The sequence below is a fragment of the Peptostreptococcus anaerobius 653-L genome, assembly GCF_000178095.1.
Lineage (GTDB): Bacteria > Bacillota > Clostridia > Peptostreptococcales > Peptostreptococcaceae > Peptostreptococcus > Peptostreptococcus anaerobius.
Map to the genome: position 1 here is coordinate 1 of NZ_ADJN01000038.1, position 50,529 is coordinate 50,529.

Sequence of the window (50,529 nt, forward strand, 5' to 3'; positions counted from 1 at the left end):
TACCATTGTCCCATTTGTAGATAACTTCCCTAAAGACACAATCCTATATCAAAAGATGACTACAAAACCTGAAGAAGTGAGGTAGCGTCTTATGAGTAAAAAAAGAAAGCGAGATTTGAATGAAAAGTTAAGGGCAAGAGAAGAAAAAATAATCACAAAGGCTGAAACAGATGATGTTTTGGATTACAAAAGAAAAACTAGAGATGATTATAGAGACAAGGTTGTTAAAGAAGAAAATAGGTTTCAAGATAAGATTCACGAGAAGATAAGTAAAAGGGCTGATATTACTAGTGAAATAAAAACAAGTAACAAGAGCAAAAATGCTATAAAAAGAAATCTTCAAAGTAACAGTTTTGAAACTGATAGTGGAATGAAGCCTATTGTAGAGTCTCCAGAGAAAAACCAAAGTATAGAAGTTAATTCAGATGCTTATAGAGTTTTTGAAAATACTGCTTCTAAAGAAACTCATAGGAATATAGAAGTAGGTAATACTAATAATGGTTTGAATATTCAGAGCGTAAATGTTAATAAGCGAAAACATTCTAAAAAACTTGTGAGTGATTTTGCTGAAACGGAAGTAGCTAAGTCAGATTATCAAACAGAGGTTAAAGAAAATCGTATCTATGATCCTTTGGCAAAAGACCAAGATGGTGATGTTGTCATTGATAGATACGATAATGATTTTAGAGATAGCGATGTATCCTATGAGCCTTTAGGTAATAAAAAATCCAAACTTTATGAAAAGCAGAAAAGGTCACTTAAAAGAAAGAACTATTCTGATAAGCTCTTTACAAGAAAAGGGACAGATAAGAAAAAGGAAGATAATACTAAAGCTTCTAAAACTGGTAAAGAAGCCATCAAAGATAGGGAAAAGAAAAATCAGCTTTATAAAAGGTATAACAAAGAAACCATAGTCGGTGGAAGTGTGATTGGAGCCGCAAAACTTGGTGAAGTTACAGGTACTTATCTATCATCTGGTAGTGATGAAAATGCATCGGTTGAAGCTGCCGAAAAAGGTTTAGGAAGTTCATCTAAACTTATTCATTGCGTAAAGAATTATTCGGACAAGAGAAAAAGTAAGAAGCTATATGATTTAGAAAAGAGCGATAGGAAAATTCAAAGTAGAAAGTCCAAGCTTGAGTTTAGAAAAAGCATGGACGAGGTTAAGAAGACTGACCAATATAAAAAAGCAAATGCTTATAAGAAGTTTCAAAAGAAGAAACAGATGAAGTCAGCTATCTATAAGCAAAATAAGACAAGAATTAGAGATAGAGTTAAAAAGACACTGATGGATACATTCAAGGTATCTAAAGACTTTATCATAAGAAAAACGAAAGTAGCAGCAATAGTAGTAGCTGCCATAATTATTTTTGGAACTTTTGTATTTAACTTTGCAAGCATGACAATGGGTGGATTTGCTAATTCTACAAGTAGCATTTTAACAACATCGTATTTATCAAGACCAAATGTTTTAACTGAGATTAACCAAAGTTTTTCAAACAAGGAGAATGACTTATATAGCGAGCTTGAAAATATAGAAAAGAATAATCCCGGATATGATGAGTACATCATAAATAAAAATGGAGATATTGGTCATAATGTTCATGAGCTTTTATCCTATATCACCTCAAGATGTGGTGAAGTAAAGAGTTTGTCTGAAGTTAGTAATATCCTAGATGACTTGTTTAAGACTATGTACCATGTCGATTATAAAGAGGAAATAGAGATAAGATATAAGACTGTAACTGAAACTTACACCGATGAAGAAGGGAATGAACATACCGAGAGCCACGAAGAACCTTATGAATATAGAAAGCTCATTGTTACCCTAAATAAAAGGGAAATGGATAGTGTCATTAGAGAAGTCTTTAGAGATTATCCAGATAATTTAAAACACTATGAAGCACTATTCCTTGCACAGGGAAATATGGGTGAAATGTTTGGAAACACCAATCTCATTACTGAAAATGGTGGCATTGGTGGAGGAAAAGAATATGAAGCATCGTCTGATGTTCAAAAGAAAATTGTAAATGCAGCATATATTACTCCATCACCTGGAGCAGGTTGGTGTGCAATGTGGGTTTCACAAGTTTATCAAAATGCAGGTCTTGGATATATCGGAGGAAATGCTAATGATATGTATCGAAATCATACATTTACTTCTGATAGATCAAAGTTAAAAGTAGGAATGCTTGTAGCTGTTGAAAGTAGTAGCAGTGGTGGTCAATCCGGACTTACTTATGGTCATGTTGGCATTTATATTGGTGATGGTAAGGTAATGGATAACATCGGTGTTGTTAGAGTTACAACTTTGGATGATTGGATAGCAACATTTTGTAAACATCATCCAGTAGGCTTTGGCTTTCCACCAAATGTAAACAGATAAGGAGGGCAGAATGTGAGAAAAGAATTAAAACTAACGAAAAATAAAATAAAGAAACTTCTTGATAAAAAGGCTCTGATTGATAAAGAATTAGAGCCTTTATTTATTCGAGAAGAAGAACTTGAAAACGAAGAAATCATCGTGATTTGTAGAGAAAACAACATCACGCTTGAGGATTTAATGAGAAAAGTAAAAGAAGAGAAAAAACAAAAACAAGAAAAGGAGTTTAATGATGAAAAAATTGTTGAGTAACAAAAAGATTTTAGCAAGTATACTTGCTTTACTGGTGTTAGTAGGCTTTGTGGCAACAGTGTACCTAAACAAATCAAATATTGTATATGCTATGGGAGGCGATAATAATCATGGGCAGTATAAAACAAAATTTATTGTGAATATGATTGACAATACAAGCGATCAGAATATAAGTAAGGCATATTATGAGGATAAGCTGAAATTTAAGATAAATATTTTAAAGGAATTTAAACTTGAGGGTAATTTAACATCATTTGATAGATATGATGAAATGTTTACAGAAGCTGATTTTGATACCGAAAGAACGGGACATACAAGATTTACAAGCAAAAAAGAATTTAATTATTATAAAGCTACTGGTGTAAATATTGGCAGCGGCATATTCTTAGATTTTACAGAAAACAATCAAGACTACTATGTTGGTTCTATTGAGGAGCATATTAGAACATATAGCGATAATAAGATTTACCATATCTTAGATACACCTGTATATAAGCTGAATCGAGATATTGTAAAAACTAAGATTGATTATGATGGAGAAATAAAAGAAGAGTCCAAAAAAGAAATTATAAATAAAGTTAAGGAAGCCAATCCTAATATCAACAATCTTAAAGAAATAAAGATTGAGAAGGATAAGCTCATCATTGAAACTTGGAATAGATACCATACAGGTCTTCCATATATAACTTTTAATGTAGATGACTTAATTACAAGAGTGGCAAGTGTTGATACGCAAACTGATAAAACTGAAAAAAAGGATAGTTCAGTACAAACAGATGATAAAAGTAAAAAAGATTCAGCAACACAAACTAAAGCAGAAGTTAAGGTAAAATATTTTTTCGAAGATGGAAAGGTATATAAAGAATTTACTAAAACTTTTGATGTAGGCTATGTTCTTGATGCTTCAGAACTTGATATGTTACCTGATAATATGAAATTTCTTGATGATTTTGCCACATATAAGGTAAAGGGAAAAGATGATGAAATTATAAGAAAGGTATCTTATCTAAAGAAAGATGAAAATACTCAAACCGAGAAAGATATAAAGGATAGTGCTACTCAAACTGAGGAAAAGAAGAAAAAAGATGTTTCTGTACAAACTGTTTTAACAGGAAAAGACATTGAAAAGTTAGAAAAAGACCTAAAAGCCTATGAAAAAGAAATGGATAAACTAAACAAGGAGCTAAAAGATAAAGCAGACATTTCTAATGATAAGAAAGAAGAAATCAATAAGCTTAATGATAAAATTAAATCCTTAGAAGAAAAGCTTGAAAATAGAAAAAATGAAAAGATAAAAGGTATATCAGATAAGGATATTTCAAAGCTTGAAGATAGAATTAAAGGCTTAGAAAGTAAAATTGATACTCTAAAAAATACATCATCAAGCACAGGAAACGCTCCATCAAAGACAGTTACATCTAATTCAATTCCTTTTACAAGCGGAAAAGGAACACAAACAGGTAGCGAAAAACAAATTGCTTCAAATTCTGCGACAAAAAAGGGAAACACTACATCTGAAAACACTGGTAAAAAAGAAGAAAAGCAAGAAATTCGCTATCCGAATAAGCTAACACCTAAACAGCCACAAAACAGTCAAGGAAACAGTGGAACAACTGGAAGTAGCACAGGAACAAGTACAACGACAAATACCAATAAAGGCGTTGCATCAAGTCCCTCTAAGGCAAGGGCATCCGTTACAGAGAATGTAGATAATGCAAACAATAAGTATCCTATTCATCATAATGATGGAGAAGATAATAAGTCTACGGATATGTATTCAGCAGACGCAAGACAGTTTGTAACTTTTACAACTAAAAATGGAAAGACTTTTCATCTAATCATTAACCATGATGAAGATAGCGAGAATGTAATGCTCCTAACAGAAGTTTCGGAAGATGATTTATTAAATATGGTTGAAAAGAAAGAAGCTCCAAAACAGGAAATCACAAAGGAAGAACCACAAAAAGAAGAATCTAAACCTGTGAAAAAAGAAGAAAGCAGTAATACAGGAACCTACTTAATTTTAATTCTTGTAGTTGTAGGAGCATTAGGTGCAGGTTATTACTTTAAGGTTGTTAAAAAGAAAGAGAATGAAGAACTTGAAGCATTAGAAGAAGATGACGATAGTTTCTTTTCAGAAGCCGAGGAAAGTGAAAATGAAGTAGATGAAGTTGAAACAGAAGATAAAGAAGATGATGAGTTAGAGTAAATTTGCACCTAAAACTATACAATTTTGGGTGCAAGATATAGGGCGAGAGAGTAAAATCTTTCGCCCTATTTTTTACAGGGAGGATAAAAATATATGAAACTTGTAATTGCAGAAAAACCAAGTGTTGCCCTATCCATATCAAAAGTAATAGGAGCAACAAATAAAAAAGATGGATACTATGAGGGAAATGGCTATAAGGTAAGTTGGTGCATTGGACACCTAATTCAGATGGCAAATCCCGATAGCTACGATGAAAAGTATGCTAAGTGGAATATGGAAGATTTACCGATTATTCCGAGTGAATATAAGTATGAGGTTTCAAAATCCACTAAGAAACAATTTAGTATCTTGAAGAAACTATTGAATGATAAAGAAGTAGAGAATGTAGTAAATGCTTGTGATGCAGGTCGTGAGGGGGAAAGTATTTTTAGACTTGTTTACAATCAAGCAAATTGTAAAAAGAAGATGGAACGCCTTTGGATTTCATCGATGGAGGATAGTGCCATAAAAGATGGTTTTGATAATCTAAAAGAGGGAAAGTTCTACGATAATCTCTTTGAGTCTGCACAGGCAAGAGCGATTGCAGATTGGCTTGTTGGAATGAATATCAGTAGATTTTATTCGTGCCTATATAAGCAAAATTACAGTGTAGGAAGAGTGCAGACACCTACCCTCTCAATGATTGTAAATAGAGATGAGGAAATAACCAATTTCAAAAAAGAAAAATATTTTACAGTAGAGTTAAGTCTTAATGACTTTACACTTTCAACAGATAGAATTGATGATGAAATAACAGCAGAGCAGCTCTTAAACTTAGTAGGCGATAAGATAGAAATTACCGATGTTATTCAAAAAGAAAAGATAACAAAGCCTGATTTGCCATTTGACCTTACAACGCTCCAAAGAGAGTGCAACAAATATTTTGGATATAGTGCTAAGCAAACACTTGATTATGCACAGAGCCTATATGAAAAGAAGTTTATCACTTATCCAAGAACGGATAGCAGATGCCTGACTGAAGATATGATTACAAGCGTCATTAATAATATCTTAGGCAAGAATGACTTTGATACTGAAAGAATTAAGATAGTGTTTAACTCCAAAAAAGTTACGGATCACCATGCGATTATACCAACAATCAGCTCATTAAAAGAAGATATTTCAACTCTTCCAGCAAGTGAAGCAAAAGTATATAGACTTATAACAAATAAACTTCATGCAAGTGTTGGATACCCATTAGTAGAAAATACTACAAAAATTGTTGCTGAGTTTGATGGATTTGAATTTACAAGTAGTGGCAAAGTGATAATTGATGAGGGATTCACTAAGTATCTAAAAGAATATAAAACGAAGAAAACGGAAGATATACTACTCCAGGATATAAAGGTTGGAGATGTATTTGAAATAAAAAATAAAGAAATAAAAGAGAAATATACAACACCACCTAAACATTTTACGGAAGATACACTTTTAAAGGCTATGGAAGTAGCGGGTAATGACGCCTTAGAAAAAGGCATTGAGGTAGAAAGAAAAGGACTTGGTACACCAGCAACTCGTGCAGGTATTATTGAAAACTTGATTTTCAAAGGTTTTATCGAAAGAGATAAGAAAAATTTAATCGCTACGCATAAAGGAATTAGTCTTGTAACGATTGTAGCTGACACCTTTAAATCAGCTAAAACAACAGCTGATTGGGAAATGCAGCTTTCTGATATTGCAAGTGGTAAAGAAGATAAGGAAAAGTTTTTAAACAGCATTGAAGAAGAAATTAAAAATACGATAAACACACACAAAAAATAGAAATTGAATATAAACCAAAGGGAATGAGAGAAATCTTGTTCCTTTTTTTGTTGGAGGTGGTTGAGATTGAAACGATAAAAATTATAGAACTATTTGGTGGTATCGGAGCAATTAGAAAGGCTTTCATCAGACAAAAGATACCTCACCAAGTAATTGATTATGTAGAGATAGATAAAAACTGTGTTAAAAGCTACAATGCTTTATACAATACTAATTTTAAGCCGAAAAGTATTTTGTATTTTCATCCACCAGATGAAAAAATAGATTTACTAATGCATGGAAGTCCTTGTCAAGATTTTAGTCGAAGTGGCTTAAAGAAAGGTGGCACAAAAGGTAGCGGTACAAGAAGTAGTCTTCTTTTTGAAACTATACGAATTATAGAAGAAATGAAAATACGACCCAAGATAGTGCTTTGGGAAAATGTAAAGGGAGTTCTCGATAAGAATATGAGAGCTTCCTTTTTTCATTACCTAAAAGAAATGGAGAGACTTGGATATGAGAACAAATATGAAATTCTAAATGCTATAGAGTTTGGAATACCACAGAAAAGAGAGCGTATCTTTGTTGTAAGCATCTTGGGGAATAATTCTTTTGATTTTGCCAAGCTCGAAAAAACACAAACAAGGGATATATCTGAATTTCTTGAGAAAGACGCTTCAAATCTTTATGAAGTAAGGCAAGAGTCAATGCTTCGATATATAAGAGGAGAGCCTAAGAATAATAATTTTAGAGGAAGACTTAAAGTGATAGATAAGTTTGCCTACACAATTTCCACCAAGCAAGTGCGTATTCCTAATTCAGGAATTATTGATTTAAGTAATGGCAAATATAGATATTTAACTGAGCGAGAATGCTTTAGACTTATGGGTTTTGATGATGAAGACTTTAATAAACTCAAAGCTATATATCCAGGAAGAAAAGGTAAATTATCGTCAATACTTTATAAACAAGCTGGAAATAGCATTGTCGTAAATGTGTTAGAAGCAATATTAAAAGAAATTTTGAAGAACTAGGAGGTAAAGATGAGAACAAATGATTTTTACAATATTATCGAGCTTGTAAAAAGAGATGTTTTAGATAGTGAAAATGAGTATCTGAAACTCTTAAAAGTCATTGGAAATAACCAAAGATACGACTTTTTAAGTCAACTTAGTATCTATGATAAAAATCCCAATGCAACTGCTTGTGCAAGCTTTGATATGTGGAGGGAAAGATTTAATCGCACCGTTATGCGAGGACAAAAGGGTATTCCAATCCTAAGTGAAACCTATCCATTTCAAAAGGTTGGATATATCTTTGATATTAGTCAGACAGTATCTATGGATAGAGGCGTAAATGAGGTAAAACTATGGGCGTTTGATAGAGAAAAACATGAAGAAGCACTAAAAGATATGCTTACTCTTCGTGGCTTTGAAGCAAGTGATAAGTTATCTGAAAATATCTACTCACTTAGCAGAGTTTATGCAGATGACAGCATCTATGAGCTTTGTAATAACTTGAGAATTTCTGATGAAGATAGAAACTCATTTGTAAACTTTATGAGAAATTCTATTAGCTTTGCAATTTCAAATAGATTTAACCTGGATTATCCTATTCCAATGGATAACTTACAAGAAAATTTTAAGTACTTAGATAGAATTTCTTTAATGAGTGTTGGTAACTGTATTTCCAATGCTTGTAGTAATATTATTGAAGCTACAATGGTAAGAACAAGAAATTTATCTGTCAATCAAGACCTGACAAAGAGTATAGGTGCCGATTATAATAAGATTAACGAAAATAATAATGAATTAGGAGGTATAAAAAATGCTATTCGATCAAATGACCAAAGAGATGATGATACAAGAAACCGAGTTCTTGGAAATGGAAAATACGGACGAGATAATTTCAAAAATCAAGGAGAAGACCTTGAACAATCTGGAAAACGAGAAGAGCTTCATGGAAAAATTTCCAAATCCGACTTACGCAGTGATGAGACTGGACTTTCTTACAGAAACGAGCGAGGAGAAACACTATCAAATGCTAATAGACCTTTACAAAGAGAAGAAATTACTAATGCATCTAATGGAAGTACAGAAAAGAGCAATCCACTTTATGAGAGAGGAAAAACCGAAGATGATGGAAGCTTGGAAGATAACGGACGAGAATCATCCAGAGTACAAGGCGATGATTTCAGCCCTAAAAGAGATGGTGATAAAGGAAATAGTAGAAGCATAGAAAACAGCATAGAAGATATGAATGAGGAAGCAGAAAATGCTTCCTTTTTCTATTCTAAGGAAGATCCATATAATCTAATGACTGATGAAATGCTTGAGCGTGTTCCTGAACTTTATGAACAGGAAAAAATAAACCTTGCCGAAAAAGAAGTTCATGCAGCATATATTATTCCATTTAGAAGTAACTGGACTTGGTATATGACAGAGTATGATAGAGAAAGTGGCGATGCCTTTGGGCTTGTTTTAGGAATAGAGCCTGAATGGGGATATTTTAATATCAATGAGCTTAAAGAGCTAAATGCTCAAAGACTAATTTTAGAGGATTTTCCAAAAACTTTTAGAGAACTTAAATACACAGAACTTAAAAAACAGATGGATGAACAAGAGCTTCAGATGGTTTTTAATGGTGAACTTAGCTTTGAAGATGATGTAATTCATAAAGAAATTAACAACGAAGTTATAGAGGAATTTGAAGAAGAATTAAGCCCTAATTTTGCCGAAGAAGTCGGATCTATAATGGAAGAGTACGAGGTATCAAGAGATATTGCAATCAGTAGACTTACCACAAGCAAATTAGAAGAAGCACTTCAAGGCACAAATATTAAGCTAAGCGATTTTAATTCTGAACAGTTAGAAGAGATTATGAGTGCCATTAAAGAATATGACTTTTATGGAAATGAGATTACAGAAATTGCAGATCCAAAGCTTCCTGTTTGGAAGATGGAACAGTTAAAATGGCTGATTGATGACTGGAACAAAGATACAAACGGTGTTACATCAGAAAAGATAAAGTATCTAAAAGACCTAGATATTAAACTTGCAAAATTCAATGTACTAAAAGGTTATCTAATAAATGACGATGTAAGCATAAGTCAAATTGAAGAATTTAAGGACAATATCGACTTTGTTACGATGAGCGAGTTTGTTGATAGCCTTAAAGAATATTCATATAACAATCAAAATGAAAAAGTGGCAATTAAGGTGGGTAACGAATTTATCCTTGCAAGTAAACAAGATAGCTTAGAGATTAGCCTTGAGGATACTGGAAGAAAAGTAGTAGTTGATGGAGTAGAATATTCACTTAATCGAGGAGTAGATTTTGAAGAAAGCACAAAGGTTGATACTTTGATTGATAGTGGAAAATATGAAGCATATAAGATTGCTGATTATGTTGTGGAAGCTACTCAAGTTGAAGCAAAACAAGAGACACTTTTTGATTACCTTAATCCAGAAGAAGATAAAGAAAAATCATTAGACTTATCTGTTGGGAAAATGGTCTACATGGATCATGAGGCATATAAGATTGATGATGAAGTGAGCTTTAATGAGATTCTAAAAAAGAATGATTTAAGACTTGCTCCTCTAAGAAATGGTAATCATATGATGCCTATAGTAAGTTTTGCAGATGATAAAGAGTTATTAGAAAAGATTAGCTTTGATAGACCTAAGCTACTTGTTGGAGACGAAGTTCACTATAAAGATAAAGACTACACTATAACTCGCTTTGACGAGATGGGTGGTGGTCTTAAGACTGTTACAATAAAAGATAATGTTGAGTATCTTGGAGGAATGATTACGGGTTCAGAAGTTATTCCGTATAGATTAGAAAGTGATTTAGAAAGACTTTTCGGACTTGAGGAAAAGAAACAAGAGAAAGTATCAAACTTTAGAATTAAAGAAGATATTCTCCCTGATAAACTTGCTCCAAGTGAAAGGTTAAATAATAATCTTGAAGCCATTGCAATGCTCAACAGGATAGAAAAAGGTGAAAGGGATTTAGATGTTACAGCACAGGAAACTTTGGCTAAATATGTTGGGTGGGGTGGACTTGCTGATGTCTTTGATGAAAGTAAAGACGGTCAATGGAAAGAAGCAAGAGCTTTCTTAAAAGAAAATTTATCCTCATCAGAATATGAGGCTGCTAAGGAATCTACCTTAACAGCTTTTTATACGCCTAAAATTGTAATTGATGGAGTATATAGTACGCTTTCAGAAATGGGATTTAAGAATGGAAATATTTTAGAACCATCGATGGGCGTAGGTAATTTTATCGGTAATCTTCCAGATGAAATGAGCAAGTCAAAGTTTTATGGAGTTGAGCTTGATTCTGTTAGTGGTAGAATTGCAAAACTTCTTTATCCTGAAAGTGATGTGCAAGTGAAAGGCTTTGAAGAGACAAGTTTTTCAAATAACTTCTTTGATGTGGCAATTGGTAATGTTCCGTTTGGCGAATTTAAGGTTAATGATAGGGAATACAATCGTAATAACTTTCTAATTCATGACTATTTCTTTGCTAAATCTATTGATAAGGTGAGAAATGGTGGTGTTATAGCCTTCATCACATCATCTGGAACAATGGACAAGAAAGACGAAAGTATCCGTAAATATATAAATGCAAGAGCAGAGTTTTTAGGTGCAATAAGACTTCCTAACGATACCTTTAAGGGTGTTGCCGGAGCTGAGGTGACAAGCGATATTATTTTCCTGAAGAAAAGAGATAGTGTACTTGAGCGTGACGATGACTGGGTTCATTTAGCAGAAGATGAAAATGGCTTAACTTACAATAAATACTTTGTAGACCATCCTGAACAAGTATTAGGTTCTATGCGTGAAGTTAGTGGTAGATTTGGAAAGACTTTAACTTGTGAGCCGATAGCCTTTTTAGGACAAGAGAATAATATGGAGTCTCTTAAAGACCGTATTGAAATAGCAGGTGAAAGAATGTCAAAAGATGCGAAGTATGAAGAGATAGAGCTACTAGATGATGAAGTAACCTCAATACCCGCAACTGATGATGTAAAAAACTTCTCTTATACCTTGATTGATGATGAGGTATATTACAGAGAAAATTCACTTTTCATTAAGAGAGAAGTATCAGACAAAAGCAAGGAAAAGATTAAGGATTATCTCGAATTAAATGAGGCATTAAAGGATGTGATATACAAGCAAAAAGAAGATTTTAGTGAAGCTGAAATCAAAGAATCTCAGGATAAATTAAACGTAGTCTATGATAGTTTTTCTAAGAAGCATGGCTTTGTTAATAATTTAAGTAACACCAGAGCTTTAAGAGAAGATAGTAACTTCCCACTGGTATCTTCTATCGAGATACTTGATGAAGAAGAAAACTTCAAGGAAAAAGGAGATATTTTTTCTAAACGAACTATCACAAAAGCGAAAGTAATCGACCATGTAGATACTTCACTTGAAGCATTGGTACTATCTATTTCACAAAAAGGTTATGTAGATTTTGATTACATGACAAATCTTACGGATAAGGATAGAAACACTCTTATAGAAGAACTTAGAGGAGAAATCTTTCTAAATATTAGGGAAGAGAATGTTGGTTTTAATCAGAAGATTTCTTTTGACTTGGAAGATGGAGATTTGCCATTTGCTTGCAGTGATGAAAGCAATTCTTTCAAGTATGCCTATGTAACAAAAGATGAGTATTTAAGTGGCAACATTAGAGAAAAGATTGAAATTGTAGATAGTTATATCAATAGGTTACTACAAGCAGAACGAATGCTTCCAGAAGAAAGTGAAAATGAAAGAAAAACACTTGTAAACGAACTAAGCAGACTGGAATATCAAAAAGCAGAACTTCAAAGAGTAATGCCAAAAGAACTTGAAGCCAGTGAAATCAATGTAAGGCTTGGTGCAACATGGATTCCACCTAAAGATATTGAAAGATTCATATTTGAAACATTAAAGACTCCAGGATATGCAAGATGGGATATTAAAGTCAAATTTTCACATTTAACCAGTGAATGGAATGTTGAAGGTAAGAGTAAAGACAGGGGAAATGACCTTGCAGAAATGACTTATGGTACAAGTAGAGTAAGTGCCTATAAGCTAATTGAAGATGCCCTAAACCTTAAAGAAACAAAAGTCTTTGACCAATTATTAAATCCAGATGGTTCAAAGACTTCGGTACTAAATAAAAAAGAAACCATGCTTGCAGGACAGAAACAAGAGCTTATCAAGGAAGAGTTTAAGAACTGGATATTTAACGATGTAGATAGAAGAACAAGACTTGTTAAAGCATATAACGAGAGATTTAATTCTATTCGTAATCGTGAATATGACGGTTCTAACTTAAGCTTTGATGGAATGAGTACGGATATTACACTTCGCAATCATCAAAAAAATGCTATTGCAAGAATTTTATATGGTGGCAACAGCTTACTTGCCCATGTAGTAGGAGCCGGCAAAACCTTTGAAATGGTAGCAAGCTCTATGGAAGCAAAAAAACTTGGAATGTGTACTAAGTCCTTATTTGTAGTTCCTAATCACTTAACAGGACAAATTGGTAGAGAGTTTATGCAGCTATATCCGTCAGCAAATATTATGGTTGCTGATAAAAAAGACTTTGAACCGAAAAACAGAAAGAGATTTATTGGAAAGATTGCAACAGGCGAATACGATGCTGTCATTATTGGTCATAGTCAGTTTGAAAAAATTCCAATGTCTAAGGAATATCAACAAAAGCACATTCAAGACCAAATCGATGAGATTATCAATTATTTAGAAGAGTATAAGCATGACAGAAATCAAAACTTTACAGTAAAGGAACTTCAAAAGACGAGAAAAAAATTAGAAGCAAGACTTGAAAAATTAAACGATGATTTTAAGAAAGATGATGTTATTACTTTTGAAGAGCTAGGAGTAGATAAGCTGATTGTTGATGAGGCACATAACTATAAGAATTTATATCTTTATACAAAAATGAGAAATGTTGCAGGTATCGGACAATCTGAAGCTTTTAAGTCCTCAGATATGTTTATGAAATGCCGATATATGGATGAAATGACTGGTGGAAAAGGAATTGTATTTGCGACTGGCACTCCAGTATCCAATTCAATGACAGAGCTTTATACTATGCAAAGATATTTACAGTATGATGCTCTTAAAAAGAATGGCTTAGAGCATTTCGACTCATGGGCTTCAACTTTTGGAGAAACACAATCTGCTTTTGAATTATCTCCAGAGGGAACAGGCTACAGAGTGAAGACCCGTTTCTCTAAGTTTTATAACCTACCTGAGCTTATGAGTATGTTTAAGGAAGTAGCCGATATTCAAACAGCAGATATGCTTAATCTTCCTGTTCCAAAAGCTCATTTTGAGGTTATAAAGACTGAGCCATCTGATGAACAAAAAGAAATACTAAAGAGCTTGTCTGAAAGGGCTGATAAGGTGCGTAATAAGTCCGTAGAGCCTGAAGAAGATAATATGCTTAAAATCACTAATGATGGTAAGAAACTTGCCTTAGATCAGCGTTTAATAAATCCGTTACTTCCAGATGATGAAAACTCAAAGGTCAATGTATGCGTAAAAAATGTATTTTCTATTTGGGATAAGACTAAGGAGAATAAATCAACTCAGCTACTGTTTTCTGATATGTCTACACCAAAAGGAGATGGCAGTTTCAATATTTATGATGATATTAGAGATAAGCTTGTAAAACTCGGTATTCCAAAAGAAGAGATTGCCTTTATCCATGAAGCTAATTCTGATAAGCAAAAGGATGAACTATTTGCAAAGGTAAGAAAAGGTGAAGTTCGTATCTTAATGGGTTCAACGCAGAAGATGGGTGCTGGGACAAATGTGCAAAATAAACTAATTGCAATGCATGATTTAGATGTCCCTTGGAGACCTGCTGACCTTGAGCAGAGAAGTGGCAGAATTGTTCGTCAAGGTAATGAAAACAAGGAAGTTAGTATCTATCGTTATGTTACGGAGAATACATTTGATTCGTACCTTTGGCAGACGATAGAGAATAAGCAAAAATTTATTTCACAGATTATGACTTCAAAGACACCTGTTCGTGTGGCAGAAGATGTGGACGAAAATAGTCTGAACTATGCTGAGATTAAGGCACTTGCTACAGGTGATCCAAAGATAAAAGAAAAGATGGATTTGGATAATGAAGTTACGAAGCTTAAAATGCTTGAGGCAAACTACAAGTCCAACCGTTATAGATTAGAGGATAAGGTTGCAAAGACATATCCTGAAGAAATAGCAAGGACTGAAAAGCTAATTGAAGCAGTGAAAAAAGATATTGAAAATGTTGAACCACAGGGAAGTAGTGAAAATAAATTCACTTCTATCTCGATTAATGGCGAGATAATTCGAGATAAAAAGATCGCTGGAGAAAAGCTCTTAGAAGCGATTAAAGGTGTAAAAATTAATGAAAGTAATGTTATAGGACAGTACCGAAATATGGACTTAGAGGTAAGCTATAACTTCTTCACCAATGAGCATAACTTTAGCTTAAATGGTGCTGCAAAGCATTCAGGAGAGCTTGGAAAAAGTGCGGACGGTAACCTTACAAGACTGGATAACGCTCTTGAGAAAATGCCTGAGAAATTAAACAGGCTTGAAGAAAAACTTATCAGCACAAAGGAACAACTTGAAAATGCCAAAGAAGAACTTAAAAAGCCTTTTGAAAAAGCAGATGAGCTAAAGACAAAAGTATTAAGACTGGCAGAATTAAACAAGCTACTTGATATGGGAGAAGTAGAAGAAAAAGAAAATCTTAATCCATTACTTGAAGATGTAAAGAGGGCTATTGTAGATTTTTGTAAAAGGGAATATGAAGATGATAGTTATACCTATGAAAATTTTAGTAATCTATTTCCTGACCTTGCTCATATTGGAATTGCATATACTACTACACCAGATGAAAAGCATGAAATTCAATATGAAATTAGCTTAGAAGACTTTACAGCTACTCAATATATCAATGGAGAACCAATTACAAAGATTGATTATCTCAAAGACCTTTGAAGTGAAGAAAAGGCATTGGAATTTCTAAAACAAGAAATGGAATATGGAGACTTTGGAGAGTTTGTATCTATTGATGATAATGACCTAAAAAAAGCATTAGGTCTTGAAAGAGATGACGATGGTAATATCTATGATCCGCTTGCAAAAGATTTGGACAATGATGGTGTGCCAGATAGATACGATAATGACTTTAGAGATAGTGACTATTTTGAAACTACTTATGATGTAGAGGATAATCTTAATGCAAGAGCAGAAAGCAAAGAAAAGGTATCTGAAAAACCATCTATTTTAGGGCAAATTAAGTCATATCAGTCACAAGAAAAACAAGCAGAAACACGAGAAAATAAATCAAAAGAACACGATGAACGCTAAGGAGCTTATTACAAGCTCCTTTTCATTTTTAGTAGAAAAATGGAGGTATATTATGAACTACAAAGAAATGAGAAATACACTAGAACAAATGGCAAACGAAAATCACGAAGATTTTGCAAAGGCACTAATTAGTTTTGAAAAAGGAATCAATGATAAAGATGCCTTGGAAAAGTTATACCAAGAGTATATGGATAATGACAGTATGAGTTTACTTAATGATGAGTTTGATTACTTGATTGATGAACTTAGAGAAAATGGACAGATTAAAGACAGTGCAACAATTGAAAAAGAAGACAATGATCTAGTGAATATTGTTGGGAATATCGTAGGTGAGGTCGAAACCATTGAAAGAGAAAATAAAAATGGAGAAGCCTTTAAAGTAGTTAATTTTTCAGTTGTGTCAAAAAATGATGAGGGAAATAAGACTTATACCAATTGTTCAGCTTATGGAGATAAGGGTGATATTCCAAAGGATTTTAAGCAAGGTGACTTTGTAAAACTCTTTGGACAGGTTAGAACTTCTGTTGATGATAATGGTAAGGAACATACTAACGTTAGAATCCTATCATCTAAGCTTTTAAAAGCAAAGGAACAGATGAAGAACAAAGAAGAAAAGAAAGAATCTGTGCTTGGAGCGATTAAGAAATATAAGGCTGAAGAAAAAGCAAAACCAATGGAGAAGAAAGAATCTTCAAAGGAAACTGAGAGATAGAATATGTCGGTGTGGTCTTCGGGCTGCACCGTTTTTTTATTGCAAAATTAGTTCGAGAAAAAAGAAAAAAATACTACTAAAAGTTCTATTATTATGTTATAATAGAACAGATATGATGTTAAGATGGATAAGACTGGAGGATAATCATGTCGAAACTAAGCTATAAAAAATTATTTAAGAAATTAATAGATATAGAAATGAAAAATACTGAGCTTATGGATAAAGCAAAAGTAAGTAAAAGTACATTCTATAAAATAAAAAATGGTGAAAATGTTACTACTGACGTATTGCTAAGGATATGTGATGTATTGGAATGCGATATTTCGGAAATTGTAGAGTGTGTAAGTATTGAAGATGGAGGAAAAACGGGTGTCTAAGTTTACAGTTATAGATTTATTTTCAGGAGCTGGTGGGCTATCCAAAGGATTTTTAGACGCTGGAAATATAAATATATTTAAGAAAATAAATGAATGAGGTATAGAATGGTAGATAAAAAATTAAAGTTTATTGACCTTTTTGCTGGCATAGGTGGATTTAGATTAGGTTTTGAAAATGCAGGATGTAAGTGCGTTTTTAGTTCAGAGATAGATGATCATGCTTGTGAAATGTATGAATTAAATTTCGGGGAAAATCCAAGATGTGATATAACGCAACTTAATCCAAAGGATATTCCTGATTTTGATATTCTTTGTGCAGGTTTTCCATGTCAAGCATTTTCAATTTGTGGAAAGCAAAAAGGATTTTATGATGAAACAAGAGGAACCTTATTTTTTGATATTTGTCGAATTATAGAAGAAAAAAAACCTAAAGCGTTTGTTTTAGAAAATGTGTCAAATCTTGAAAAACATGATTCAGGAAGAACGCTTACCGTTATGTTGTCTGTACTATCGGAGTTAGGTTATACAGTTGTTTACAAAGTACTTAATGCTAGAAATTTTGGGGTTCCTCAAAATAGAGAAAGAATCATTATAGTTGGAAACCTGAATGGTAGAGCTTTTGATTTTACAAAGCTAAAGACGAATACTATTGAAACAATGAAACCATTTTTAGATAAGGTTGCTGACTTTGAAATACTTCCTAAAGAAAGTTATACAATTCTTGATGATTCACAAATAAAAAAACAATCAAAATCAGGGTTAATGTTTTGTGGGTATAGAAATAAAAAAATAAGAACTGTGGGTGTTAGACCAGGTACGGAACACCTATCTAGAGTCCATAAACAGCCTAATAGAATTTATTCATCCTCTGGAATACATCCTACATTAGCATCTCAAGAATCTAGTGGAAGATATTTTATAAAAGATGGAGATGTAGTAAGAAAGTTAACAATGGATGAGTGTTTTAGATTCATGGGATTTCCAGAAAATTATAAAAAAACAGGCAGTACTGCAAATCTGTATGCGCGTATTGGCAATTCAATTTGTGTGAATATGGTAAAAGCAGTAGCAGATGAAATTGTAAAACAATTTTTTGTTGGAGGAGAAATGATGGAAAGAGAAACAAAATTTTTAGAAGAAAAATATAATGAAGCTGAAAAAATAGGTAACTTAGATTCGATTGGTTTAATGGAGAATCAGATTGAAATGGTTAAAATTATAGTTGATAAAGAAGAGACATTTAAAGGTGTATTTACTGTTCTATTAACTAGTTTAGTATATAAAAGCTTACATCCTGAACAGGATGTGAGAAGACATCAAGCAAATATGGAAAATGGATATAGTGGGAGAAGTTTTGATACTAAGTACGTAACTCCATTTATGAAACAAAAAAGATTCCTTGGTGCAATGAAAGAGTCTGGTTGGTTAACTAGAAGTCTTGAACAAAATATCCCGTATGAATTAGATTTTCCAGGGAAAATTCAGAATAAAAATGTAAAGGCGGCATTTTTAAATATTCTTAATGATGTTGAAGTAAATGGAGCAGATCCCGAAAAATATGTGACAGCTATAATGGCGTATAGCATTAAATGCAAAAAAGATAAGACAGTGATTCTTGTTAATCCAATAGAAAAGGAAACCTCACTAACAATTAATGAGATTATGAAATCTTTATATGAGCATTTTTATTTTCAATATAAGAGTCGAGGAGCGTCTATACTTCCTGTCGTTGCATTATATAGTATTTATCAGTGTATTACAGATGAGCTTAAACGTTTTAATGGAAAAACTTTAGATAAGCTAGCATCTCATAATAGTTGTGATAGGAGTAGTGGAGAGACCGGGGATATTGTTGTTCGAAATGACAATGATAATTCTATTTATGAAGTGGTTGAAGTTAAGTTTGAAATACCAGTCAATGCAATTATGATTGAGGATGCTTATAAAAAAATAAGTGAAAAACCTGTACAAAGATACTATTTATTAAGTACGGTTGCACCTAGTGAGGATGACCGAGTGGCAATAGATGAAATGATATGTAAAATCAGAGAAGAACATGGATGTCAAATCATAGTGAATGGTGTGTTTCCTACATTAAAGTATTATTTGAGATTACTTGATAACACAGATATTTTTGTTGAGAAGTATGTAAAGAACTTATCCGAAAACACTGAAATTAATTTTGAACATAAAATCGCATGGAACAAGGTTTGCGAACGCAAATAGACTAAGAAATTATCCTGATATATGAGGTGAATAAATGTGGAAAGATAGTGAAACTGAGCTTGATTTTCTTGATTACGATTACTTAATACAAACGCTTCAAAGTATCATCACAGATGATTCTCTTTTACCAGCGAGTGTTGGAGTATATGGTGACTGGGGGAGTGGGAAGTCAAGCTTGATGTATATGTGCAAAGAGCGTTTGATTAAGGAAGATGAAAGAATTAAATGTTTAGTATTTAATGGTTGGCTATTTGAAAATTATGAAGACGCAAAAACGGCGATATTAGGTACTATTCTTGATGAGATTAGTAAAGAAACACAATTAACTAAAAAGGCACAAGAAATTATTAAAGGGTTATATAAAAGTGTTGATAAATTTAAATTGGTAAAAGGTGCATTGAAATATGGAACTGATTTTTTAGTGACAGGAGGGATTGGTTCTTTGCTTGGCATAACAATGAATCAGGTATTGAAATATGGTCAAGAAAAAATAGAAGTCACTGATTTAGAAAAAATTAAATCTAATATTGAAAGCGAATTAAATAACAAAGAGTTACGTGAGGATATTAGAAAATTTCAAAAAGCATTTGCATCTTTGTTAGAAGAAACAAAAATTAGTCGTTTAGTTGTTTTTATAGATGAATTGGATAGATGTAGACCAGATACTATTTTAGAAACACTTGAAGCAATAAAATTATTTCTCTTTAAGGGAAAAGTTGCTTTCGTTATTGGTGCTGATGAACGTCATATTTCGTATGCAGTTAAAAGTAAATTTAGAGATATAGAAGGCATTCAGATTGATATTGGGAAGGAATATCTTGAGAAATTAATACAATATCCTATTCGCATCCCACAATTAAATGCAGATGAGGTGGAAATTTATATTGCATGTTTACTTTTACAGTCGGAATTATCGGAAGAAAATTTTCAACAGGCTCTATCATGGATAGTTGAGAAGAAAAAAGAGGATTTCGAGAGATTTAAGATCGAATCAATTATAACTTTATTTTCAGATAAAGAAGATAATTATTCAAATATTGTAGAATCACTTTCTATTGCAAATCAGCTGGCATTTGTTTTATCTAATGGATTGCATGGAAACCCTCGTCAGTGTAAACGCTTCTTGAATTCCATGTATATGAGATTGCAAATGGCATCTTATAAGAATAAGAAATTGGATAGAAAAATTCTTGCAAAGATAATGATGTTGGAATATATAAAACCAAGAATTTTCAATAAAATAGCAGAGATGGCAGCGGATAATAGTTTAAGTAAAGAATTAATACTATTCGAGAATGGTACACCAGAGAATAGCGATAAGTTAAAAATTTGGAGAGAAGATAATTGGTTTTTAAATTGGTGTAAAATAGATCCTAAATTATCTGAGGAAAACCTCAATACATATTTTTATTTTACAAGAACCTCATTAGATGAAAAAATTAGTCGTATATCATCTTTTCTTTCGCCAGAAGCCCAAGAAATATTGGAACAACTTCTTTCAAAATCAGACGTTAAAATTCAACAAGCAATTAAATCTGTTGCAAATATATCAGATGCTGATGCAGCTGCAATTCTTGAAGCTATGAATTCTTCCATGATATCTGAAACAACAATAGCCAAAGAATTGATGAAATCATTTCTACTGTTTGCGCAGCAAAGAACTGAGTTAACCAATGATACTCTCAGTTATTTACAATCACTTAGTGGCTCGCAAATTAATCTTGGTTGTATAAGTTATATAGCTGAATATGCAAATAAAATGAATAAGAAAGTAGAAATTTTAGAGATGGCATCTCAATGGGATAAGAACAAACAAGGCTTAAAAATTGGAATAGAAAAACTGTTAGAAAAATAGTATAAGAGGAGGGGCTTATGGGGACATCAAGTATTTTTAATGGTAGGAATGATAGAAATCCCTTGTTACCAGAAGATTATAACCCTAATCAAGATGAAGACACTGATATAACGGAACCAGTCAAATGGAAGACAGTTAAGTCAGATATGTCAAAGTTTGTAAAGAGTGGTGGTACATACAGTTCCGCAAAGCATATAGCAAGACAATATGTTAAAGCAGCTGGGGGAGCTAGAAGTTTGGCTTCACAGTCATACTCTGGAAGAAAAGCTGGAGGAAATCTGGGGAACTTTTTTAATGGCATTGTCACTAATGGCGTGAAGGTAACTTTTAAAAATCTCGGAATTGAATACGAAGGTAAATCTGTAGAGGCGATTTTTTCTAGGTTAGTAGATGTAATTGCACCTAATTCAAGCACTAAAGAAGATATTGTGGCAAAGGAAGCTACACAAGCAGCTCTTTCTAAAGTATTTGATTATGTTGAAAATAATTCGATGGATATAGACTCTCTAAATAATATGTCAATTGAATTAATGCATGAAGCCTTAAAAGAATATGTTGGTGCATATATTTGGATTACAATGATGAAAGACTTAGGTAGTCGTTTAGAAATGTATATAACAAATGCAGATGATTCATATGCTACGGAATGCGAATTTAAAGATATGATTATGGGAATTGTAGATATTGAGTTTAATAAGCAAGGTAATATAATAAATAAAAATATTTCGTCTACGATTAGAGATATGCATGAATGCTGTTTGAAAGTTATGGAGGGAATCTTATGAAAATAGTTTGTCACATAAATAAAACAGATACTTTTGAAGTTGATGAACAAGCAATAAATGTTGATTTTTTCGACTCCAATTCTTTTTCATATACATTTTGGAAGAATAAAAACAAATTACCGTATTGGTACAGTCAAGAAGCGTTAGATTTGCTTTACATTTCTATGGCTGTTTTTGCAGCGGATAGATTATGTTTAAGAAAAGATGCGCATGATGGATGGAGTAGAGAATTTTCTATATACATGCCTATTTTAGAATATGATATGTGGCAAAATGCAAAATCAACGCTTGAGGAAATGTTGAATTTTTTAAGCGGCGATAAATGGACTTTTATTTTTAGAAGAAGAGAGCAATCTGAAGAGGAAAAGATAAACAACAATAAATGGAAAAAATCAAAGCAAAAAATAAAAAGTTATGATCAAATTTGTATGTTTTCAGGCGGAATGGATTCGTTTATTGGTGCAATAGATTTGTTGGAAAGTAATAGTGATAAAACATTATTTGTGAGCCATTATGGTGGCGGGAAAGGAACAAAGGAATTTCAAGATATTCTTAAAGAAAAGTTTATTAATCAGTATTCATTAGAATCAAGAGATTTCCATCAGTATTATGCAAAGATTGTGTCAGGTATTGAAGATACTACAAGAACACGTTCTTTCATGTTTTTCTCTCACGCATTAGCAGTTGCATCATGTTTGAGAAAGCAAGTTCAGTTGGTTATACCAGAAAATGGTTTTATTTCATTAAATATTCCTAGCACATTTTCTCGAATAGGTACAAGTAGCACAAGAACAACACACCCACATTATATGGGCTTGTTTCAAAAGTTGTTAGATTTAATTGAATTAAAAGTAACGTTAGTTAATCCGTATCAATTTAAAACAAAAGGTGAAATGTTGTTGAACTGCAAAAATCAATCTTTTGTTAGAGAAAATTTGGATAATACTATGTCCTGTTCACATCCAGATAATGGTAGAATGCAAAAAGAAAAAGAAGCTAGGCATTGTGGTTACTGTTTACCGTGCGTAATAAGACAAGCAGCAATCATGCGTGCAGGCATTATAGATCAAAGTTCATATAGGGATAATAAATTTAATGGAGGCAAGGTTTCTAGAACTTGTTTAAATTCGTATCGTTTAGGATTAAGAAAATTTAATCCTAAATACGCTTTTATGACAATTCAATCTAGTGGCTCTATAGAGAATAATATTGAAGATTATGCAAATCTGTATATTAGAGGTATGGAGGAATTAAAAACATATTTGGAGGAATTGGATGACTAACTTTTATATGGATATGCATATGCACTTTGACCTATACAAAAATAAATATGAAGTTTTGAAATATATTGAAGATAAGAAGTCTTATACTCTTGCAGTAACCAATCTACCAGATTTGTATAGGAAATACTATGCCGAGAATTGGGATTATAAATATGTAAGATTAGCATTAGGTTTTCATCCAGAGTTGGCCGCAGAATATTATGCTCAAATTAATATTTTTGAAAAATATATGAAAACAACACGTTATATTGGAGAAATTGGGTTAGATTATTCTGCCAAAAATATAGAAAATGTAGATAAGCAAAAAGAAGTATTTAAAAAAATTGTTGATTTATGTAAAGCTGATAACAAAAAGATAATAAGTGTTCATACAAGAAAGGCAGAAAATGACTGTTTGAAAATTCTTGATGGATTTGAGGGAAAAGTAATATTGCATTGGTACACTGGTAATTTAAGTAATTTAAAAATTGCAATATCGAGAGGTTATTTTTTCTCCATAAATCAACAAATGATAAAGAGTAAAAATGGGAGAACTATTATTGATATGATTCCAATAGATAGAATACTCCTTGAAAGCGATGCACCATTTACCGAGGGACTTCATACAACTTATAATATATCTTTTATGAATGATATTATTGAATATTTAAGTGTTAGTAAAAATCTAGAGAAACAGTTTATTTGCATAAAACTAAAAGAAAACTTTAGAACAATTCTATTGTGAGCATATAATAAATTGAATCACCTCTCTATCTCCTTACCCATATATTTCTCATAATTTTTTCTGATCTGATACAGTTCTTTCATATCGGATTTTGCAGAAGAATACTCTTGCATTAGGGTATTCTTTTTTTCATGCAATGAATCAAGTTCTTTTAGAATATCCTTAGAATTAGGGAGCTTTGTGTAGGATTTTTTGAGTTCTGCAAGGGCGTTCTGATACAAGATAATCTGTGATTTATATTCATCATAAAATGCTTTATCAGTCGTATCTTTCTTATAAGCTAGATAAATTTGACGATACTTCGTAACAGTATGAACTTGCTCCATAGTATTTGATAGAGTTGAAATTTTGTTATCAATAACTTTGATTTGATCCTGTAAATCTTGTCTTTTTAATGCACTCTCTTTAATGTATTCATCAAGCTGGGAGATAGACTTAAATCCTTTTTCACGCATCAAAAGAACAGTATTGGCTGCAGTTTTTAAATTATGTTTTGTAGCCCAATACTCGTAGCCTCTGCTTGATTTTATCTTTTCATTATTTGCAATATCTATAATATTTCCGATACGTTTTTTAACAGCATAGGTTCTTTGATTAGCATTATCTAAGATACGCTCTTTTAATCTATCCTCAGTATAATCTTCTCCGATAGTCTTAGCTCTTGTAAATCTTTCTTTGTCCTTGTGCTTAAATGCAATGTGTTTTCCATATTTGATCTCATAATTAAGGGCAGCCATTCTCTTTATAAAATCATCCCAATCTTTGGATTGTTTAATAGCTCTATCTATATCAAATTGAAGCTTACTTTTCCAAGAAGTACCTTTCTTAAATTGGTCATTTTCATACCAAGACTTACCATTAGTCTTGTATTTCTTCCTATAAGTTTCGTAGAACTCATCAATAACAGATAGATTATTTTCTTTGCATAGTTTATCGCTTTGATACCTAATTTGATGATAGTTTCTCTTGTTGGACTGGTAGCATTTGCCTGTAACCATATTTACATTATTGAATATGATGTGATTGTGGATATGCCCTTTATCTATGTGAGTAGATAGTACAAATTCGTATTCGTCCTTTAATATCTTTTTACACAGTTCAAGACCGATTTGATGTGCCATTTCGGGCGTTACTTCACCGGGTAGAAAAGATTGAATAAGGTGTCTTGCAAGTACAGAACCACTCACTTTGTTATCTTCTCTTGTCTTTAAAAAAGATGTATGAGCAGTAGAAGCAAAGCAGTTGTGAGTGCTTACCAAAATCTTTTCATCGGTTTTTTCTTCGTTGGTAATATAATCAATAGCAAGATTAAGTGTAGATTTTATAGGATGTATTTTTGTGATTGCCACTTATATGTCATCTCCTTTGTTTGTAGTTTTATTGAGCAGTAGGGAATGTATTTGCCATATTTCTTTTGATAGATGTTCAATTTGGGACTGCATATCTTTAATGTCATCTCTATAGACAATTCCTGTTGAATTAACTCGTTTAGCAATTTGATTTACGCTACTTGCGTATCGAAAAAGTAGTCCCTGAATTTCTCTAAAGGGCTGTAAATCAACAACATAAATATCTGTTTCAGATACTACTTTTCTTAAAAAATGGTTCATGGTCTTGCACTTTGCCATCTTCATTTTCTTTTCAAAGAGTGCCTTTTCTTTTTCCGTCAAGTTGATTTTAAGTTGTATATTTCTAATTCTATTTGCCATATTTGTTACTTCCTTTCATAAAATCTGGGGTCTTAGGGTACTCCCTAACAAGCTAAAATTGATAAAAAAAGAAGCAACTCCACGAGGGGCTGCTTCATCGATTTTTCGTAAGTGGGTACACACTTACTGTGCTTGCTACAAAAGAATGATTTGTAGCAAGCGTTAAGCAAGTTTAATTTATTTTGTTTTTATGTTTGATACATCTAAATAATCCGGTTCAAAACTGAATGTATAATCAGCTATTTTGCTGGAGTTAAAAGTAGTCATTCCTACTGTTCTTGAAATAGGAATCAATACAGCATCGTCATGTAGTGCAGTTATAATACTATTGTATACTTTTTGTATTTCTTTTTCATCAGTCATTGCGTTTAAACTTCTAATTGCTTCATCTGAATTTTTCATGCTGGTTAATGCTTTTGATGTCATATTATCCATGACAGGATTTTTGGAAAATGCTGCAACCAGTCTGTAAGGATCCATAGGAATATTATATGTTATTCCAATCGCCATTTGATATTTTCCTTCAGAAACATTTTTAAAATGATTCATTGTTTCAGAACTGGAAGTTTTCGTTTCAAATCCTACTTTCTTTAGATCTGTTGCAATGGCTTCAGAAATATCTTTTAGCATAGCTTGTTCACTGGCACAAGAAATATTAACAGAAAGTTTAACACCGTCTTTTTCACGAATGCCATCGCCATCTTGATCTTTCCAACCTGCTTTTTCAAGTAATTCTTTTGCCTTTTGTTCAGAATAAGAGTATGATTCGGTGTCAACATTACAATATGGCAAATTTTTATCTAATATAGAAGTTGCTTCTTTTTCTACATCGCCTAAAATATTTTTTCTTATGGACTCGGTATTTATGGCATGATTTATAGCTTTTCTAACTGAAATATCATTAAATGGAGCGATGTCCGAATTGATTCCAACATATCTGGTCTGTATAACTGTTTCTGATGTTTTTCCTGTAAAATTCTTATCTTTCTGCAAAGTGTTATAAGAATCATAGCTTAGGTTGTTAGTGCCGAGAATCATATCTATTTCATTGTTTCTCAGAGCAAGTAATTTTGCATCGTTATCTGGAATAACTTTGATCTTAAAAGTTTCTACATCAACTTTTTTACGGTCATAATTCGGATTTTTCACAAATGTATAAGTATCATTTTCTTTCTTACCATCATACATATACGGACCGGTTCCCATTGTAGCATTTTTAATTGAGTCGGATAGAGAACCATCTTCATTAAATGCTTTTGGTGACATAATTCCCATTGGCAAAGGAAGTGTAAAATCTGTAAGAGCTCCATAATATGGGTTTGATAACTTTACGGATACAGTATGCTTGTCAATAACAGTAACTTTTTCTATCAGTGTGCTTGTTAAACCAAAGAAACCATTGTATGTTCCTAAATTTTTACCAACATTTTCAAAATTTTTCTTTACCACTTCGGCAGTTAATTCTTCCCCATCAGAGAATTTAATATTCTTTTTTAGGTTGAAAGTATAAGTCATGTTGTCTTTGCTGACTTCCCACTTGTCAGCAAGTCCCGGAGTAATTTTTCCATTTTCATATTTTATAAGCGTTTCATAGAAGTTGGGAATGTAGTATAACAATCCGAAAGTTCCATTTGCCATTAAAGGTTCTTGAAAGACGGAGAAACCTCCATCAAAATTCCAACTTTCACAGAATGTTAACTCTTTTGTTTTTTGTGAGTTTTCATTTCCGTTTTTTGAACTGCAACCCGTTGTAATAGATAGTATCATAACGAATACAAGTAATACTCCTAAAAATTTTTTTGTATTTTTCATAAAAACACATCCTTTCTTTAAACTATATTTTTTTGTTTTTGCCCATCATTAACTTTAAGTAGTTTCGTAAATCATCTGTCATATGGAGATTTAGGAGGTAGGGCATTGATGAGCTCCCTTGAATATTCTCCATGAAATGAATCATACGAAACAGCATTAGGTATTTCTTCCACTATTTTTCCTCCTTTCATAACAAATATGTGATTTGCCATATATAGAGCAACATCAATATCATGAGTAATAAATAAGTAGGTAATATTGTTTTGTATTCTTATATCTATGAGAAGGTCTAAAATTTTCTTGCGTACAGTTGAATCTAATCCACTGACAGACTCATCGAAAATAATATATTTAGGGTTTACACATATTGCCCTTGCTATACAAACTCGACTTTGTTGTCCGCCAGATAACTCATGGGGATATTTAGATAAAACCGTTTCAGGAAGTTCCACTTTTTGTAATGTTGATAAAATCAACGAGTTGATTTCTGCTTTATCTAAGTGGCATAATTTGCTGATAGGTTCATACAGACTTTCGCAAATCTTTTTTCTGGGATTCAAAGCTCCAGAACTGTCTTGCAATACCAGTTGCATATCTTTTCTCATAGCGAGAAGTTCTTTTTTATTCATTTTCCATATGTCTTTATCATTAAAATAAATTGTGCCTTCACTGGGGGGAAGAATGGCAGATAGCATTAGAGAAAGTGTACTTTTTCCAGATCCGCTTTCACCAACCAGTGAATAAGATGAGTTAGGAAGTAAAGTAAATGAAACATTATCTACAGATATAAACTCCTTATTACCCGATGAATCACACTGATATTTTCTACTCAAACTATTTGCAACAATCATTTTTTTTACCTCCTTTCAAAAGATTGGAAAGTAGAAGTTCTTTGGTATAGCTGTTTTTTGGAGAATCAAATATGTCGTATACAGTTCCACTTTCAATAAAATTCCCATCTTTCATAACAACTACATTATCAGCAAGTTTTGCGATTACGCCAAAATCATGAGTAACGATTATAAGTGAAATTCCCATTTCCTTTATCTTTTTAAACTCATCTAAAACAGTAGATTGAGTTTTTATATCAAGTGCAGTCGTAGCTTCATCTGCAATTATTATGTCGGGAGATAATGACAAAGCTAATATAATCATCAATCTTTGCAACATTCCTCCGCTTAGCTGAGAAGGAAAACTGCGAAAAATTCTGTGGACATCTTTCATTCCAAATTCGATTAGCATTTTCTCTAACATAGATAGAATCTCATTTTTGTGTAAGTTTTTGTGTATTTGTATTGATTCAATCATTTGCTTGCCTATTCTTGTCATAGGATCAAAGGCAACAATAGGATTTTGCATTATTAGTGCTATTTTATTTCCACGAATTAAATTCAATTTTTCTTCAGGTAAAGAAATGATGTTTTTATTCTCAAATATAATTTCACCGCTTATATCAAATGTTTTTTTACTCAACAGATCAAGGATACAACGACAAGTTAATGTTTTGCCACTTCCACTTTCACCGATAATACCTAAAATCTCGCTCTTATTAAGACTGAAATTTACATTATTGACCAATTTCTGTTTTGTTTTTCTGTGTATCACACTTAAATTTCTAACTTGAAGTAGTGTATTCATATCTAATCCTCCTTCGGGGAAAGTACATCTCTTAAAGATTCTCCAAAAATATTAAATCCGGCAGAAGTTAGAAGAATACATAATCCGGGATAAATAATAAGTGTTGGATTTGAGTATAGGTATTGTTTTGAGTTTGACAACATAATTCCCCATTCCGGAATGTTTTCAGATAGTCCTACGCCTAAAAAGGAATAACCTGAAATCATTAGAATAATAGCTGCAATTCCTGTACTAAAATACACAACTATGAGAGGAGCAATATTAGGAAATATATGTTTAACTATAATTTCTATGGAGTTGCATCCTGAAATTTTAGCTGCAATGATATAGTTCTTCCTTTTCTCAATTAGAACATAACTTCTAATTACTTTTACAAACCAAATCCACATAGATAAAATTATGGAAATGATTAAATTTATGCTGCCTTGACCAAGTATTCCTAAAAGAGATAGAACAATGACAATAGGTGGAAATGCCATAAAAACATCACAAAGCAACAAAATTAGTTTATCTAAAAAACCTTCAAACCAAGCACTTATAGTTCCGACAATGGTACTAATTAAGGCTAAAATGAAAATACTTGGAAATGCAATGCTAAGTGAGTATCGGGCTCCATAAATAAGCCTTGATAAAACACAACGCCCTAATTGATCTGTACCTAAAGGAAAGTTGTGAGATGGAGTCAGAAACTTCTGGCTAATGTCTACTTCATAAGGGTTATTTGGTGCAATCAATGGTGCGAATATAGCGATAGTAATAAAAATTATTATCAGTGATAAACCGAATAATAGTTGTTTGTTGGCAAGTATTTTGCGAAACATTTAATTATCCTCCTCTATAGTAAAAATATGAGGATTTAAAAAATGATTGATACTTTCGGATACATAGTTTGATATAACGAAGATCATACCAAGTATTAACATACAACCGGTAATTGCTGGAGTATCTCGATTTACAATGGCTGACATAAAATATGCTCCGAGTCCCGGCCATGAGAATACATTCTCCACAATTACACTTCCTGCAATCATCATTCCTATATTTTGAAAAAATAAAGTAATCATTGGGGGAAGAGAGTTTTTTAGAATGTGTGCGTATAATATTCTTTTGTAGGATAATCCTCTTGCTCTGGCGTATGTAACATATTCCTGCTCGGAATTTTCTAATAGTGTGGTTCTTAATATCTTTACAGATGAAGAAATAACAGGTGCTGCCAGAGTTGCTGCTGGAAGAATCAAACTTCTAAAGTTTCCGTATTCGACAACTTTAAAAATGGGAAGTTTAATTGCAAATATAGATAAAAGTACATATCCGAGCCAAAATGAAGGCACAGAAATACCTAATATGGTTATAACTTGAATAGATTTATCTATTAAAGTATCTTTTTTGTACGCTGAAACTAAACTAAGAGGAATAGTAATCACCGCAATAAAAAAAAGAGATACAATTACCAGTTTAACAGTGGCAAAAAGTTTATCTTTAATATCGCTTAATACAGGATTTGATGTTTGATAGGATATTCCTAAATCACCAACCAATGCGTGTTGCAACCATTTTATATATTGAATAGGTGCAGGTTTATCCAATCCTTTCTCTATACGAATATTTTCAATTTGTTCTTGGCTTGGATTACCATACAGATGATGTCCGATTGTTTCAGCAGAGTCAATGGAGGATATATTTGCCAGAAAAAAGGATATTATACTGATCATAAATAGCACTAAAACCAATCTGAAAAATTTATTTATGATTCTCAAAATAATCCCTCCTTAACTAAAAAATGTGAGTTAGCCTAGCTTAACTAACTCACATTTTACATTATATTAGACTTATAAACAAGGGCGATTAGTTTCATTAAAAAAACGCTAAAAGTCCATGTTTAATCGCTGAAAATAAGGATTTAAGAAGAGGTATAAGAACAATAAGTTAAAATATTGTGATACATATAAAAAATATCATGATACCATATATGCTATAGATGGTGAATATTACGATATTCCATAGGACTCATCTTAAATGTTGATTTAAAAATTTTTGCGAAATGCCCTGCATTTTTGTATCCGACTTTTAGAGCAATATGATAAATCTTATCATCCGTATCCTGTAATAAAAGAAGAGCATAATTCATTCGCATTACTTTTAGATACTCGTAAACAGTTGTCCCGTATACTTGTCTAAAAGCCATTTGGAAACGAGAACAGCTCATATTAGCTATTTTAGACAATTCTTCAATAGAAGGATAGGATGAAAGATTATGTTTCATGAATGTAATAACTTTATTCAATGAACGCTTGTCTTTACGATCTAATTTTACAGAAATATGAGGACGATTTTTTTTCATTTCTATCGTGTTTGTTATAAGCGAAAGTATTTCAATTACCTTTCCTTCCATATATAAATTTCTGGTATTTCCAACAGCAGGACAATCTTTTATTTGCTGAAAAACAAAATTTAATTCCGGAGAGTTGGGGTTTTCTACAAGAAAGTCTAAAGCATCTTTTGAGGTTTCATAGGCATTACCAAATCTTTCTTCTAAAAATGAATCAAAGTATTTCTTTGTTATGATTACTTTTGTAAAACAGGTTGATTTGTTTGACTCACAAAAAGCATAGGCACTTTTTCTTGTATTTGCATAACAACAAATTCCCTTATCTACTTGTTTCACTTTTTTTCCGCCTACCTTGAAGTAACTGGAATCTGTTTCAAATTGACTGATTTCAAAATATTCTTCTTCTATTTCAGATACCTTTTCAAAATTGTTACTTGGGATAAAGTCGGCAATAATAATTAGAAATTGATTGTGGAAATTCATTACTTGCACACTACCACAACCATATTCGGCATTCATTCGGTAGAAATTATTACCTAATGTTGACTCTTCTTCTATTTTATAAAAATGCAAATTTTGTGGAAGCTCTTCGTAATATTTAATGACTGTTTTTTTCATGAAACATACCTCCTTATCATTATATCATTCTACCATAATTTAATATCATAATCAACCAAATTTATATCACGATATTTTTAATTATTAAACGAAAAAAAACGATAAAAATGGCTTAAATAAAGGGGTTATATCAATATTTAGACTGGATTATTTATGAAATGCAATATGTTGATTTATTTTTTCCTTTATCATACCCTATTAGTGATAATAAACGATAAAGAGGTGAGAGAACATGGAAAGACTTGATGAAAAAAACATAAGTATATTTTCATTGTTGAAATATGAAAAAGTCAAAATTTTTATAGGTGTATTGTTAGGGATATTCAGTGGAGTTTTATCATTTACCCCCTATGTTATTTTGTATCAGATGATTTTATCTTTAATAGGTAAGACTCTTAACATTCATACAGTATTGATGTGGTCATTGGTTATGGTTATATCGACCATCTTACAAAATATTTTGATGTCGGCAACAATGATATGTACTCATGTCGCAGCCTACAACATTATGCACCGTTTAAAAATGGAAGCTTTGGAATATCTATCAAAAGTAAATTTGGGGTTTTTCAACAATAAATCAACAGGAGAATTAAAAGCAGCGTTATTTGACGATATAGAAAAACTTGAGGTCTTTATAGCACATAATTTAGTTGAGATAATTCAGGCAATAGTAATTCCTGTTATAGCGATTGTATTAATGTTTCGTATAAACATTTGGATGACATTGGTTATGATAATACCCGTTATTGTGGGTGTTTTTTTACCTACATTCATGATGAGAAAATATCCAGATTTAACAATGAAGTATACCAATACATTTTCGGAGGTGATGGGAGTAACGAATGAATATGTGAACTGTATGTCCATAATAAAAATGTTTGGACTGACAGCAGATAAGTTTGTCAGCTTAAGCAAATCATCAAAAAAATATACTAAATGTCTTAAAGATATGGCTAAATGCTCTTGTTATCCACTCGCATTCACGATTGTAATCTTAGATTCAGGAGTGCTATTTACTTTACCTATTGGAGGCTATTTATATTTAAATAAATTGATTTCATCACAAGAATTACTTGTATTTATGTTATTGACGATGTGTTTTTATAGAACATTTTTTAATTTGTTCAATATCGCTATGGGAAGAATAGAGCTAAATAGCGGGCTTGTAAATATAAAGAAATTATTTTCTGCTCCTGTTGAAAAAAACGGCGAAAAAAGGGTTAAATCAGAATCGTTAGAAATAGAATTTGAAAATGTGAATTTTGGATATGATGAAAACAACCTTGTATTGAAAAATATTTCAATGAAGATAGAGCCTAAATCATTTACTGCATTTGTTGGTGAATCGGGAGCAGGTAAAACGACTGCTGCAACACTGATAGGAAGGTATTGGAATGTTGACAGTGGCGAAATTAGAATATCCGGTATTCCAATTAATGAGTTAAGTACGGACTCGCTTATGGCATCAATTTCTTTTGTTTTTCAAGATGTCTTTATTATGGAGGATACATTATTTGAAAATATCAGAATGGGCTTAAATGTCAATGAAGAAGAAGTATATTATGCTGCCAAAAATGCTCAAATACATGATTTTATTTCTGGCTTGCCTGATGGATATAAAACTAAAATTGGTGATAAAGGCTTTAAATTATCTGGAGGTCAAAAGCAGAGAATCAGCATTGCAAGAGCGATCTTAAAGGATGCCCCGATTATTATTTTTGATGAAGCGACATCTTATTCCGATATTGAAAATGAACATAAGATTCAAATTGCATTAGAGAACTTATTAAAGAATAAAACAGTGATTATGATTGCTCACAGACTGCACACAATAAAGAATGCTGATAAAATTGTGGTTTTTGAAAAAGGGAAAATTGTTGAACAAGGGGCACATAATGAGCTTATTGATTTAGGCGGGCATTATGCAGATATGTGGAATATTTATATACAAAATTATGTTGAGTAGGGGGGATAGTATGGTTAAAGATATAAAAAAATTGATAGGAAAAAATTTTGGAAAACTGTATTTCCCTATATTTCTTATGTGCTTAGACAGCTTAGGAAGTATGGTGACATATTTTATTTTGTATTTGACGATTATTGATATTTTCAACGGGACATTAAATATGAACGGCGTAGTCAAATATACTGTTGTATGTCTGGCGGCTGTGATACTGAGAATTTTAGCATATAGAAAAAGTTACTTAATGTCTTTTGAAAATTCTTTTGAGATTACAGGGGAATTGAGAATTAAATTAGCTAATCATTTTAGAAAATTAAGTTTAGGATACTTTAATAAAAATAGCAAAGGATATTTAATCAATACTTTAACAAATGATTTGACAAGTTTTGAAGGATTGCTTTCACACACATTGCCATTCTTAATAAAAATGGCAACGATGTGTATATTTCTGATAATTGGTACATTTTTTATCAATTATAAACTGGCTCTTGCAGAATGCTTTGTGATTTTTCTTTCCATTCCTATCTTAATCTTTGGAGAAAAAACAGCCAAAATACTGGAGATAGATAAACGAAGGATAAATGAAACTATGATTTCCACTGTATTGGAATATATAGGCGGTATTAAGGTTTTCAGAGCATATAATATGCAGGCATCAAATTTCGAGAGATTAAAAAACAATATGGATTTAGTGAGAAAAAATGGCATTAGCACTGAAATGAAGTTGGCACTACCAACAGCACTATATGCTTCATTAGTGAATTTCATAATCCCAATGACTCTGTTGGGTGGGGGCTATTTGTTTTTAGAAGGAGATTTTAAAGGAGAATCACTTATCGCTTTCATGGTTATGGGAATTGCTTTGTCAGGGATTTTAAGCTCATTTGAAAGATACTATATTATGCTAAAAAACCTGAAAATTGCTTCCAATAATTTGGATGAAGTTATGAAGTATAAAACATTTGATTTCGATAATAAGGAAGATGAAATATGTAGTTATTCTGTGGAATTTAAAGATGTTTATTTCTCATACGATGATAATAAAGAGGTATTGCATAATATAAGTTTTACGGCAAATGAGGTAAGTGTAACAGCTCTAATTGGAGAATCTGGGGCAGGGAAAAGTACAATAATGAATTTAGTTGCAAGATTTTGGGATGTAACAAATGGAGAAATTTTAATTGGCAATAAGAATATTAAAAATATCAATCCTGATAGTTTATTAGCTTCAGTTGGAGCTGTGTTCCAAGAAAATATTTTGCTATCAGATACTATATTTAACAATATTCTGATAGGAAATCCGAATGCAAGTTATGACGATGTAATAGAGGCTTCAAAAATAGCTTGTTGTCATGATTTTATCACTTCATTGCCGGAGAGCTATAATACGAAAGTCGCTGAAGGAGGAACATCTCTTTCTGGAGGTGAAAAGCAAAGAATTAGTATTGCCAGAGCTATTTTGAAAAATGCTCCAATATTACTATTAGATGAATTCACAGCATCATTAGATGCGGATAATGAAATGAAGATTAACAAAGCCTTTGAGCATTTAATAAAAGGAAAAACAGTGTTTGTTATTGCACACAGACTTCATACGATAAAAAATGCAGATCAAATCATTTTGCTGAATAAAGGAAAAATAGAAGAGATTGGAAATCATGCAGAATTATTTGAGAAAAAGGGTCATTATTACAAGATGATAACAAAACAAATAGAATCGAAAAAAGACTGATGAAGGGAGTATAAAGTGAACGATAAAGTAAAAATTATGAGCGAAGAAAATATAACAAAGGCACTCTTTAAACTTGGAATGCCAATGGTTATAAGTATGTTGGTGATGGCATTATATAATGTCGTGGATACATATTTTGTATCTGGTTTGGGAAAACAAGCAGTTGCTGCTGTATCCGTTGCATTTCCTATTTCATTAATATTTTCCGGAATAGGTTTAACTTTTGGTGCGGGAGCAGGTTCATATATTTCTCGTTTGTTAGGAGGAAAAAATAAGAAAGAAGCAGATACTGTCGCAACAGTGTCAATGTTTTCAAGTGCTGTTATCGGTTTGACAGTAGGAGTGCTTTTATTTCTGTTCTTAACTGAAGTTCTAAAATTCATGGGTGCTATTCCTTCGATTATGGATATGGCAAAGATATATGCTGGTATATTTATCGCAAGTGCAATATTTAGCACAATAAATGTAACTTCAGGAAATATAGCAGTATCACAAGGAGCGGCTAAAGTTTCTTTGAAAGCAATGATTGTAGGCTCCGTACTTAATATGATTTTAGATCCAGTTTTTATTTATAAGTTTGATTTAGGTGTAAAAGGAGCTGCTATTGCAACTTTAATTTCCCAATTGGTAACAGGTTTAATGTATCTGTTTTATTTCAAAGGAGGGAAAAGTTTTCTTGAAATAAGACTAATTAATTTTAAGCCTACATCCGGTATCTATAAAGAAATTCTAAAAGTAGGAATTTCTATGTTTCTACTACAGGTGTTTTCAAGTATATCTATCAGTAAAATATCTTCGTCTGCATCATTATATGGAGAAGAAGCAATTGCGGCTATGGGAATAGTTCTCAGAATTGTTACATTAGGAACAAATGTAGTATTTGGATATATGAAAGGATTACAACCGTTAGCAGGTTTTAATTACGGAGCGAAAAATTATACAAGATTAGATGAGGCAATTAAATGCTGTATAAAATGGACTAACATTTTTTGTGTAGCTTGGACTGCTATTATTTATATTTTTGCACCAAGTATATTATCAATATTCGGAACTGGTGATGATGTTCTAAAAATTGCGGTTCCTGCATTAAGGGCAGGTGTAATAATGTTTGTTACATTTGGATTTCAATTTACTTACTCTACATTGTATCTTTCAATGGGCAAAGCCCTTGAGGGAGGCTTTTTGAATATTTGTAGACAAGGAATCGTATTTATTCCTATAATTCTGGTTTTGCCCCAGTTTATCGGATTAAACGGTGTTATATACGCTCAAGCCGTTTCGGATTTCATAACAACGCTTATAACAATACCATTTGCCATAAGTGTGCATAGAACGATAAGTAGAAAAAAGAATTCTGAAAAAGTAGGAGTGATTTAATGCGTATTTTTAAAGGTGAGGTAAAAGAAAAATGGATTAAATAGTGGAGGTAATTACTATGTGTTATGTAGGGTCGGTTATTCATATAGAAAAAAACAATAGCCCTTTTTGATACTGGTAATTATCATAAACAATCAAATTTAAAATATAGAGAAAGAGAAAGTTTCTTTCATTTCAGAGGACTTATTATGCCTATGTGCAGAAGTCCTCCTTTTTTTGTCTAAAAACGCAGACAAAAAGAAATGGAGGAAATAAAATGCCAAAAGAATATTACCTTTATGTAAACGGGCAAAAGGTTAAAGTCAGCGAGCAGATATATAAAGTCTACTGGCGAGAAAAAGAACACGAAAAGTATTTAGAGCAGGTGGACAAGAAAAACCACTTGCTCTTTTTTTCTTCAATGGATCATGATGGACATTTTGTAGATAATATTGTTGATGAAAGTGTTGATGTAGAAAAGATTGTTGAAACACAGATGATGATTGAAGCAGTCAGAAGTGCTATATCAAGACTTAATGCAGAAGAAAGAGATATTATCGAAAGACTGTATTTCAATGATGAAACGGTTCGTTCAGTGGCAAAGCTCAAAAGTATTACACATCCGGCTTTAATCAAAAGAAGAAACAAAATTCTTGAAAAGTTGAAAAAATTTATCGAAGAACTTTAAAACTTTGGTAACCAAAGGGGTCAAATTTTCCTTATGTAAAGTGAAGGGGAGTTTGACCTCCTTTACTTTCTTGAGTAAGAGATGTGCCTGCTTATGGCAAATAGGAAAATGTAAAGAAAACAATCCCTTTCAAATATTGCTCTTTGACAACTGAATAGACCAAGGTAGGACTTTATCTACTTGTGGAGAATTATGACTTACGCCATGACCTTTCTGCTGAAAGAAATTTTGGTTTTATGAATACTGATAAATCAAGGAAACAAGAAAGCGAGCGATAAATAAGAATACATAAAAACAGATGTGGCAATCTGTTCGTTGAAACAAGTAGTGATAATGATACTTCAATAGTTTAAGCCGGCTCGTCTGGAATAAGAGGCGGAGGTGAGATTCCTATGTTGCTGCCAAGCACCTACCAATGTCAAAAAACTTATATTCGATTAAATGCGAGGTTATGATCATGAAAAATGAAAACAAGAAAAATGAAGATAAAAAGCAAATAGAGAAAAATTATGAGAAGAAGATAACCTACTCAAGCAGCAAGAGCGAAAAGCTTGATTTGCTGGATATTATTGAAATGCACCTTTTAAGGTCGGTCATAAAACTATAGGGCTGACATAAAAATCCAGGTGCGGTACAATATAAGCGGTAGAAGCAATCTTCCTAAATGACTATTTGCCAAAATAAAATTTTAGGAGGGTTCTTATGAACAATAATATCGCTTGTATGTATCTTCGTCTTTCAAGAGAAGACGGGGATATTTCAGAAAGTAATTCTATTTCAAATCAAAGACAAATCATCAAGTCTTACGCTAAGGAAAACGGCATTACCATATCTAATGAATATGTAGATGACGGCTTTAGCGGTTCTAATTTTGACAGACCGAACTTCAAGAATATGATTGAAGACTTAAACGCAGGTAAGTTTAAGATAATTATCGTAAAAGACTTATCCCGTTTCGGTAGAGATTATATCGAGTCCGGCAAATACTTACAAAAGATATTTCCCGAAAAAGGTGTACGCTTTATTTCCGTAAATGATAATTACGACAGCGACAACGCTGATGTGAGCGATACCCACCTGATACTTCCTATTAGAAATTTTATCAACGACAGTTACTGCCGTGATATTTCTATGAAAGTAAAATCATCTAAGGAGGTCAAAAGGAAAAACGGAGAATTTATCGGCTCTTTCGCTCCATTCGGTTATAAGAAAGACAGTAAGAATAAGCATAAGCTTGTGGTTGACACGGAGGTTTCTCATATTGTCAGCCGTATTTTTGATATGAAAATTGAGGGATATTCCTCAAAAGCAATCGCTGATTTTCTAAACAGCATAGGTACGGTTACACCGTCCAGGCACAAGGAGAATAAAGGCGATAACTTTAACACGGGCTTTATCGTAAAAGATGCCAAGTGGGATGCTAAGATGGTCAACAGGGTCATCACCAATAAGGTATATATTGGCGTTTTAGAACAAGGCAAGACGGCAAAGCTCAATTACAAATCCAAAAGAGAAGTCGATGTAGCAAAGGATGACTGGATCATAATAGAAAATGCTCACGAAAGCATTGTTTCCAAATCCGTATTTGCACTGGCAAATAAAATGCTGCTTCGAGATGTAAAAGCTTCAAAAGAAAATCCGAGTATTCTGTCTGGAATGCTTTACTGTAAAGATTGCGGCAGCCCGATGATTAGACGAAAGGTCAAGTCAAAAGACGGCTACAACATCTTTTATATATGCTCCGAATATAACATCAAGGGCGAATGCACAAGGCATAGCGTTAAAGAAGATTATGTAATAGGTGCTACCATTCATGCTCTTAATGATTATCTTTCAAAATATAATGAGCTTCTTAAAAAGGTAAGTAAGATTGATATTTCTAAGCTCACAATCAAGGCTGATTTCGACTCCTTAAATGCGGAAAAGAAAAAGTATGAAAGGCTTAGAGGCTCTCTTTATATGGACCTGGAAGAAGAGCTTATTACCACAGAAGAGTTTGAGAGATTTAGAAAAAATTATCTTCTTAAGATTAGGGAGATTGAGAAACAGATTATTACAAAGCAAAAAACGATAGAAGAATTAAAAGAAAAAATTAAAGATAAGGGTAGTTTTGTTTCCGATATTATTCCTAATGTAGAAGAGGGTACGCTGAATAGATTATCCTTGGTGTCTTTCATTGACCGCATAGAGATTGGCGAAGATAACGCCATAAACTTTGTCTTTAATAATATGGATACAGTAAATCTAATGCAGGCAATTTTAGACAGTGAAAAATGCGAGTTTAAGGCTTCAGATGAAAATAAGGTGAAAGTATTTACCATAGGCAGAGCTTATGGCGAAGCCTTAGAAATGAATATGCCAAAACTTGCGGTGGGAGGTGTTTGCTAATGGCAAGGACTTCCAAAAGATACATTCAAAAGGCTGAGGATAGTACAGAAAAGGTATTTTATAAAGCAGGTATTTACACAAGACTGTCATCTGAAAGAAAAGAAGAATGGAGAGAGAAATCTTCTTCCATTGAAACACAGCTGCTTTGTTGTAAAGAATATGCCTTAAAAGAAAACATTAAGGTCTTAAACACATATACAGACTATGAATATAGTGGGACAAATTTTGAAAGACCACAGTTTCAGGAGATGATGCAAGATATTCGTGAAAGAAGAATTAATTGTATTATCATAAGGGACTTATCAAGACTTGGAAGAGAATATCTTGAGATGGGAAGACTCATAGACAAGGTATTTCCGTTCTTGGGAGTAAGGTTTATTTCTGTTAATGATAAGGTTGATACCGTTAAGGATTTAGACTCTAAGAAGTCATTTGAAGTAACTCTTAAGAATATCGTAAATGATATGTATGCTAAAGATATTTCGGTAAAAATAAAAACAAGTAAGCACAATAGGGCAAGAAATGGATATTTTATTGGTTCTGTTCCGCCATATGGGTATAAGGTAGTGAAATTAAAAGAGGGCCAGAAGTTAGAAGTTGATGAAAATGTTAGGTTCATTATTGAAGAAATGTTTCGATTAACACTTGAGGGGAAAAGCCAGTATGAGGTTGCAAAGCACTTTAATACAAAGGGTTATGCGACAGGAATGGTCTATTACAAAACAGGTAGAATTTATAGACAAGATGGCGATCCACAATGGAATAAAGCTACTATTTCCAAAATGCTTACTAACAGAGCGTACACAGGAACTTTAGTTCAGGGTGTTAAGCAGCAGAATCTTGCAAAAGGAATGAAGCAACAATTTGTAGATGAAAGTCAGTATATTGTTTATGAAAATGCTCATGAACCAATTATTTCAAAAGAGGACTTTGAAAAAGTGTTGCAAGGACGAGCAGATAGATTAAAGAATAATGCTTTTGGTGCAGAAATGCATAACTTTGAAAGAGATTATGAGAATAGATATAAGGGATTGATTTTCAATAATGCAACAGGCAAGGAGCTTTATCGAAGAACCAGAATTTATGGGATAAACCATGATAGGCTTTACTACTCTTTTCAAAACGATACTTTTACAGGCAAGATAGATAACGAAGTAAGAGTATTTATTATGGAAAGAGACCTTGATAAAGCAATGTCTGAAAAGGTAGCGGAGTTTATCACTAAGGCTACAAGTAAGGCAAAGCTAATAGAAAGAGTGTCTACAAGGTTTTCTGAAAGCATAGGTAAGCTAAACGAAGATATTTCAAAGCTTAAAACAAAGACTCAAAAAGAAGAGCTATTAATTCAAAAAGCTTATGAAGAGTATAGCTTAGGCAAGATTGATAGAGAAGTATATAGCCTTAAAAGAGAGATTGCTCTTAGCCATATTGCAACAATCAATAATGAAGTTATTTCGATTGAAAAGGTTGTAAAAGACCTTGAAAGAGATAAGAGAATATCTATTAAGTGGATTAAGGATGTATTTTCAGCAAAAAAAGATGAAAAATTACCAGCTGATTTAATTCATAGCTTAGTAGAGAAGATAATTGTCCATGGCAATCATAACTTTGAAATAATCTTTAAATTTAGTATGGATAGTTTGATGGGAGGTGTGAAAGATGAGTAAAATTGCACTTTATATCAGATTATCTGTAGAAGATCAGATGAAGAAAGATGAGAGCGAAAGTATCATCAATCAAAGGTATTTCCTGAATGATTTTCTTGATAGAAATGATGAATTTAAAAGTTTCCAAAGAAAAGAATATATTGATGACGGATACACAGGAACAAATGAGAAAAGACCATCTTTTCAAAGAATGCTTGAAGAAGTTAAGAATGGTAAAATCAATGCCATAATTGTAAAAGACTTATCGAGATTTATGAGGGATTATATTTCGCTTGGTGATTATCTGGAGAATATATTCCCTTTCCTTGGTATTAGGTTTATTGCTATTAATGATGGCTATGATAGTGCTAAGGAAAAAGGAAATGGAACAGACCTTGATATTCAGTTTAAAGGTTTGCTATATGACTTCTATACAAAAGATATTTCACAGAAAGTAAAGACAGTTACTACTGAACTTAAGAAGCAAGGAAAGTTTCTTGCTTGGAGTCCACCATTTGGTTATATGAAAGATCCGGATGATAAGCACAACATCATTATCGATGAAAAGACAGCTTGGATTGTGAGGAAGGTATATGACTTAGCACTTACAGGACTTGCATCAAGAAAGATTGCAGCAGTTATGAATGAAGAGAATATACCAACACCAAACGAGCGTAAAAAAGAACTTACCAGTATGGATTACGAATATAACATAGTGTCATCAGATACAAGAGATGCACCAACATGGACAAATGGTACAGTGGTAGATATTTTATCCAATGAAAATTACACAGGCACTTATGTCTTCAATATGCAAGAAAAGTCGTTATTGACTCCTGGTAGTTTTAAATTTAATCCTAAAGAAGAATGGGGTAGAGTTTATAATCATCATGAAGCTATTATCTCAAGAGAAGAGTTTGATAAGGTTCAAGAAATTAAAGAGAAGAATAGCTTCTTAAAAGGAAAGAATACCGATTATCCTTGGAGGACAAAATCGCCATTACAAGGATTTGCAAGATGTCCTACTTGTAACCATATTCTTGGACTTACTCAATCAAAGTTTAAGCGATCAGATGGAAGTATGAGAATACACAAGTATTTTCATTGTAGGATTTGCAAGTGTAATAATGTAGAACATAAAAACTCGAGAGTTGATAAATTAGAGGAACAGGTGCTTTCGCTTATTAAAGAGAAATATGGTGAAGCAGAAGTAAAGCCCAAAGAAAAAATAAGCATTAAAGACTTAGAGAAGAAGATAGAAAATCTTCAGGCAAAGAAGATGTCTGATTTTGAAAAATATAAACTTGGTAAAATGACGAAAGTTAAGTTTGTAGAAAGCAAAAACCAGATAGACAAGGAAATTGACAGACTGGAAGAAAAGATAAAACTATCTTCTAACGAAACAGAAGTAGTAACAGATAATGAGCTTACACGAGAACTTATGGAAAAGTATGTTGAGTCAGTTATCTGTGAAGGTAGTATAGTTCAAAAAATCATATGGAAATAGACACAAGAGGGAGTGAGAAATCACTCTCTTTTTGCTGTATAAAAATAGACAATAAATTTTGTGTCAGTCGCTTGACACGAGAGGGATCTGGTTCGCTACTTTTAAAGGCGGAAAAAATACTTGGTAGAGATAAGATTCGTAATGGTTTTTATGGACAGGAAATCAATATTACAACCTACAACCTTTGTCGTATCAATATGTTTTTACACGATATTGGATTTGATAAATTTAATATTGCTTGCGAAGATACCCTTATCGCTCCGGCACATTGGGATGATGAACCTTTTGAACTTATCGTTTCAAATCCGCCATATTCCATTAAGTGGGCTGGTGATAATAATCCATTACTTATCAATGATCCTCGTTTTTCTCCTGCAGGTGTTCTTGCACCAAAGAGCAAGGCTGACCTTGCCTTTATTATGCATAGTCTTTCATGGCTTGCAAGTAACGGAACAGCTGCGATTGTATGTTTCCCCGGTATTATGTACCGTGGTGGCGCTGAAAAGAAAATACGAAAATATCTGATTGATAACAACTTTGTTGACTGCATTATTCAGTTGCCACCTAATCTTTTCTTTGGAACTTCAATTGCAACTTGTATTATGGTAATGAAAAAGAACAAGGCAGATAATAAAACGCTGTTTATCGATGCGAGCAACGAGTGCGTAAAAGTTACCAATAACAATAAGCTGACTCAAGACAATATGGATAAGATTGTGGAATGCTTTGCAAATCGCAGTGAAATAGCCCACTTCTCACATCTTGCAACCTACGATGAGATTTCTGAAAATGACTACAACCTTTCTGTATCAACTTATGTAGAAGCAGAGGACACAAGAGAAAAGATTGATATCGTTAAGCTCAATGCAGAAATCAAAGAAATTGTCGCTCGTGAGCAGGTGCTTCGTGATGAGATTGCGAAGATTATCGCAGAAATCGAGGTGCAGTGATGGAAAATGATTTTAATTTTTTAGTATATCAAACCGCTGAAGAAAATGTTTCAGTCAATGCGCTTGTGAAAGCCGAAACAATTTGGCTTACTCAAAAAGCAATGGCTGAATTGTTTGATGTCGATAAATCCTCCATAAGCAGGCACTTGAAAAATATTTTCAATGAGGGTGAGCTTGATGAAAAAGTGGTTGTTGCAAAAATTGCAACAACCACTCAACACGGAGCTATCGAGGGAAAAACGCAAAGCAAAGAAACACAATTTTATAACCTCGATGCAATCATATCTGTTGGTTACAGAGTAAATTCCAAACGGGCAACAAGTTTCAGAATCTGGGCTACCAGTGTTTTGAAGGAATATATGATAAAAGGCTTTGCTATGGATGATGAACGCTTGAAGCAGGGCAAAACAGCCTTTGGGAAAGACTACTTCCGTGAACTTTTGGAAAGAGTTCGTTCAATCCGTGCGAGCGAAAGACGAATCTGGCAGCAAATCACAGACATCTTTGCGGAATGTAGCATTGACTATGATAAAAATGCACAGATTACCCATGATTTTTATGCTATGGTGCAAAACAAGTTCCATTTTGCAATTACAGGGCAGACTGCGGCAGAAATTGTCTATACTTATGCTGACAGAACCAAAGAAAATATGGGGCTTACTACTTGGAAAAATGCTCCGGACGGACGCATTTTGAAATCAGATGTGGTTGTTGCGAAAAACTATCTGGAAGAAAAACAAATTCGTCAACTGGAGCGTGCCGTAACAGGCTATTTTGACTATATTGAAGATTTGATTGAGCGAGAAAATACCTTTACTATGGAGGAGTTTACCGCCAGCGTGAACGAATTTCTGGCGTTTCGCCGATATGATATTCTGCGGGATAAGGGGAAAATCTCCGGTAGAATGGCAAAAGATAAAGCGTCGGCTGAATATGAAGAATTTAACAAAACACAGAAAATCACCTCTGATTTTGATAAGGCGGTCAATCGAATGTTGAAAGCAGGTGAGCAAAATGAATAAATTACAGGAATTGATTGAAACATTGTGTCCTGATGGGGTGGAGTATAAAAAGTTAAAAGAAGTTTGTAGATTCCAAAATGGTTTTAGTTTCAAGAGTTCTAAATTTACTAATGAGGGCAAACCGATATTAAGAATTACTAATATTCAAGATAATTCAATAAGTGGAGAATTTGTTTGTTTTTCTAAAGATGATTATAAGGAAAATCTTGAGTCATATTTAGTTTCTCCAGGGGATACAGTTGTAGCAATGTCTGGAGCAACAACAGGTAAAATTGGTTATAATTATTCTGATAAATATTATTATTTAAATCAACGAGTAGGTTTGTTTGTTCCAAACGAATCATGGCTAATGAAAAGATATTTGTTTCATTGGTTATCTTCGCAGACACAAAATATTTATAACGTTTCTTCGGGAAGTGGAGCTCAACCTAATTTGAGTTCAGTAAAAATGATGGAATTTGTTATTCCTGTACCTCCGTTGGAGGTACAACGTGAAATAGTCCGTATATTGGACTCTTTCACGTTACTTACAGCAGAGCTTACAGCAGAGCTTACAGCAGAGCTTACAGCAGAGCTTACAGCTCGTAAGAAACAGTATGACTATTATAGAGATGAATTATTAAAACCTAAAGCTAATATACCTATGGTAAAGCTTAAAGAAATTGCCACTTCTATTTATAGGGGTGCAGGAATAAAAAGAGACCAAGTAACTGAAGAAGGTATCCCTTGTGTCAGATATGGGGAAATATACACTACATACAATACATGGTTTGGTGAGTGTGTTTCTCATACAAAAGAAGAATATGTTCCTAGTCCTAAATACTTTGAACATGGAGATATTCTCTTTGCAATAACTGGTGAAAGTGTTGAAGATATTGCAAAATCTATTGCTTATGTAGGACATGATAAATGCCTTGCGGGTGGGGATATTGTTGTAATGAAACACGAACAAAACCCTCGTTATCTTGCTCATGTTCTTAATACCTCTATGGCAAGAGAACAAAAGAGTAAGGGTAAGGTTAAAAGTAAGGTGGTACATTCAAATGTTCCGTCAATCGAGCAAATTGAAATACCACTGCCACCATTAGATGTTCAAAAGCGTTATGCAGAAGTTCTGGATAACTTCGAAAAGATATGTAACGACTTGAATATTGGGCTGCCTGCTGAAATAGAAGCAAGGCAAAAACAATATGAATTTTATCGCAATTTACTATTGACATTTGCTGAAACCGGCAACATAATCGCACAGACAGACAGACAGACAGACAGACAGACAGACAGACAGACAGACAGACAGACAGACAGAACATAATTAGGCTTATTCAGTATGTGTTTGGCTATGCACCTGTTAAGCTTGGTGAAATTGCAACTATAGTACGAGGTGGTAATTTCCAAAAGAAGGACTTTATAGAAAACGGTAGACCTTGCATTCATTATGGTCAGATGTATACTCATTTTGGTATTGCTGCTGATAAGACTTTGACTTTTGTGAATGAAGAAGTATTTGCAAAATCAAAAATTGCTAAGTCGGGTGATATTGTTATGGCTGTTACAAGCGAGAATGTTGAAGATGTTTGTTCTTGTACAGCATGGATTGGTGATGAAGATATTGCCATCAGTGGTCACACTGCTATTATCAGTCATAATCAGAATCCAAAGTTCCTATCATACTACTTCCACAGTGTGATGTTCTTCAATCAAAAAAAGAAACTTGCACATGGAACTAAGGTTATAGAAGTTACTCCGAGTAAGTTAGGTGACATTGTGATTATGCTACCCACTATAGAGAAGCAAAATAGAATGGTTTCAATACTTGATAGGTTTGATTCCCTATGCAACAGCATTTCAGAAGGATTACCTGCTGAAATAGAAGCAAGGCAAAAACAATATGAATTTTATAGAGATAAGCTGCTTTCTTTTAAACAGTTATAATCTTTTAAGGAGGTGTATGTATGTCATATTTCAATATCGTGGCAGCTACAAGTGAAAATACAGTTGTTACTGAATACGAGCCTCTAAAGGCACGTTCTAACAGTTATCAGTCAGAAGCTGAACTTGAAAAAGAGTTTATTCGTATGCTGACAGAACAAGGATACGAGTATCTTTCTATACAAGCAGAAAAAGATTTGACCACCAACCTTCGTAATCAGCTTGAAAGGTTGAATGCTTACCAGTTTTCTGAAACTGAATGGGATAGGTTCTTCAAGAATTCTATCGCCAATCAGAATGAAGGCATTGTGGAAAAGACTAGAAAAATTCAAGAGGATAATGTTCAGGTTCTAAAAAGAGATGATGGCAGTACCAAAAACATCACACTTATTGATAAGAAAAATATTCACAATAACTTTTTGCAGGTAATCAATCAGTACGTTACCAGTAAGGCTGACGGTGCAAATCACGACAACAGGTATGATGTTACAATTCTCGTAAATGGGTTTCCTATTGTGCATATTGAATTAAAACGCAGAGGAGTGGCTATTCGTGAGGCCTTCAACCAAATAGGTAGATATCAGCGTGATTCTTTTTGGGCAGGAAGTGGTCTGTTTGAATATACGCAGATTTTTGTTATCTCAAATGGAACTAACACAAAGTACTATTCTAACAGTACCCGTTTCAATGCTATAAAGGATGTAAATGCTGTATCTACCGCAAAGAAAGGCAAAACAAGCAACAGTTTTGAATTTACATCCTTCTGGGCGGATGCAAACAATCGTGTTATTCCTGATTTGATCGACTTCACAAGAACATTCTTTGCAAAACATACGATTCTTAATATAATCACCAAGTATTGTATTTTCACTTCTGAAAATATGCTGATGGTCATGAGACCATATCAGATTACTGCAACTGAGCGTATTCTGAATCGTATTGAAATAGCTAATAACTATAAAAAATATGGTGATGTTGCTGGAGGCGGTTATATCTGGCATACAACAGGATCGGGTAAGACACTTACATCATTCAAAACTGCAAGACAAGCTTCATTGCTCCCTTACATTGATAAGGTACTCTTTGTAGTTGACCGTAAGGACTTGGACTACCAGACAATGAAAGAATATGACCGTTTTGAAAAAGGTGCAGCTAACAGTAATACCTCTACTGCCATTCTTAAAAAGCAGTTGGAGGACACCAATGCTCACATTATCATCACTACGATTCAGAAGCTTGCAACATTCATTAAGAAGAATAAAGATCACAAAGTTTACAACAAGCACATTGTAATCATCTTTGACGAATGCCATAGAAGTCAGTTCGGTGATATGCACGCCGCTATTGTAAAAAGTTTTAAGAAATATCATTTATTCGGTTTCACAGGAACACCAATCTTTCCTGCAAATACAGCAAGTTCCCGTAAGACTCAGTTTTTTACTACAGAGCAGACTTTTGGTGACCAGTTGCATACATATACTATTGTTGATGCCATCAATGATAAGAATGTACTTCCATTCAGAGTGGACTATGTTAAGACAATGGGTATGGATGAAGATATCGATGATGAACAGGTATGGGATATTGCTCGTGAAAAGGCTATGATGGCTCCTGAACGTATCAAGCTTGTGACGGAATATATTCTTAACAACTTTGATAGGAAAACCTATCGTGGTGATAAAACATATATTTACAACACCCTTACCAATATTTCAGAAGTTGCATCTGGCAAAAATGGTGCTGTAGAAGAAATCAAACAGAAACAGCGTGTAAGTGGATTTAACTCAATCTTTGCAGTTAGCTCTGTTCCTATGGCAAAGTTATATTATCAGGAATTTAAAAAGCAGATGGAGAATGATCCCACGAAGAAACTTCGTATCGCAACCATCTATAGTTATGGTGCTAACGAAGCAGAATATGATGAAGGTACAAGTGGTATTCTTGATGAGGAAAATTCAGAAGATACATCAGCACTTGACCAGTCATCAAGAGATTTTCTTGAAATGGCAATCAAAGATTATAACGAGATGTTCCATACAAACTATTCGACAGACTCTGACAAGTTCCAAAATTATTATAAAGATGTATCTCTTCGTATGAAGAACAAGGAACTTGATTTACTTATTGTTGTAAATATGTTCTTAACAGGTTTTGATGCCACTACATTAAATACACTGTGGGTAGATAAGAACCTCAAGATGCATGGACTTATTCAGGCATTTTCAAGAACAAACCGAATTCTTAATTCCATTAAGACTTTCGGTAATATTGTATGCTTTAGAAACCTTCAGAAACGAGTAGATGCTGCTATTTCCCTTTTCGGTGATAAGAATGCAGGAGGTATCGTTCTGATGAAGGGTTTCAAAGATTACTACTATGGTTATGAAGGTATTGATGGAAAGCAGTATCCAGGATATATGGATATGATGGATAACTTAACTTCCAAATTCCCACTTTCAGAGTCACAGATTATAGGTGAACAGAACCAGAAGGACTTCATCTCGTTATTTGGTGCAATTCTACGCATGAGAAATCTATTGTCTGCATTTGATGAATTTGAAGGGCGAGAGATGATTTCTGAACGTGATTTACAGGATTATCTTGGCAGGTATCAAGATTTGCGTGATGAATGGAATAAAAGACGTAAGTCTGGTGAAAGCACAGATATTATAGATGATATTGTCTTTGAAGTTGAACTTATCAAGCAGATAGAAATCAATATCGACTATATCCTTATGCTTGTTAAGAAGTATCATGACAACCATTGTGAAGATAAAGAATTGCTTGTTACAATCAAAAAGGCTATTGATGCCAGTCCAGAACTTCGTAGTAAGAAAGCACTTATTGAAACCTTTATTTCTGGTATCAATGATGTTGAGGATGTTATGACCGAATGGCATAATTATGTGGCTGAAAAACGAGAAGAGGAACTTGTTCAGATTATTAAGGAAGAAAAACTTAAAGAGTCTGAAACAAGGAAGTTCATTGAGAATGCCTTTTGTGATGGTGAAATCAAAACAACAGGTACGGATATAGATAGACTTATGCCTCCTATATCTCGTTTCGGAGGTGGCAACAGAACTACTAAGAAGCAAGGTGTCATTGAAAAGTTTAAATCATTCTTTGAGAAATTCTTTGGTGTTGGTGGTTCATTTACCGCAGATACACCTAAGGTTTTGAACTATGCTGATTCCTCTTCAAAGCAAGCCTTAATGATGGTAGCTGAAGATACTGTAACTATTGATTAATCGTGATTAAAACC

At 33.1% G+C, this 50,529-nt stretch carries 36 protein-coding genes; 28 read left to right on the forward strand and 8 right to left on the reverse strand.

The features are described 5' to 3' along the window. The first annotated feature begins 91 nt into the window (after positions 1-91). The 15 genes from HMPREF0631_RS04040 to qatD all read left to right on the forward strand — a co-directional run bounded on the left by HMPREF0631_RS04040 (position 92) and on the right by qatD (position 23,980). The gene (locus tag HMPREF0631_RS04040; protein ID WP_002843641.1) at positions 92-2,386 is read left to right on the forward strand and encodes a CD1108 family mobile element protein; all 2,295 of its coding nucleotides are present in this window, start codon (positions 92-94) and stop codon (positions 2,384-2,386) included. Positions 2,387-2,398: 12 nt separating this feature from the next. Beyond that, complete coding sequence (locus HMPREF0631_RS04045) at positions 2,399-2,635, forward strand: hypothetical protein (RefSeq protein ID WP_001224413.1); 237 nt, start codon at positions 2,399-2,401, stop codon at positions 2,633-2,635. Next, positions 2,616-4,844: a CD1107 family mobile element protein gene (locus tag HMPREF0631_RS04050; RefSeq protein WP_002843658.1), complete on the forward strand. Its 2,229-nt coding sequence runs from the start codon at positions 2,616-2,618 to the stop codon at positions 4,842-4,844. The genes HMPREF0631_RS04045 and HMPREF0631_RS04050 overlap by 20 nt, the downstream gene beginning before the upstream one ends. Before the next feature lie 93 nt (positions 4,845-4,937). After that, positions 4,938-6,644 (forward strand): DNA topoisomerase 3, encoded by a 1,707-nt coding sequence (locus tag HMPREF0631_RS04055; protein ID WP_002843661.1) that lies wholly within the window; start codon positions 4,938-4,940, stop codon positions 6,642-6,644. A 23-nt stretch (positions 6,645-6,667) separates the two neighbouring features. Beyond that, on the forward strand, positions 6,668-7,657 hold the full coding sequence (locus HMPREF0631_RS04060; RefSeq protein ID WP_002843637.1) for a DNA cytosine methyltransferase: 990 nt from the start codon (positions 6,668-6,670) through the stop codon (positions 7,655-7,657). A 9-nt stretch (positions 7,658-7,666) separates the two neighbouring features. Further along, positions 7,667-15,646 (forward strand): helicase-related protein, encoded by a 7,980-nt coding sequence (locus HMPREF0631_RS10480; protein ID WP_002843651.1) that lies wholly within the window; start codon positions 7,667-7,669, stop codon positions 15,644-15,646. Between the two features lie 15 nt (positions 15,647-15,661). Next, positions 15,662-16,018, forward strand: a complete 357-nt coding sequence (locus tag HMPREF0631_RS10485) for a hypothetical protein (protein ID WP_229031603.1) — start codon at positions 15,662-15,664, stop codon at positions 16,016-16,018. 52 nt (positions 16,019-16,070) lie between these two features. Next, positions 16,071-16,730 (forward strand): hypothetical protein, encoded by a 660-nt coding sequence (locus HMPREF0631_RS04070; RefSeq protein ID WP_002843625.1) that lies wholly within the window; start codon positions 16,071-16,073, stop codon positions 16,728-16,730. 146 nt (positions 16,731-16,876) lie between these two features. Continuing rightward, positions 16,877-17,107, forward strand: a complete 231-nt coding sequence (locus HMPREF0631_RS04075; RefSeq protein WP_000041070.1) for a helix-turn-helix domain-containing protein — start codon at positions 16,877-16,879, stop codon at positions 17,105-17,107. Next, positions 17,100-17,204, forward strand: coding sequence for a DNA cytosine methyltransferase (locus tag HMPREF0631_RS09990; protein ID WP_147614608.1), 105 nt, complete (start codon positions 17,100-17,102; stop codon positions 17,202-17,204). Before HMPREF0631_RS04075 ends, HMPREF0631_RS09990 begins: the two co-directional genes overlap by 8 nt. Before the next feature lie 8 nt (positions 17,205-17,212). Then, positions 17,213-19,333: a DNA cytosine methyltransferase gene (locus tag HMPREF0631_RS04080; protein ID WP_002843662.1), complete on the forward strand. Its 2,121-nt coding sequence runs from the start codon at positions 17,213-17,215 to the stop codon at positions 19,331-19,333. 34 nt (positions 19,334-19,367) lie between these two features. After that, positions 19,368-21,188: a KAP family P-loop NTPase fold protein gene (locus HMPREF0631_RS04085; protein WP_002843652.1), complete on the forward strand. Its 1,821-nt coding sequence runs from the start codon at positions 19,368-19,370 to the stop codon at positions 21,186-21,188. A gap of 17 nt (positions 21,189-21,205) precedes the next feature. Beyond that, positions 21,206-21,973 carry a hypothetical protein gene (locus HMPREF0631_RS04090; protein WP_002843646.1) on the forward strand — a complete coding sequence of 256 codons (768 nt, stop codon included), beginning with the start codon at positions 21,206-21,208 and terminating at the stop codon, positions 21,971-21,973. After that, complete coding sequence (qatC, locus tag HMPREF0631_RS04095) at positions 21,970-23,256, forward strand: Qat anti-phage system QueC-like protein QatC (RefSeq protein WP_002843657.1); 1,287 nt, start codon at positions 21,970-21,972, stop codon at positions 23,254-23,256. Before HMPREF0631_RS04090 ends, qatC begins: the two co-directional genes overlap by 4 nt. Next, entirely contained in the window at positions 23,249-23,980 is a 732-nt protein-coding gene (gene qatD, locus HMPREF0631_RS04100; RefSeq protein WP_002843659.1) for a Qat anti-phage system TatD family nuclease QatD, read from the forward strand. The genes qatC and qatD overlap by 8 nt, the downstream gene beginning before the upstream one ends. 17 nt (positions 23,981-23,997) lie before the next feature. Here the strand turns inward: qatD and HMPREF0631_RS04105 are convergent, their stop codons facing one another. The 8 genes from HMPREF0631_RS04105 to HMPREF0631_RS04140 all read right to left on the reverse strand — a co-directional run bounded on the left by HMPREF0631_RS04105 (position 23,998) and on the right by HMPREF0631_RS04140 (position 32,086). Then, positions 23,998-25,329, reverse strand: coding sequence for a relaxase/mobilization nuclease domain-containing protein (locus HMPREF0631_RS04105; RefSeq protein WP_002843654.1), 1,332 nt, complete (start codon positions 25,327-25,329; stop codon positions 23,998-24,000). Next, the gene (locus HMPREF0631_RS04110; protein WP_002843650.1) at positions 25,330-25,689 is read right to left on the reverse strand and encodes a plasmid mobilization protein; all 360 of its coding nucleotides are present in this window, start codon (positions 25,687-25,689) and stop codon (positions 25,330-25,332) included. 177 nt (positions 25,690-25,866) lie between these two features. Further along, positions 25,867-27,501, reverse strand: coding sequence for an ABC transporter substrate-binding protein (locus tag HMPREF0631_RS04115; RefSeq protein ID WP_002843664.1), 1,635 nt, complete (start codon positions 27,499-27,501; stop codon positions 25,867-25,869). A 71-nt stretch (positions 27,502-27,572) separates the two neighbouring features. Further along, positions 27,573-28,352: an ABC transporter ATP-binding protein gene (locus HMPREF0631_RS04120; protein ID WP_002843631.1), complete on the reverse strand. Its 780-nt coding sequence runs from the start codon at positions 28,350-28,352 to the stop codon at positions 27,573-27,575. Next, entirely contained in the window at positions 28,336-29,139 is an 804-nt protein-coding gene (locus HMPREF0631_RS04125) for an ABC transporter ATP-binding protein (protein WP_002843643.1), read from the reverse strand. Before HMPREF0631_RS04125 ends, HMPREF0631_RS04120 begins: the two co-directional genes overlap by 17 nt. A gap of 2 nt (positions 29,140-29,141) precedes the next feature. Continuing rightward, entirely contained in the window at positions 29,142-29,960 is an 819-nt protein-coding gene (locus tag HMPREF0631_RS04130; protein WP_002843647.1) for an ABC transporter permease, read from the reverse strand. Further along, positions 29,961-30,896 carry an ABC transporter permease gene (locus HMPREF0631_RS04135; protein ID WP_002843642.1) on the reverse strand — a complete coding sequence of 312 codons (936 nt, stop codon included), beginning with the start codon at positions 30,894-30,896 and terminating at the stop codon, positions 29,961-29,963. A 215-nt stretch (positions 30,897-31,111) separates the two neighbouring features. After that, complete coding sequence (locus tag HMPREF0631_RS04140) at positions 31,112-32,086, reverse strand: helix-turn-helix transcriptional regulator (protein ID WP_002843648.1); 975 nt, start codon at positions 32,084-32,086, stop codon at positions 31,112-31,114. A 232-nt stretch (positions 32,087-32,318) separates the two neighbouring features. On the opposite strand from HMPREF0631_RS04140, the gene HMPREF0631_RS04145 reads away from it, so the two are divergent. The 13 genes from HMPREF0631_RS04145 (at position 32,319) to HMPREF0631_RS04200 (ending at position 50,515) form a co-directional block, all read left to right on the forward strand. After that, a complete protein-coding gene (locus HMPREF0631_RS04145; RefSeq protein ID WP_002843630.1) occupies positions 32,319-34,052 on the forward strand; it encodes an ABC transporter ATP-binding protein in 1,734 nt (577 codons plus the stop codon). A gap of 10 nt (positions 34,053-34,062) precedes the next feature. Continuing rightward, entirely contained in the window at positions 34,063-35,781 is a 1,719-nt protein-coding gene (locus tag HMPREF0631_RS04150; protein WP_002843634.1) for an ABC transporter ATP-binding protein, read from the forward strand. Between the two features lie 15 nt (positions 35,782-35,796). Further along, positions 35,797-37,158, forward strand: coding sequence for an MATE family efflux transporter (locus tag HMPREF0631_RS04155; RefSeq protein ID WP_002843655.1), 1,362 nt, complete (start codon positions 35,797-35,799; stop codon positions 37,156-37,158). Positions 37,159-37,414: 256 nt separating this feature from the next. Further along, entirely contained in the window at positions 37,415-37,825 is a 411-nt protein-coding gene (locus HMPREF0631_RS04160; protein WP_002843645.1) for a sigma-70 RNA polymerase sigma factor region 4 domain-containing protein, read from the forward strand. 457 nt (positions 37,826-38,282) lie between these two features. Further along, entirely contained in the window at positions 38,283-38,432 is a 150-nt protein-coding gene (locus tag HMPREF0631_RS09995; RefSeq protein WP_002843633.1) for a hypothetical protein, read from the forward strand. Between the two features lie 95 nt (positions 38,433-38,527). Beyond that, complete coding sequence (locus HMPREF0631_RS04165; RefSeq protein ID WP_002843660.1) at positions 38,528-40,213, forward strand: recombinase family protein; 1,686 nt, start codon at positions 38,528-38,530, stop codon at positions 40,211-40,213. Continuing rightward, positions 40,213-41,880 carry a recombinase family protein gene (locus HMPREF0631_RS04170; protein ID WP_002843640.1) on the forward strand — a complete coding sequence of 556 codons (1,668 nt, stop codon included), beginning with the start codon at positions 40,213-40,215 and terminating at the stop codon, positions 41,878-41,880. Before HMPREF0631_RS04165 ends, HMPREF0631_RS04170 begins: the two co-directional genes overlap by 1 nt. Beyond that, complete coding sequence (locus HMPREF0631_RS04175; RefSeq protein WP_002843639.1) at positions 41,873-43,366, forward strand: recombinase family protein; 1,494 nt, start codon at positions 41,873-41,875, stop codon at positions 43,364-43,366. Before HMPREF0631_RS04170 ends, HMPREF0631_RS04175 begins: the two co-directional genes overlap by 8 nt. After that, the gene (locus HMPREF0631_RS04180) at positions 43,357-44,316 is read left to right on the forward strand and encodes a type I restriction-modification system subunit M (RefSeq protein WP_080547794.1); all 960 of its coding nucleotides are present in this window, start codon (positions 43,357-43,359) and stop codon (positions 44,314-44,316) included. Before HMPREF0631_RS04175 ends, HMPREF0631_RS04180 begins: the two co-directional genes overlap by 10 nt. Then, positions 44,316-45,338 (forward strand): virulence RhuM family protein, encoded by a 1,023-nt coding sequence (locus tag HMPREF0631_RS04185; protein ID WP_002843629.1) that lies wholly within the window; start codon positions 44,316-44,318, stop codon positions 45,336-45,338. The genes HMPREF0631_RS04180 and HMPREF0631_RS04185 overlap by 1 nt, the downstream gene beginning before the upstream one ends. Further along, entirely contained in the window at positions 45,331-46,650 is a 1,320-nt protein-coding gene (locus HMPREF0631_RS04190) for a restriction endonuclease subunit S (RefSeq protein WP_002843628.1), read from the forward strand. The genes HMPREF0631_RS04185 and HMPREF0631_RS04190 overlap by 8 nt, the downstream gene beginning before the upstream one ends. Before the next feature lie 17 nt (positions 46,651-46,667). After that, positions 46,668-47,270, forward strand: a complete 603-nt coding sequence (locus tag HMPREF0631_RS04195; protein WP_002843632.1) for a restriction endonuclease subunit S — start codon at positions 46,668-46,670, stop codon at positions 47,268-47,270. Positions 47,271-47,290: 20 nt separating this feature from the next. Further along, positions 47,291-50,515, forward strand: coding sequence for a type I restriction endonuclease subunit R (locus HMPREF0631_RS04200; RefSeq protein WP_002843638.1), 3,225 nt, complete (start codon positions 47,291-47,293; stop codon positions 50,513-50,515). The last annotated feature ends 14 nt before the right edge of the window (positions 50,516-50,529 follow it).

Coding starts and splice junctions, on each gene's coding strand:
- HMPREF0631_RS04040 (WP_002843641.1), top strand. CDS start 92: ATGAGTAAAAAAAGAAAGCGAGATTTGAATGAAAAGTTAAGGGCAAGA.
- HMPREF0631_RS04050 (WP_002843658.1), top strand. CDS start 2,616: ATGAAAAAATTGTTGAGTAACAAAAAGATTTTAGCAAGTATACTTGCT.
- HMPREF0631_RS04055 (WP_002843661.1), top strand. CDS start 4,938: ATGAAACTTGTAATTGCAGAAAAACCAAGTGTTGCCCTATCCATATCA.
- HMPREF0631_RS04060 (WP_002843637.1), top strand. CDS start 6,668: ATGAGAGAAATCTTGTTCCTTTTTTTGTTGGAGGTGGTTGAGATTGAA.
- HMPREF0631_RS10480 (WP_002843651.1), top strand. CDS start 7,667: ATGAGAACAAATGATTTTTACAATATTATCGAGCTTGTAAAAAGAGAT.
- HMPREF0631_RS04070 (WP_002843625.1), top strand. CDS start 16,071: ATGAACTACAAAGAAATGAGAAATACACTAGAACAAATGGCAAACGAA.
- HMPREF0631_RS04075 (WP_000041070.1), top strand. CDS start 16,877: ATGTCGAAACTAAGCTATAAAAAATTATTTAAGAAATTAATAGATATA.
- HMPREF0631_RS04080 (WP_002843662.1), top strand. CDS start 17,213: ATGGTAGATAAAAAATTAAAGTTTATTGACCTTTTTGCTGGCATAGGT.
- HMPREF0631_RS04085 (WP_002843652.1), top strand. CDS start 19,368: ATGTGGAAAGATAGTGAAACTGAGCTTGATTTTCTTGATTACGATTAC.
- HMPREF0631_RS04090 (WP_002843646.1), top strand. CDS start 21,206: ATGGGGACATCAAGTATTTTTAATGGTAGGAATGATAGAAATCCCTTG.
- qatC (WP_002843657.1), top strand. CDS start 21,970: ATGAAAATAGTTTGTCACATAAATAAAACAGATACTTTTGAAGTTGAT.
- qatD (WP_002843659.1), top strand. CDS start 23,249: ATGACTAACTTTTATATGGATATGCATATGCACTTTGACCTATACAAA.
- HMPREF0631_RS04110 (WP_002843650.1), bottom strand. CDS start 25,689: ATGGCAAATAGAATTAGAAATATACAACTTAAAATCAACTTGACGGAA.
- HMPREF0631_RS04115 (WP_002843664.1), bottom strand. CDS start 27,501: ATGAAAAATACAAAAAAATTTTTAGGAGTATTACTTGTATTCGTTATG.
- HMPREF0631_RS04120 (WP_002843631.1), bottom strand. CDS start 28,352: ATGATTGTTGCAAATAGTTTGAGTAGAAAATATCAGTGTGATTCATCG.
- HMPREF0631_RS04125 (WP_002843643.1), bottom strand. CDS start 29,139: ATGAATACACTACTTCAAGTTAGAAATTTAAGTGTGATACACAGAAAA.
- HMPREF0631_RS04130 (WP_002843647.1), bottom strand. CDS start 29,960: ATGTTTCGCAAAATACTTGCCAACAAACAACTATTATTCGGTTTATCA.
- HMPREF0631_RS04140 (WP_002843648.1), bottom strand. CDS start 32,086: ATGAAAAAAACAGTCATTAAATATTACGAAGAGCTTCCACAAAATTTG.
- HMPREF0631_RS04145 (WP_002843630.1), top strand. CDS start 32,319: ATGGAAAGACTTGATGAAAAAAACATAAGTATATTTTCATTGTTGAAA.
- HMPREF0631_RS04150 (WP_002843634.1), top strand. CDS start 34,063: ATGGTTAAAGATATAAAAAAATTGATAGGAAAAAATTTTGGAAAACTG.
- HMPREF0631_RS04160 (WP_002843645.1), top strand. CDS start 37,415: ATGCCAAAAGAATATTACCTTTATGTAAACGGGCAAAAGGTTAAAGTC.
- HMPREF0631_RS09995 (WP_002843633.1), top strand. CDS start 38,283: ATGAAAAATGAAAACAAGAAAAATGAAGATAAAAAGCAAATAGAGAAA.
- HMPREF0631_RS04165 (WP_002843660.1), top strand. CDS start 38,528: ATGAACAATAATATCGCTTGTATGTATCTTCGTCTTTCAAGAGAAGAC.
- HMPREF0631_RS04170 (WP_002843640.1), top strand. CDS start 40,213: ATGGCAAGGACTTCCAAAAGATACATTCAAAAGGCTGAGGATAGTACA.
- HMPREF0631_RS04175 (WP_002843639.1), top strand. CDS start 41,873: ATGAGTAAAATTGCACTTTATATCAGATTATCTGTAGAAGATCAGATG.
- HMPREF0631_RS04180 (WP_080547794.1), top strand. CDS start 43,357: ATGGAAATAGACACAAGAGGGAGTGAGAAATCACTCTCTTTTTGCTGT.
- HMPREF0631_RS04185 (WP_002843629.1), top strand. CDS start 44,316: ATGGAAAATGATTTTAATTTTTTAGTATATCAAACCGCTGAAGAAAAT.
- HMPREF0631_RS04190 (WP_002843628.1), top strand. CDS start 45,331: ATGAATAAATTACAGGAATTGATTGAAACATTGTGTCCTGATGGGGTG.
- HMPREF0631_RS04200 (WP_002843638.1), top strand. CDS start 47,291: ATGTCATATTTCAATATCGTGGCAGCTACAAGTGAAAATACAGTTGTT.